General features: G+C 46.4%; 35 protein-coding genes (1 of these 35 running past the window's edge). 19 read left to right on the forward strand and 16 right to left on the reverse strand.

The genetic code is table 11. The features are described from left to right. Window positions 1-408 carry the end of a two-component sensor histidine kinase BarA gene (gene barA, locus L1D44_RS11905; protein WP_239890859.1) on the forward strand. It extends 2,385 nt beyond the left edge of the window, so 408 of the gene's 2,793 nt are visible here — the last part of the coding sequence; the start codon falls outside the window, past its left edge; it ends in the stop codon at window positions 406-408. A 1-nt stretch (window position 409) separates the two neighbouring features. Beyond that, window positions 410-1,015, forward strand: a complete 606-nt coding sequence (locus L1D44_RS11910; protein ID WP_239890861.1) for a YjaG family protein — start codon at window positions 410-412, stop codon at window positions 1,013-1,015. Between the two features lie 105 nt (window positions 1,016-1,120). Here L1D44_RS11910 and L1D44_RS11915 read toward each other — a convergent pair whose 3' ends face one another. Beyond that, on the reverse strand, window positions 1,121-2,023 hold the full coding sequence (locus L1D44_RS11915; RefSeq protein ID WP_239890863.1) for a LysR family transcriptional regulator: 903 nt from the start codon (window positions 2,021-2,023) through the stop codon (window positions 1,121-1,123). A 248-nt stretch (window positions 2,024-2,271) separates the two neighbouring features. Between L1D44_RS11915 and L1D44_RS11920 the strand changes: the two genes are divergently transcribed. Both L1D44_RS11920 and L1D44_RS11925 read left to right on the forward strand, forming a co-directional pair. Continuing rightward, entirely contained in the window at window positions 2,272-4,605 is a 2,334-nt protein-coding gene (locus tag L1D44_RS11920; RefSeq protein WP_239890865.1) for an ATP-binding protein, read from the forward strand. Between the two features lie 71 nt (window positions 4,606-4,676). Beyond that, window positions 4,677-6,299 (forward strand): response regulator, encoded by a 1,623-nt coding sequence (locus tag L1D44_RS11925; RefSeq protein ID WP_239890867.1) that lies wholly within the window; start codon window positions 4,677-4,679, stop codon window positions 6,297-6,299. 616 nt (window positions 6,300-6,915) lie between these two features. Here the strand turns inward: L1D44_RS11925 and L1D44_RS11930 are convergent. Then, on the reverse strand, window positions 6,916-7,821 hold the full coding sequence (locus L1D44_RS11930; protein ID WP_239890869.1) for a LysR family transcriptional regulator: 906 nt from the start codon (window positions 7,819-7,821) through the stop codon (window positions 6,916-6,918). A 121-nt stretch (window positions 7,822-7,942) separates the two neighbouring features. Here L1D44_RS11930 and L1D44_RS11935 point away from each other — a divergent pair, with 121 nt between their 5' ends. The 5 genes from L1D44_RS11935 (at window position 7,943) to recN (ending at window position 14,543) form a co-directional block, all read left to right on the forward strand. Beyond that, the gene (locus tag L1D44_RS11935) at window positions 7,943-8,611 is read left to right on the forward strand and encodes an SDR family oxidoreductase (RefSeq protein ID WP_239890871.1); all 669 of its coding nucleotides are present in this window, start codon (window positions 7,943-7,945) and stop codon (window positions 8,609-8,611) included. Between the two features lie 100 nt (window positions 8,612-8,711). Then, window positions 8,712-9,875 carry an MFS transporter gene (locus L1D44_RS11940; protein ID WP_239890873.1) on the forward strand — a complete coding sequence of 388 codons (1,164 nt, stop codon included), beginning with the start codon at window positions 8,712-8,714 and terminating at the stop codon, window positions 9,873-9,875. Window positions 9,876-9,973: 98 nt separating this feature from the next. Further along, on the forward strand, window positions 9,974-10,603 hold the full coding sequence (locus L1D44_RS11945) for a GrxB family glutaredoxin (RefSeq protein WP_239890875.1): 630 nt from the start codon (window positions 9,974-9,976) through the stop codon (window positions 10,601-10,603). Between the two features lie 10 nt (window positions 10,604-10,613). After that, on the forward strand, window positions 10,614-11,732 hold the full coding sequence (locus L1D44_RS11950) for an alkene reductase (protein WP_239890877.1): 1,119 nt from the start codon (window positions 10,614-10,616) through the stop codon (window positions 11,730-11,732). 1,149 nt (window positions 11,733-12,881) lie between these two features. Continuing rightward, window positions 12,882-14,543 (forward strand): DNA repair protein RecN, encoded by a 1,662-nt coding sequence (gene recN / locus L1D44_RS11955; RefSeq protein ID WP_239890878.1) that lies wholly within the window; start codon window positions 12,882-12,884, stop codon window positions 14,541-14,543. 81 nt (window positions 14,544-14,624) lie between these two features. Here the strand turns inward: recN and L1D44_RS11960 are convergent, their stop codons facing one another. From L1D44_RS11960 to glyA, 9 genes are all read right to left on the reverse strand, one after another. Then, window positions 14,625-15,119 carry a phosphatidylglycerophosphatase A gene (locus L1D44_RS11960; protein ID WP_239890880.1) on the reverse strand — a complete coding sequence of 165 codons (495 nt, stop codon included), beginning with the start codon at window positions 15,117-15,119 and terminating at the stop codon, window positions 14,625-14,627. Next, window positions 15,119-16,078 carry a thiamine-phosphate kinase gene (gene thiL / locus L1D44_RS11965; protein WP_239890882.1) on the reverse strand — a complete coding sequence of 320 codons (960 nt, stop codon included), beginning with the start codon at window positions 16,076-16,078 and terminating at the stop codon, window positions 15,119-15,121. Before thiL ends, L1D44_RS11960 begins: the two co-directional genes overlap by 1 nt. Window positions 16,079-16,256: 178 nt before the next feature. Then, window positions 16,257-16,664: a transcription antitermination factor NusB gene (nusB, locus tag L1D44_RS11970; RefSeq protein WP_220768331.1), complete on the reverse strand. Its 408-nt coding sequence runs from the start codon at window positions 16,662-16,664 to the stop codon at window positions 16,257-16,259. A 14-nt stretch (window positions 16,665-16,678) separates the two neighbouring features. Beyond that, window positions 16,679-17,155, reverse strand: a complete 477-nt coding sequence (gene ribE, locus L1D44_RS11975) for a 6,7-dimethyl-8-ribityllumazine synthase (protein WP_202722445.1) — start codon at window positions 17,153-17,155, stop codon at window positions 16,679-16,681. Between the two features lie 145 nt (window positions 17,156-17,300). Then, on the reverse strand, window positions 17,301-18,404 hold the full coding sequence (gene ribBA, locus L1D44_RS11980; protein ID WP_239890884.1) for a bifunctional 3,4-dihydroxy-2-butanone-4-phosphate synthase/GTP cyclohydrolase II: 1,104 nt from the start codon (window positions 18,402-18,404) through the stop codon (window positions 17,301-17,303). Between the two features lie 126 nt (window positions 18,405-18,530). After that, window positions 18,531-19,196, reverse strand: coding sequence for a riboflavin synthase (locus L1D44_RS11985; protein ID WP_220768329.1), 666 nt, complete (start codon window positions 19,194-19,196; stop codon window positions 18,531-18,533). A gap of 3 nt (window positions 19,197-19,199) precedes the next feature. After that, a complete protein-coding gene (ribD, locus tag L1D44_RS11990; RefSeq protein ID WP_239890885.1) occupies window positions 19,200-20,321 on the reverse strand; it encodes a bifunctional diaminohydroxyphosphoribosylaminopyrimidine deaminase/5-amino-6-(5-phosphoribosylamino)uracil reductase RibD in 1,122 nt (373 codons plus the stop codon). 68 nt (window positions 20,322-20,389) lie between these two features. Further along, on the reverse strand, window positions 20,390-20,839 hold the full coding sequence (gene nrdR, locus L1D44_RS11995; protein WP_012154416.1) for a transcriptional regulator NrdR: 450 nt from the start codon (window positions 20,837-20,839) through the stop codon (window positions 20,390-20,392). Between the two features lie 187 nt (window positions 20,840-21,026). Beyond that, window positions 21,027-22,283: a serine hydroxymethyltransferase gene (glyA, locus tag L1D44_RS12000; RefSeq protein WP_220768327.1), complete on the reverse strand. Its 1,257-nt coding sequence runs from the start codon at window positions 22,281-22,283 to the stop codon at window positions 21,027-21,029. A 275-nt stretch (window positions 22,284-22,558) separates the two neighbouring features. On the opposite strand from glyA, the gene ettA reads away from it, so the two are divergent. The 8 genes from ettA (at window position 22,559) to yiaY (ending at window position 33,846) form a co-directional block, all read left to right on the forward strand. Then, entirely contained in the window at window positions 22,559-24,226 is a 1,668-nt protein-coding gene (gene ettA / locus L1D44_RS12005) for an energy-dependent translational throttle protein EttA (RefSeq protein WP_220768381.1), read from the forward strand. A gap of 256 nt (window positions 24,227-24,482) precedes the next feature. Next, entirely contained in the window at window positions 24,483-25,643 is a 1,161-nt protein-coding gene (locus tag L1D44_RS12010) for an acyltransferase (RefSeq protein WP_239890887.1), read from the forward strand. Between the two features lie 93 nt (window positions 25,644-25,736). After that, the gene (locus L1D44_RS12015; protein WP_239890889.1) at window positions 25,737-26,819 is read left to right on the forward strand and encodes a metallophosphoesterase; all 1,083 of its coding nucleotides are present in this window, start codon (window positions 25,737-25,739) and stop codon (window positions 26,817-26,819) included. 344 nt (window positions 26,820-27,163) lie between these two features. Next, window positions 27,164-28,276, forward strand: coding sequence for an efflux RND transporter periplasmic adaptor subunit (locus L1D44_RS12020; RefSeq protein ID WP_239890891.1), 1,113 nt, complete (start codon window positions 27,164-27,166; stop codon window positions 28,274-28,276). Continuing rightward, entirely contained in the window at window positions 28,277-31,387 is a 3,111-nt protein-coding gene (locus L1D44_RS12025) for a multidrug efflux RND transporter permease subunit (protein WP_239890893.1), read from the forward strand. A gap of 231 nt (window positions 31,388-31,618) precedes the next feature. Further along, window positions 31,619-31,807, forward strand: coding sequence for a hypothetical protein (locus tag L1D44_RS12030; protein ID WP_220768323.1), 189 nt, complete (start codon window positions 31,619-31,621; stop codon window positions 31,805-31,807). A gap of 180 nt (window positions 31,808-31,987) precedes the next feature. Then, on the forward strand, window positions 31,988-32,461 hold the full coding sequence (locus tag L1D44_RS12035; protein WP_239890895.1) for an NYN domain-containing protein: 474 nt from the start codon (window positions 31,988-31,990) through the stop codon (window positions 32,459-32,461). 236 nt (window positions 32,462-32,697) lie between these two features. Continuing rightward, window positions 32,698-33,846: an L-threonine dehydrogenase gene (yiaY, locus tag L1D44_RS12040; protein WP_239890897.1), complete on the forward strand. Its 1,149-nt coding sequence runs from the start codon at window positions 32,698-32,700 to the stop codon at window positions 33,844-33,846. Between the two features lie 667 nt (window positions 33,847-34,513). Here the strand turns inward: yiaY and L1D44_RS12045 are convergent. Beyond that, window positions 34,514-37,624 carry a multidrug efflux RND transporter permease subunit gene (locus L1D44_RS12045; protein ID WP_239890899.1) on the reverse strand — a complete coding sequence of 1,037 codons (3,111 nt, stop codon included), beginning with the start codon at window positions 37,622-37,624 and terminating at the stop codon, window positions 34,514-34,516. A 100-nt stretch (window positions 37,625-37,724) separates the two neighbouring features. Then, window positions 37,725-38,882: an efflux RND transporter periplasmic adaptor subunit gene (locus L1D44_RS12050; protein WP_239890901.1), complete on the reverse strand. Its 1,158-nt coding sequence runs from the start codon at window positions 38,880-38,882 to the stop codon at window positions 37,725-37,727. A gap of 535 nt (window positions 38,883-39,417) precedes the next feature. Here L1D44_RS12050 and L1D44_RS12055 point away from each other — a divergent pair. Continuing rightward, window positions 39,418-39,780 (forward strand): cytoplasmic protein, encoded by a 363-nt coding sequence (locus L1D44_RS12055; protein ID WP_239890903.1) that lies wholly within the window; start codon window positions 39,418-39,420, stop codon window positions 39,778-39,780. A 403-nt stretch (window positions 39,781-40,183) separates the two neighbouring features. After that, window positions 40,184-41,485, forward strand: coding sequence for an NAD(P)/FAD-dependent oxidoreductase (locus tag L1D44_RS12060; RefSeq protein ID WP_239890905.1), 1,302 nt, complete (start codon window positions 40,184-40,186; stop codon window positions 41,483-41,485). A gap of 617 nt (window positions 41,486-42,102) precedes the next feature. Here the strand turns inward: L1D44_RS12060 and L1D44_RS12065 are convergent. From L1D44_RS12065 to L1D44_RS12075, 3 genes are all read right to left on the reverse strand, one after another. Further along, the gene (locus L1D44_RS12065) at window positions 42,103-42,612 is read right to left on the reverse strand and encodes a hypothetical protein (RefSeq protein WP_239890907.1); all 510 of its coding nucleotides are present in this window, start codon (window positions 42,610-42,612) and stop codon (window positions 42,103-42,105) included. Between the two features lie 146 nt (window positions 42,613-42,758). After that, complete coding sequence (locus L1D44_RS12070) at window positions 42,759-43,103, reverse strand: hypothetical protein (protein ID WP_239890909.1); 345 nt, start codon at window positions 43,101-43,103, stop codon at window positions 42,759-42,761. 121 nt (window positions 43,104-43,224) lie between these two features. Beyond that, window positions 43,225-43,498, reverse strand: a 274-nt coding sequence (locus tag L1D44_RS12075; RefSeq protein ID WP_239890911.1) for a hypothetical protein, incomplete at its 5' end; no start/stop codon positions are given.

The raw sequence follows: 43,498 nt of genomic DNA on the forward strand, positions 1-43,498 counted from the left end.
AAAGGGGTCATCACTCGCTGGCGAAGCAAACCTAAGTTTACCCACTTCGATCTGCGCACACTTAATTGGGAACTTTGTTTGACCCAAGCCAATAACAAGCCAGACTTAGCACTGGACATGCTAAAGATGCTATTAAAATCACTGCCAGAGACGGTTGAGCATATTGAGCTCGCGCTCGCCAGCTCAGATAATGACAAGATGCTTGCCTGTATCCATAAGCTTCACGGTGCCTGCTGTTACTGTGGAGTGCCAACGACCCAAGCACTTTGCCAAGAAATTGAGTCAGGATTAAAGCGTGGCGTGCCAGTAGAAGATGTCGAACCGGAAATACTTGAGTTACTTGATGAACTAACTAAGGTAGAATCTGCCGCTAATCAAGTGATCTCCCAGCTATCAGTGGATATATAAGATGACAAACAAACAGGGATTTTTTAAACGCCTAAAAGCATTAGAGTTACCCCAGAAAAAGCTTTTTGCGGTTGCCCTATGCCAACGCATGCTGCCTAACTATCAGCTTTTTTCTGAAGTGTGTGAATTTGGCGATCCAAAAGTACTCGATACCTTGCTAAACCTACTTTGGCAATCGATGTACGACAACAAGCTCAAGCTGAACATAGATATCTACCTTGAGCGCCTAGAAGATAACACGCCAGATCCTAGCGATTTTGATGTTTACGGTGTCTATCCTGCTATGGATGCCGCAGTCGCATTGACCTCGCTGATCAGTGCACTACAGAGCAAAGTAGAAGAAGATATCACCAACATCAGTAAGCTATCGTCATCGACTGTCGCCAACTATATTGAAGCGACCTGTGAGCAAGAGTTCAAAAATGAAGATGCGCTCGATGACTATATCTTCGGTCATGAAGTGATGCTTGAAGAGAAAGAGATGCAAGAGTCTCTTTTACAGATCATCGAAGAAAACCCGTCGATGAAGGCCGATTTCATCAAAGGGCTACGCAAAGAAATCGTTGAGATTGGTGTATCAAATATCGGTATCGAAGCCCCCCGCTAATACAGAGCAGCTCGTAGCTATGAGCGCGTAACGGATCACTCTTATCGTTAGGCGCCCATCAAGCTCACATCAAGCACCGCTGTCAGCATAAGGCACAGGCCTTAATTAACTCTCCATCGAAAACAGGCACTGCGCCTTTGATTGCATAAACTCGATAAACAGCTTTACCTTCAGCGGCTGATGACTGCGCTGATGATAGAGGATCGAGATCCGCCTCTTCTCACCAATCCATTCCGGCAGCACGACTTGCAAGGCACCAGACTTAAGCTGCTGCTTAACAAACAGCTCGGGGCCGTAGAGAATACCGCCATCGTCAACCGTCGCTTCGACCGCGCCATGCAGGTCACTTAAGGTCAGCTTGGCCTTACCATCGTAGTAAAATGACTCGCCAGAGGGGTGCTTAAGCGACCAGTTATACAGAGGCCAAACCTTGATCAAGCTATGGCTAGCCAGTTCACTCGGATGAGTCAGCTCAGGGGCATTGTCGATATAATGAGGCGAAGCAAACAGACCATAATTAAGCACACCCAATGAACTTGAGATCCAAGAGGAATCAGGTTGAGTGCCTCCAACAATAGCCACATCGACGCCCTCATCGATCAAGTCGATAACGTTATTGTTTTGCGCAATATGCAGTTGAATGTCTGGATATTGCTCGCAGAACTCATTAAGGGTCTTGATAAAAATCATCGAGATAATCGACACTGGCGCGGCAATACGTAAGGTGCCCTCAGGCTTATCCACACTGACACCGCTAATGCTATCAAACTGAGAGATAATAGACTGATATTGCTGAAACAGCGCAATCCCTTCTTCGGTTAGCCTCAGCTTACGGGTATTACGCATCAACAGCTGTTTATCTAATACCGTCTCCAACTTCGTCAGCTTACGGCTCACAGTAGCAATCGGCATATCCAGCTCTTTCGCGGCCTGAGAAAAGCTGCCCGCATTCACTAGATGCACAAATTGATAGATCAGCTGTAATTCCAAACCAAAGTTGGTACTCATCAAGATAACCCCTGCAACTTAAGATAAATGGGATCTGAGCTCAGACTCAGATTAAGCCTAGCTCTCATACTCGCCACAATATTATACCAAAACACAAATTACATCGTGTTCTAGCGCAATGTTAGTGGCTTTTAAATTCACATGACTTAGGACTTCACGAGTCATGTTCGTCACTGAAGATACCGCCAATAGGCTTTGCCCAAATAACCGTAAAAATAAATTAGTCAAAAACTAGTTTGTAGATTATTATGCGCAACCTTTTTTTATTAACTGCTCAAAAAATGACACGCCGCCTTGCCTTTCTGTTGTTATTCACAAGCTTATCAAGCTCTTCTTTCGCGCAGCCTTTGGCTGTTAGCCCACAAGAGTTAGCTCAGTTACAGCCAGAAACGGCTATTGCCGCGGGTGCAATAACGAACAGTGACCCAGCGATCTCTATCACCTCAAATACCACGTCAGATACCACGCCAAAGAGCCAAGATGATCATAGCGAAAATCATGAACGCCATGGTGATCACCTGACGAGTAATACTCTGTTATTTTTCATCACAGTGTTCACTCTGCTGCTAGCCTTTAGCCTCTTTCGTAATAACAGGCGTAAAGCTTTTCTATCTGAAGCCCTTGCTAGTGGACAAGCAAGCCATGAGCAGATGCAGTGGTTAATGGCCGTGCTCGATAATTTCCCAGGCATGGTGTTGATCTGTGATGCCAATGGCAAGCCCCTACTGAGTAACAAGGCCTATAACGACTGCCTAGCGAACACCATCAGCCAACTAGGCAACAGTCCGTCAGCATTTATCGCTGCCAACAATTGCCTGAGCGATGAATGTGCGATTGGCGATAAATATTACCGCATCTCCCGTGAAGTGGTGCGCCATAACGATGGCCAGCAATACCACATCACGGTATTTGCAGACTTCACAGAGTTAAAGGCGCGCAAGCAAGAACTTAGACTTTCGCAGCAACAAGCTGTGGAGGCCTTAAAGGCAAGAGAGTCATTCTTGGCGATTATCAGCCACGAGTTAAGGACGCCCCTTACCGCAATGATAGGCTTAATGGAGCTGCTCAAGCCTGAGCTTAAATCGAGTCAAAACCTAGAGTTAATGCAAAATGCTCAGGCCTCCGCCGAGCGTTTAAAAGCCCTAGTTAACGATCTCTTAGATTTTTCTAAAATGGAGGCCAACCAGTTACAACTCGATGCTTACCCAGGCAATATCTTTGATGAAGTTGGCTCCATGCTCAGAACGTTAGAAGCAGGCGCCAGTGTTAAAGGGCTCGATTTTCGAGTCGACTGGCAACCCACAAGGTTCTGCCACGCCGAGCTTGACTGGCTCCGCCTCAGCCAGATAGTTAACAACTTGGTGAGTAATGCAATTAAGTTCACCGAGAAAGGTTACATCAGGGTATCGATCGCCAATACAGAACAAAGACTATATCTGTCGATTGAAGACAGCGGCTGCGGCATGACACAAAGCCAACTCCTCGGCTTATTTCAACCATTTGTACAGGGCGATCCGAGTATAAACCGTAACTATGGCGGCACAGGCTTAGGCATGTCTATTGTTAAGCACTTAGTGCAGCTGATGGGAGGAGAGATAAACGTAGAGAGTCGACAAGGCCACGGTACGCAGGTTTGTGTGAATATGCCGGTTCAATTTCGGCCTTTAGCGCTTAGGTTCATGGCAGAGATAAAAACAGAAAATGACAAGCTACAAAGCTGGCTTAAGCTGTGGCGGGATAACTCATGCCCTAGCGGTGAAATCGCCACTAATTGCATAGCGGTTCAAGCGTTAGAACTATGCCAAAACATCTATCCCGACCTGCTGTTAAAGGCACTGTCATGGCCAAATAAGCCTGCACAAACCGATGCCCTAAAAGCGAAAAGGTATACGGGAAAGGTGTTAGTTGCCGATGACGATCCAGTTAACCGCTTCCTGTTCCAGAAACAGCTTAAAAAGCTCGGCTTAGAGGTGGTCACGGTTAATGATGGTCAAGAGGCACTCAACTATTTAACTCAACATTTAACCAGCATCGACCTGCTCCTTACCGACTGCCATATGCCTAACCTCAATGGTTATGACTTGGTGCGTCAGCTAAGAGCGCGAAGCGAGTTTAACGCCTTAGCAATAATTGGCTGTACCGCAGAAGACTCACGCTTAGTCGCCGAAAAAGCGCAGAGTGTCGGTATGGATGAGATCATCTACAAGCCCTATACCTTTAACTCGCTTAGCGATGCGTTAGGACGTTACTGTCAACAGCAAGCCATTGACTCAGATTTAGCTAAACTCGAGTGGTTAAATGCATATGAGATAGAGGAACAGCTTGAGTTTTCGGCCGTCGTGAGAGACTCACTCTTTGCCGATAAGGCGCAGCTTCTCGAACAGAGCCTACCGCTAACGGCGATAGCTCACCGCATTAAAGGCGCGGCCAATGCGCTCAATTTAACTGAGCTAGCGTCCCTCGCCCACGCCTGTGAAACTGTATCTAGCAGCAACGCCCCATTAGCCACCAAGCAACTCATCGATGAGATTGATGCCGTCATCGCTGCGATTAACAACTGGCTCAGTAAACAATATTTGTGATCATCTCGATGCGTTGCGGGATCTATTATTGAATCCGCCATCGAGACTTAGTTATTTGGACAACATCCTTTATGCAATCGTTTCAGTCATTAAAAGTCCTTGTGATAGATGACGCACCAACCTTCCTCTTTACTATCAAAAGCATGTTGGTGAAATTAGGCTTTTTAGAAAATAGTGTACAAACCTGTAAGTCGGTTAAGGTCGCTCTGGATCTCACATCAAACAAACAATTCGATGTGATTATCTGTGACTATAACTTTGGCACAGGCATGAATGGCAAGCAGCTATTTGAAGAGTTTAAACACTTAAATCTATTGACCGATGAGACGGTATTTATTCTGGTTACTGGCGACAATTCGGCGGCAACGGTCAGGCCTATTATCGAACTCAAACCCGATGAATACCTGCTAAAACCTTTCAATGCCGTCTCCCTAAAGGAGCGGATCTCTGTTGCCATCAGGCGCAGACAAAAACTCTCAGGCCTCTATGGTGCAGAGCGCAGCTTAGATCCCCAAAAAGGTTTACAGCTATGTGATGAGTTGGCGCCTTTTCATCCCGAATATTACTTCGTGATTAAGCGATTTCGCGCCTCATTTCTGACCATGTTACAGCGCCATGAACAGGCAAAATTAGTCTATGAGTCGACGCTGGCAAAGAAGGAGCTAGACTGGGCTAAGGTCGGCTTGGCTAACTCCCTAGCAAATCTTGGTCAAACAGATGAAGCAGAAAAGATCATCAACCAATTACTGCTGACCTCCCCGAATGATACTCGAATTAGAACCGAGGCCGCCTATCTAAGACTGAAAAGCCACGACACCCCGGCGGCAATTTCGCACCTAGAGATCGCCAGCCAACTGGTGCCCGGTAATTCAGAACGAGAGCTTATCATAGTCAACTTATGTCTATCGGTTGAAGACTACCAGCAAGCGCTTAACCGCTACCGTTTGTACCTCGAGATCAACAAAGACACTTACCGCAACAATGAGTTTGCCAAATTAACTCTGATAAGAGTGCTGCTTTACGCCTGTCGAACCAGCCCCAATAAGGCCTATTTAATCGAAGAGGCCAAGCATCACTCTAGACTATTGATGGAATCGAAGAACGAGTCTATTCAGCATGAGATTGAGCTAATTAAAGCCCATATTGCCTTAGAGTTAGGTTACTTTCGCTCGGCAATTAATATGCTTAAAAGCCTGCATGCAAAAGAGTGCTTTAACCATTTCTATGGCGCGTATCATTACGCTTGGCTACTCAATGCCATGAGTGTGGAAAATGAGTTTAACCAAGCCATACAGTGGGGCAGTCAAACCTTAGGCTATGAGCAGAGCCAGATAGTCTTTTCCAGTAAAGTCACCATGCTAGACAAGTTGAAAAAGCTCAACGAGTCGAAGAAAGCTTGGCTGAAAGAGAAGTACCTCATTGTAAAAAGTGACACTATCGACAGCGCAACTCTGCTAGAAACCTATCTCGCGATCCACGAGAAGGCACCGCTGCTGAAGATGGTGTGTTTGAATATCATCAAGTCGCTGTCTTACGTCTGGCCGCAAAGAGCTGGCGTTACCCAAGTCACGCAGATCATCAGCCGCTGCGACAACGTCGTCAGACAGCTTTATGCAGAGCAGGAGCTTGAGGCAAACAGTTATCAAGGTTACTACCTAGCTGCGTTAGAGCGCTGTAAAGGAAAAATTGAATAAGCGCTTATGGATAAGCGCTGATAACCCTTCTATTAAGGCTAAATCAAACTTCATTTGATAAAGGTCGAGGACTGGAAGTTAGACTGCGTCTAACAACTAATGTCGTGGCGCTTCGCCCCTATTCTTTTGTTAAGAGTCGAGCCAAGGGGGAAAGCGCTTGTCCCCGCTCTTGATTTCATAAGAGTAAACCCTCAGCGCCTCGACGAAGTTACATGCATTAGATACCGGTCTCATACTTATTCGAAATAGTCTAACGCTTCCGATGGGGCATCTGAAGTGAATGGATTCACAAATGCCGTGATGGCATGGATGCCATAGAACGGCCTGCCCCGCGAAAGCTAAGCCCACATCCATGTGGGCATTACGACTATTTCTTCAACGTACTTCGGCAACTTCGATGGGGAATGGGTGTTTTCAGTGAGTCTAGAACCCCACATAGGATTTTGAGTTATGACTAAAGCAATAAGGCTCCCTAACTCGTTTCTGGACAAAAGTTTCTTAGAGTTTCAACTTAAATTTGTTAAATACAAATTAGCACTGGTATACAAAAACTCTTTCTTTGATAAACAACCTTGCTTAGACAATACAACTAGTTTCATTACTCAACTTAACCTAGCTAAAATCGTTCAATCAAGAAATCCAAAAACAAACGAAGTCGCTTGGGTTGATACTGCCGACTCAGGTAAATCACGTTCAAATCTGCGCCTGCAGAAGAGGTCGATGCGTTGAAGTTCTTCATATAACCATTTAACACCGTCACTAAACGCTGCTGTTTGATGTCTTCTTGCACATCGAGAATCGATTTTAACGCAATACCCGCCCCATCTAACGCCCATTGACGAATCACTTCGCCATCATCAGAAAACCGCTTCGGTACGACAGTAACAACATTGTGCTGCTCTTCATCTTGAAAGTGCCATGTTTTCAACTCTTCATTGCTGCGAACCATGGCTAAACAATCGTGCTGTGCTAAATCTTGTGGCGTGATCGGCGTGCCTTTCTTTGCCAAATACTGAGGAGAAGCGCAAAGCACTCGGCGACTGGACGCCAGTTTGCGAGAGATAAGGTTGCTGTCGGCGAGCTCCCCATATCGGATAACGATATCCAAACCAGACTCAGCCAAGTTGGATAAGTTATCGTTCAAATACAGATAAGGGATCACATCGGGATAGAGCTGACTAAATTCCGACAGTATTGGCGAAATATATTGCTTACCAATATCACGAGGAGCCGAGATTTTAAGTGTCCCGCGCACTTCTTTGGTGCCAGTATGGAGTAGGTTTTCCGTCTCTTTAACGCTGTCAATGATTTCCAAGCATGCCTGATGGTACATAGCGCCAGAGTCCGTCAGTGAGATATGCCTTGTACTGCGATTAAGTAATTTCACCCCATAACGATCTTCCAGCGACTGCAATCTTGCCGTTACTGTTGCTGGCGATAAGCCGAGCTCTCTGCCAGCCGCCGCCAGTCCTTGGTTCTTCACTATGCTGACAAACAGCGTCATATCCGAAAACTTGTCCACATTCCCTCCTCAAACCCCATTATTCACCTGAGCTGAACAATCAATTCAAATATTACTCAATTATCAAATTTATTCCAATCAATATACTGACCCCATCGAAACAAGATTGGAAAAACAAATCATGAAAACAGAAAAAACCATTTATGTCGTACTCGGTGGCACATCAGGTATTGGTGCTGAACTTAGCCAACAACTTGCAAGCGACAATGCGGTTGTCCACGTAGCAAGCCGCAAAACAGGGTTAGACATCAGCGATGAACAGTCGGTTTATCACTACTTCGAAACCATTGGTGCTTTTGACCACCTGATCGTCACAGCTGGTTCTTATGCTCCAGCAGGCAAAGTGGTGGATGTAGAAGTTTCCCAAGCAAAATACGCGTTCGATACCAAGTTTTGGGGCGCCATCAACGCGGCGAAACATGGAGCACGCTACATCAAGAAAGGCGGCTCAATCACGCTAACTTCCGGCATGTTATCGCGCAAAGTTGTTGCTAACACCTACGTCAAAACTGCCATCAATGCGGCCATTGAAGCGACCACAAAAGTACTGGCGAAAGAATTAGCTCCTATCCGAGTTAATGCGGTCAGCCCTGGTTTGACTAAAACTGAGGCGTATCAAGGCATGAACGAAGACGACAGAAATGCCATGTTCAAACGCACACAAAATAGCTTGCCCGTAGGCAAAGTAGGCGAAGCCGGTGACGTTGCAAAAGCTTACTTACTTCTGATTGAAAACAGCTACATGACTGGCGCCGTGATTGATGTCGATGGTGGCGCACTGCTTGGCTAACAACACACGTTTGGCTAACAGCAAATAAAAACAAGGTGCCAGAGCAATAGAAAAGCATGGCACCAATGGGTTCAAACGAAATAAAGAAAGAGACTCCCCCATGAATAAAGAAAAAATGCCGCTGCAGGTATGGATTTTAACGCTTGCAGCTTTTGCTATCGGTACCGCGGAATTTGTTATTGCTGGCATTCTTCCTCAAATCGCCAACTCTTTGTCCATCACAGAAGGGCAAGCCGGTTACCTAATCAGTGCCTACGCACTTGCCATTGTGTTCGGCGGTCCACTACTTACGATTTACTTAGCACGCTTTAACAAGAAAGCAGTACTGGCTGGGCTAATGGTATTGTTTATTCTCGGCAACGTACTGTCCGCTTTCGCGCCGAACTACTTTGTGTTGATGGTCAGCCGAGTGATCACAGGCTTGGTTCAAGGTCCTTTCTACGGCATCGGTGCCGTGGTCGCGACCAATTTGGTTTCAGAAAAAATGGCAGGCCGTGCGGTCGGACAGATGTTCGCGGGCTTAACATTGGCTAACGTTTTAGGTGTGCCTGGCGGTACTTGGATTGGCTTGCAATTCGGCTGGCACACCACTTTCTTGACCGTTGCCGCTTTTGGTTTAGTGGCTCTGTTCTTCATCACTTCAGTGATCAAATCGACTGGTCATGGCGAAGCAAAAGATGTCAAAGCACAATTGGCTGCGTTCAAAAACCCAATGCTACTTATCAGCCTTGCGATCACCGTATTTGCTTGGTCGGGGTTTATGACTTTGTATGGCTACATCGCCCCTATCGCCATGCACATCACTGGTTTTGGTGAAAGTGCCGTGACTTGGATTTTGGTTATTGTCGGCGTAGGTCTGATTGTTGGCAACACCATGGGTGGTCGTTCATCAGATAAAAACCTACAAAAAGCGTCCATGTTCTGGGCTATCGCGATGATTGTGTCACTCGTACTGGTCGGCCTAACTGTCGACAGCAAAGTTCTGTTTATTGCCACCGCCTTTGTATTTGGTATTGCGTCATTCGCTAACGTGCCAGCAATGCAGCTTCGAGTCATGAACCACGGTGGTGAAGGTCAAGAGTTAGCCGCGACGGCAAACATCTCAGCGTTCAACTTAGCCAATGCCTTTGGCGGTTTCTTAGGCGGCATGGTGCTCGATAGCCAAATGGGCGCAGGCATGATCCCTTACGCAGCCATCATTGTTCCACTGATTGGTTTGTTATTCATCGCCAAGGCGAACCGCAAAGAAAGCAAACCGACTTAGCGCCAAGCTTCAACAACTAATTTCATCCCTACTGGTAGCCCTGACTTAACGCCTCCCGAAAAGGCGGGGCTACCCAATTAAATCACTAGGAAAACACTATGAAACTCTACATTTACGAACATTGCCCATTCAGTGCTCGCGTCCGCTACGTTGCTGGCATGCTGAATATCCAACTCGACGTCATCAATATTGCTTATGACGACGACAAAACCACAACAGACCTGATTGGAACCAAACAAGTGCCACTTCTTATCAAAGACAACGGTGAAGTGATGGCAGAAAGTCTAGAGATCATCGCTTACTTCCTTGAACTGGCAACATCAAGTGAAACAAGCCAACCATCTCAACAAGCGCTGAACTGGCAAAAAGTCGCGTTCCTTCCATTGCAAAAGGTGGGTTACCCACGTTGGTCAAATATGGATTTACCAGAGTTTGCCACTCAGTCTGCACAGCAAGCTTGGCGCGCAAAAAAGGAAACTGACGCACTCAATTTTGATGCACTCCTGCAAGACACACCAACTATTGCCAAAGAGGTTGAAGCGCTCATCGAACATGCGAAAAGCGTGTTGAGCCTCGATTCCTATCAGCATGTGACTTTGGTGGACGAAGCAATCTTATTTTCGATTTTGCGCGGGTTCTTCAGTGCCACTGAAATCCAATGGGACAACACCGTGAAGGATTGGATGGAATCTGTAAGCAATAAAATCCAAGTACCACTACTTAAGTAAGGAACCGATCATGAGTAAACTATTTGAAGCAACACAGCTAAAACAACTTAATCTACAAAACCGCGTAGTCATGGCACCAATGACCCGAGCACGCACTAGCCAACCGGGAAATATTCCAAACCAAATGATGGCGACCTACTACAAGCAGCGTGCAAGTGCGGGATTAATTATCTCTGAAGCCACTCAGATTTCAGACGATTCGCAGGGCTACTCATTCACACCAGGCGTCTACACCGATGAGCAAGTAGCAGGCTGGAAAACCGTCACTCAAGCAGCAAAAGAGCAAGGCGCAGTTATGTTTTGTCAGTTATGGCATGTTGGTCGTGTATCACACCCGACATTCCAAAAAGGTGAACAGCCTATTGCCCCATCGGCACTAAAACCAGTAGAAACCCAAGTGTGGATTGCCGACGAACAAGGCAATGGCAACATGGTCGATTGTGTAGAGCCACGTGCCATGACTCAAGCGGATATTGACCGCGTTGTGAGTGATTTTGCCCATGCCGCTAAACGTGCGATTGAAGCAGGTTTCGATGGTGTCGAAATCCACGGAGGTAATGGTTACCTGATTGACCAGTTCCTACGTACCAATTCAAACCACAGAACCGACAACTACGGCGGTACTCGCAAAAACCGACTTCGCTTTTTATTAGAAGTGGTCGATGCGGTGAGCGAAGCCATTGGTGCCAGCAAAGTGGGAGTACGACTCGCACCTTTCATCACTTTTAAGGACATGAACTGCCCTGACATTGTGCCAACCATCCTCGATGCATCGAAACAACTTCAAGCTCGTGATATTGCGTACTTGCACTTATCTGAAGCGGATTGGGACGACGCGCCAGTGATTCCAGAAAGTTTCCGCATCGAACTGCGCGAATACTTCACCAACACGATTATCGTCGCAGGCAGTTACACTCAAGAGCGTGCTGACGAGGTACTTGAGAAAGGTTATGCGGATTTAGTCGCGTTTGGACGCCCGTTTGTGTCTAACCCAGATTTGGTAGCGCGCTTACAGCACCAACAACCGCTGGCTGAACTAGATGGCTCAACACTATTTGGTGGCAATGAGCGTGGATACATTGATTACTCAGTACTTAATTGTGTAACTGTCTCGCTAATAAATAATTAATAGAAAATAGAGTGCAGTATGTATCACATAAATAATTAATAGAAAATAGAGTGCAGTATGTATCACATAAATTGTTTTTTTACTGTGCTCTTCACTCTTACGGTAAAGGTCTCGCTCAAAATCAATTCAACACCACCAATTGATGTGTACCAGTAATTTGGGGCACTGATATAGTTGAAAACAAAAAGCGTAACGGATCGGGCCTTGCGTTTTGCCACGCATTACTTTTTGTATATCTAACTAGATGACTATCTGTAACGTATTTAGAAGCGTAACAAACTTTGGAGCATTTTTAAGCCAGAAACCTAACTCTTCAGCCTAAATCGAAGAAGAAAATTATCCAGTGTAGATACGGCTGAAGCCGTCGAAAACAGGGTGAGAGATAACGAAGTTATCAAGCTCTCGAACGAGAGGCATGGATGCCGAACTGGCCTTTAAACACGGATGTTGTTTGTTTTCGTTGAGCCTACACGGCCAATTCAGTTCCATACTGAATTTGGCATTCCCTCCATCCATGGAGGTCAGACATACTAGGGGCGAGCTTCAGCAGCGTCTGCACATACCTCGCTGGAGGCGATTGATAACGATTAAGCAGCAACTCAGAACTCGCTTCCATGTACAAACAATAAATGTAATCAGCCTTCATTCGAAGACGAACTCATTTAGGGGCATTTCCCAAGTTAGACCCAAAACGACTAGCCCTAATGAGTACACCAATTACCCCGTGTAGATACGGCCGTGACCGTCCATGACATGGACGTCATGGCCGAGCTTCCAAGGAAGGACTTGCAGCGTGTCACGGCAGTGTCTGCACACTCCCCGCTGGAGGCGATTGATAGCTACATAGCTACAAGTTCAAACGGGCAATCCCATAGCAACGACACTAAGTTAATGAAACAAGCCTTCATTCCAAGGCTGGCCTCTCCTTTTCGTTTTTTGAAAAACCGAATTTTTATTCCTACACTCATAAAAAGGTAACAAAGAGCTGTTTCAAATAACCGTAGAATCCATCTGAAAACTAATATAAAACTAATATAAAACTGAACGAAAACGTGATTCACCTCAACGGATTTATCAACTGGGTGTTTACTGTATAGATAAACAGTATATACTGTTTAACTATACAGTGTTTTGATAAAGGACATCACTATGCTTTGCCAACTCAGCATCAACAACTTTGCTATTGTGCGTTTCTTAGAACTCGACTTTAAAGCCGGCATGACCAGTATTACTGGTGAAACCGGTGCGGGTAAATCGATTGCTATCGATGCTCTCGGCCTATGTTTAGGTAACCGAGCCGACGCCAATACCATTAGACCTGGTGCCACTAAGGCCGAAGTAAGTGCCCGCTTTTTATTAGATGATACCCCAGCGGCAAGACGCTGGCTTGAAGATAACGACCTTGAACTCGATGATGAGTGTATCCTACGCCGTACCATTAGCAGTGACGGCCGCTCACGTGCCTATATCAATGGCAACCCTGTGCCATTGGCGCAGATAAAGTCCCTTGGGCAACTGCTTATCGGCATTCATGGCCAACATGCTCACCACGCTATGCTAAAGAGTGAGCATCAACTGACCCTGTTAGATAGCTATGCTAACCATAAGATGCTGCTCGACAGCGTTGCTGCCAGCTATCACAGATGTAAGACTATTGAGAAGCAACTTCACCTACTTGAGATGTCGCAGCAGGAACGCTTAGCTCGCAAACAACTGCTGCAGTATCAAGTGGAAGAGCTAAACGAATTTGCCATTAATGAGGGCGAGTTCGAGTCGATTGAGGCCGAGCATAAGAAGCTGGCTAACAGTACGGCGCTAATTGAGCTTTGCCGTAATCAGCTGCATATTTTACAAGACAACGAGGAAGGCAGCGTCGAGTCGCTGCTCAACACCTCTATCAGCCAGGGACAAGATCTCGAGAGTTACGATCCAGAGCTTGGCAGCGTACTTGCCATGCTCAACGACGCCCTCATTCAGGTGCAAGAGAGCAGCAGCGAGATTGAACGTTACTTAGATGGCTTAGAGCTCGACCCTGAGTATTTTGCCCATCTAGAGCAGCGCCTGTCTAAGACCATGCAGCTTGCCCGCAAGCATCAAGTGATGCCAGATGAGCTATACACTCATCATCAAAGCTTGCTGGAAGAGCTTGAAGACCTAGGTTCAGATGACGACAAGTTAGACGATATTCGTGAGCAGCTAGCTGCTAACCGTGAGGCTTACCTACTGCATGCTAAAAAGCTCAGCCAAAGCCGTAGCCGTTACGCTAAAGAGCTGGATAAACAGGTGACTCACTCTATCCATGAGCTGAATATGCCAAAGGGTAAGTTCACCATTGCGGTGAACTTCAACGAGTCGGTTATCACCCCGACAGGCTGTGACAACATTGAGTTTTTAGTCTCGACCAACCCAGGTCAGCCGCTGCAGCCGATTGCTAAAGTGGCATCTGGTGGTGAGCTGTCGCGTATCGGCTTAGGAATTCAAGTGATCACCGCCAAAAAAGTCTCGACACCAACGCTGATCTTCGATGAGGTGGATGTGGGGATCTCGGGCCCAACTGCGGCGGTTGTTGGCCGTATGCTGCGTAGTCTTGGTGAGTCAACGCAAGTGTTCTGTGTGACCCACCTGCCGCAAGTTGCGGGTAACGGCCATCAACATATGTTCGTCAATAAGAGCAGCAAGGCGGGTCAGACCGAAACCTCTATGGTGGCGCTGGATAAAGAGCAACGTGTCGAGGAGTTAGCGCGTCTTTTGGGCGGTGATACCATCACCAGCAATACCTTGGCGAACGCTAAAGAGCTGCTGCTCAGTTAACGACTCAGCCGCTACTGAAAACAAAAATGCAGAGCTAAGCTCTGCATTTTTTATGACTCGATATTTTTTAGGCTAATAGCATCAAGCGAAGTAATAGGCTAGGCCCTGCAAACAGAGCATGGCAAAAATACCCGCTAAGACATCGTCAATCATAATGCCAAAGCCACCGTGAACCTTGGCATCGAGCCAACGAATTGGCCATGGCTTTAAGATATCGAAGATGCGAAACAGCACGAAACCCACAACTAACCACTGCCAACCTGCAGGTGCCGCTATCATGGTGATCAATAGCCCGGCGACTTCGTCCCAGACGATGGCACCATGATCGTGTACACCCATATCTTTCGAGGCCTTATCGCAGATATAAAAACCTGCCAACACACTCAATACTGTGAGGGCGATATACCAAGGTAGACTCAGCGGTGCCATCAGCAGAAAAACAGGGATAGCAGCCAAGGTGCCAAAGGTGCCCGGCGCTTTCGCCGCGAGTCCTGAGCCAAAGCCTAGGGCGAGGAAGTGAATAGGATTCTTCAGTGATAGCTTTGCAAGCACTGGATCTTTAGAGAATAGATTCATTAATTAAAGTGCTCAAAACCTAAATTTATCGGCTCAAACGCTTGATTGTCGCTCAGCAGTTTTAACTTGCCACCAGTACATACCTGACCTATCTGGGTAAATTTAACTCCCGATTCAGCCAAAGCAACTTCTAACATGCCCTTTTGCGCTTCTGGCACGGTAAATAGCAGCTCATAATCTTCACCACCTGTCAGCGCATAACTGAGCGCCATCTCTTTTGAGACACTGGCTTTAAGTGGCTCTGACAGCGGCAGGTTATCGACATTGATCACCGCACCCACGTTCGAGGCTTTAAGCACGTGCTGAATATCAGACATGATGCCATCTGAAATATCGATGGCGCTTGAGGCGAGATTTCTAAGGGATTGGCCAGCCAATACTCTCGGTGTCGGTCGGTAATGACGATTGATGAGATAGGCGCTATCTTCAACACTCGCCTGCAGCTTACCGCGCAGCAGATCTAAACCCAGTGCGGAATCCCCTAAGGTGCCAGTGACATAGAGCCAGTCACCATTTTTAGCACCACTACGGGTCAAGCCTTTATCGCTAGGTAGCTGACCATTGATGGTGATAGTGATTGCGCGCGGGCCGCGAGTGGTATCGCCACCGACGAGCGCCACACCATAATACTCGGCAATCTCAAACAGGCCGGCACTAAATTCGGCCAACCAAGTTTCATCGACCTCTGGCAAAGTTAATGCCAGTGTCATCCAAGCAGGTTCTGCCCCCATAGAGGCGAGATCGGATAGGTTAACCGCTAAAGATTTATAGCCAAGGTCGGCAGCGGGCATATCGGGGAAGAAGTGGACATTTTCCACTAGGGTGTCGCAAGAGATGGCAATAGATTTATTTTCGGCGGGTTGCACAATCGCACAATCATCGCCAATACCAACAGTCACATCTTTGCGGGACTGGGCGCGCCCAGTAAAGAAGCTTTCGATTAATTGAAATTCTTTCACAATACCAATCACAAAATAAGAGTAAGTATTCAGGGAGAGATGAGATAAGTGTAGATCAGGCCGTCACTCAAGCAAAAAATAGGAAGCCACAGCGGCTTGGCTCAAAGTGGAAATACGCGGACTGTCTTTACCTCCCTGCCGAAGATAACAAAAACGGCATCCGAAGATGCCGTTTCTACTACTTATTGCGTGCTACCAGCTTATCTAGAATGCCGTTAACAAACTTATGACCATCTTCTGCGCCGAACGCTTTTGCAAGCTCGATAGCTTCGTTAATCGCTACCTTGTAAGGCACATCCTTACGGAATGTCAGTTCATAAGCTGCGATACGAACAATCGCTTTTTCAACTGGATCCACTTCATCAAGTGGACGAGTCACGAATGGAGCAATCGCTTCATCCAATTGACTCTTCTTCGTTGCAACGCCACCTAATAGCTCACGGAAGTAAGCGATATCGACGCCATCAACTTCTTGTTCAGTTAGAAACTCATGCTCAACATCAGCAATATTGTTACCACTTAGCTGCCATGAGTAGATGGCCTGAACGGCTAAACGGCGGGCCTTACGGCGCTCTGAAGGCTTCATTAAATTGTCCTAAATTACAGCTGTTCTTCAAGTGCTTGCAGAACGTTAACCATCTCTAGCAGACCAAGTGCAGCTTCACCGCCCTTGTTACCCGCTTTAGTACCCGAACGCTCAATAGCTTGTTCAATGGTATCTGTGGTTAATACGCCGAATGAAACTGGGATATCGAACTCAAGTGCAACCTGAGCCAAACCTTTATTACATTCACCTGCTACAAAATCGAAATGAGGTGTACCACCACGGATTACCGCACCTAGTGCGATGATTCCGTCAAATTTTCCGCTCGCCGCAACACGACGTGCAGCAAGTGGCAGTTCAACAGCGCCTGGGACTCTGACTACAGTGATATTTTCATCTGCAACTTGGCCGAAACGCTTAAGAGTGTCTACCGCGCCATCGAGTAAACTATCAACAACAAAGCTGTTAAAACGTGAAACTACGATCGCAACTTTGGCGTTTTTCGATTCGATATTACCTTGAACTACGTTCATTTATCTTACCTAAATTAGCTTAATTACCCAGCATAGGGGCGGAAGAGGCGGTATGATACCACACCACTCCGCGCTGATCTCTATGCAATTAATAAGAAAAGTGTGAATTTAAGCCTCTGGCTGACAATCAGCTAAAGGCCGCTATTTATTCTGCAATATATTCAGTTACTTCAAGGCCGAAACCTGAAAGTGAATGATAACGCTTTGGTGAGCTTAGTAAACGCATAGAGGTCACGCCTACGTCAGCCAAAATTTGTGAGCCAACGCCGACTTGACGTGAAGTCCCCTTCCACTGCGCGGCAACAGGTGCACTGCCGTTATCTTCGGCTTCAAATGCCTTCACCTTAGCAAGAATGTCGCTGCTGTGTTCCTGATGCCCCAGTAACACCAATACGCCGCCCTCTTCGCCGATACGCTTCATCGCCTTCTCTAGCGGCCAGCTACGCTGCTGATCACGCTCTGAATGCAATAAATCGTTGAAGGTATTTTGCAGGTGAACACGTACTAAGCTGTTTTCTGTTACATCACCTTTAACCAACACGTAATGCAGTTGGTTGTCGATAGTGTCGCGGTAAGTCAGCATTTCGAACTCACCAAAACGGGTTGGCAGCTTACATTTTGCTTCGCGTACAACCGTGGTTTCTTTGGTGTTACGGTATTCGATCAGGTCGGCAATGGTGCCCATCTTCAAACCGTGCTTTTCAGCGAAGATTTCAAGATCGGGACGACGCGCCATGGTGCCGTCGTCATTAAGAATTTCAACGATAACCGATGAAGGTTCGAAACCTGCAAGACGAGCTAAATCACAGCCAGCTTCGGTGTGGCCAGCACGAATAAGTACGCCACCTTCCTGCGCCATCAAGGGGAAGATATGTCCTGGTTGAACGATATCCGATGGCTTAGCCTCTTTTGCTACCGCAGCTTTAACCGTCACTGCGCGGTCTTGAGCCGAAATACCCGTTGTCACGCCCTCTGCCGCTTCGATTGAAACGGTGAAGTTAGTGGAGAACTGAGCGTTGTTATTGGTAACCATTAACGGCAGGTTAAGCTGCTGACAGCGGGCCTTAGTCAAGGTTTGACAAATTAGGCCACGGCCAAATGTTGCCATGAAATTAACCGCTTCAGGCGTCACCATGTCGGCAGCCATGATTAGATCGCCTTCATTTTCTCTGTCTTCGTCATCCATCAAGATCACCATCTTACCTTGACGAATATCTTCAATGATCTCTTCTATACTATGTAACGCCATTTCCAGACCTTTATTTTTTGTCACTGAACTGAGACCTAAGCCTTATAGAGTAATAACTCTACCACAGTGAGTAAATGTATTGATTATTCTATTTTATTAAAGCAAAGCCTGCCGTGAAACCAGTCTCTATCTTAAGAAACCTGAGCGAGCTAACAATTCCATGGTGACTTCAGACTTAGGACCGCTCTCTTGCTCTTGGCTGGCATAACTCATTAACCTTTCTAAGTGGCGCGCAATCAAGTCCACTTCAATGTTGACGCTATCACCCGCTTTCAGATCCACTAAGGTGGTCTCGCCTGCGGTGTGGGGCACAATTGTCAGCCTAAAGCGATGACCTTGCACCTCATTGACGGTCAAGCTCACGCCATCGATAGTGATCGAGCCTTTATGGGCAATGTAGCGACCAAGTTCGGCTGGAGGAGTCAGCCAAAACTCGATAGCTTGCCCACGAAATTGCCTGTCATCCACATGGGCAATGCCATCCACATGACCGCTAACCATGTGCCCGCCTAAACGGGTCGTTGGTGTGACCGCTTTTTCTAGGTTAACGGCTTTTCCCACCTGATAATGAGAGAAGCCCGTCAAACTGACCGTCTCGGCAGAAATATCTGCCACATAACCGTCGCTCATCAGTTCAACCACGGTTAAACACACACCATTAGTGGCGATACTGTCGCCAAGCTTAACATCAGACAAATCCAGCTTGCCGCTGGCAACCGTTAAGCGAATGTCATCACCGCGGCGCTCTACTTTACGTAAGTGTCCGACTGACTCAATAATTCCAGTAAACATAAACTAATTACTCACTCTTAACGTTAAGCGGGTATCTTTGCCCACTTTACGTTCATCGATTAGGTTAATCTTTGGTACATCAGACATCGCCTGATAATCATCTAAGGCGAGCATATTACGCCCCTGTGAGCCTAAGATCTTCATCGCCTGATAAAGTACTATCTCATCGGCCAGCCCTTGATTCACAAAAGCGCCCGCAAGTGTTGCCCCGGCTTCAACCAATACCGAATTGCAGCTCTGGCCAAGTAAATTCAACAGCGCATTAAGGTCGATACGGGAATCTATTGCTGGCAACACCTGACTTTGAACATGGCTTGGCCAAGCAGCCTGTACACTTTGTGGGTACGCCTGAGTCGACACCAATAAAATAGGGCTATCAATTTTAAACAAGTTTAGTTCATTACCAAGGCGTGCCTGACTGTCTAACACGACTCGCAGCGGCTGATGAATTTCGGCAGGGGCTAGCTGATTCGCCAGCGAGCCCAACTCACTGTGGCGCACATTTAAACTCGGGTCATCGGCAAGTATAGTCTCAACGCCAGTCACTAAGGCGCAGTGGCGGGCACGTAATCGCTGTACATCACTGCGCGCTTCTGGGCCTGTAATCCACTTAGACACGCCGTTAGACAAGGCGGTCTTACCATCGAGGCTGGCGGCAAGTTTTACCGTCACCCAAGGAAGGCCCTTTTCCATCCGCTTTAAGAAGCCTAAGTTGACCTGTTTCGCCTCTTCGGTCATCAAGCCAACATCGACTCGAATACCCGCTTCACGCAACATGGCAATGCCGCGGCCACTGACTTCAGGATTAGGATCGGTTACGGCAATAACCACTCGGCTCACGCCGTGATCGATAAGCGCCTTGGCGCAAGGTGGTGTGCGACCGTAATGGCTACAAGGTTCAAGCGTGACATAAGCGGTGGCGCCTTTAGCATCACTGCCCGCCATATTCAGGGCGTAAACTTCGGCGTGGGGACCGCCGGCTCGTATATGGTAGCCCTCGCCCACTATCTCGCCATCTTTAACGATAACGCTGCCCACACTTGGATTTGGACGGGTGGTGTACATGCCCTTTTGCGCCAGCTCAATGGCAAGGCTCATCATTTGACTGTCTTCGATAGACCACATAATGGCGGCGATTCCGATTGTTCGATTGATGAAGGGGGAAGCGCTGCGCTTAACCCCGATTGCGTAGGTTACTTTTGCAGTTTGGCGATCGCTTCCCCAAACTCTGAGACGTCTTCGAAGGCACGATAAACAGACGCGAAACGAATGTAGGCAACCTTATCTAGGTTGACTAATTGGTCCATCATCAAGTTGCCAATCATCTCTGATTTCACTTCACGCTCGCCAGTGGCGCGCAAAGTCGACTTAATCTTAGTCAATGCCTGTTCGATTTGATCCATAGATACAGGTCTTTTCTCTACGGCTCTTAACATACCGCCACGCAGCTTTTCTTCATCGAACGGCTGGCGGCTGCCATCTTGTTTCACCACACGAGGCATCACAAGCTCGGCTCCTTCGAAGGTGGTAAAACGTTCATGACACTGAACACACTCTCTACGTCGACGCACCTGATGGCCGTCAGCGACTAATCGCGAATCAATCACTTTTGTGTCAGTTGCGCTGCAAAATGGACAATGCATTTAGCCTCCGTTTAGAAAAAAATGTTATGACTCACTGGATTTATACCTAACCTATTAATTATGTCACCTTTGACAAGAATTAAAATGTGATTGGTACGACTTAAAACCTCAGAAAGTATGCTCTATTACATACAAAAATGGCCGCATAAATGCGGCCATTGGAGTCTAACTGATTTAACGCGTAAGGTTAACCGTAAACAGGGAACTTAGCGCACAATTCCAGAACCTGAGCCTTAACGCGTTCGCTAACGGCAAGATCTGAAATATCATCTAAGATGTCACACATCCAGTGAGTCAACTGAACACACTCTTGCTCACCGAAACCACGACGTGTGATTGCAGGAGAACCAATACGTAGACCTGAGGTCACAAAGGGTGAACGTGGGTCGTTTGGTACTGAGTTCTTGTTTACTGTGATGTTCGCGTTACCAAGGGCGGCGTCAGCGTCTTTACCTGTGATGTCCTTGCTGATCAAATCTAACAGGAACAAGTGGTTATCAGTACCACCAGAAACCACATCATAGCCACGTTCGATAAACGTACGAGCCATAGCCTTAGCGTTAACCACTACTTGCTCTTGGTAAGTGGTGAACTCTGGGTCTAGGGCTTCTTTAAATGCAACCGCTTTAGCAGCGATAACGTGCATCAAAGGACCGCCTTGACCGCCTGGGAATACTGCAGAGTTTAACTTCTTGTAGATCTCTTCATCGTTGATTGATGAAAGGATCAAACCACCACGTGGGCCAGCGAGTGTCTTATGAGTTGTGGTTGTCACAACGTGTGCGTGTGGCATTGGGTTTGGATAGATGCCAGCAGCAACAAGACCTGCAACGTGCGCCATATCGACGAATAGGTATGCGCCCACTTTGTCAGCGATTTCACGGAACTTGCCCCAGTCGATAATACCTGAGTAGGCACTGAAACCGGCGATGATCATCTTTGGCTTGTGCTCAAGCGCTAAACGCTCAACTTCAGCGTAATCGATCTGACCCGTTGTTTCATCGATACCGTACTGGACAGCGTTATATAACTTGCCAGAGAAGCTCACGTGAGAGCCGTGAGTTAGGTGACCACCGTGGGCTAGGCTCATGCCTAGAACCGTGTCGCCGCCTTGAAGTAACGCCATGAATACCGCTGCGTTAGCTTGAGAGCCAGAGTGTGGTTGAACGTTGGCATAAGTTGCGCCAAACAGCTCTTTTGCACGTGAAATAGCTAACTCTTCAACAATATCAACATGCTCACAACCACCGTAGTAACGCTTACCTGGGTAGCCTTCGGCATACTTGTTGGTTAGCTGAGTACCTTGTGCTTCGATTACGCGAGGACTTGTGTAGTTTTCTGAAGCAATGAGTTCGATGTGCTCTTCTTGACGGCGCGTTTCATCTTCAATTGCTGCAAATAGTTGTGGATCGTAATCCGCGATATTCATATCTTTTTTCAGCATTACTCACTCCAGCTGTAAAGTCTTGTAATAGGGTTGCGCGGTATTCTACAGCGCATTCGATCACAATCCCAGCATTTACAACATGAAATTACTTGCATTTCTAGATGAGTGAGTTTCGTAAAAAGGGTTAATCGGCATAAAAATTGACTCGTCAACAGTCTAGGGCTGCGGCCTAAATGTTCGCGCCAAACAACGCTAATTCAGATTTAAGTTCTGCAGCGAATCTTGTAGAATTGCCGCCATTCCCGATTCAAAAACAGTCAAAGAGAAATAACATGGCTCAGTTTGTATATAGCATGCTTAGAGTGGGCAAGATTGTTCCGCCTAAGAAACAGATCCTTAAGGATATCTCATTAAGTTTTTTCCCTGGCGCTAAGATTGGTGTTTTAGGCCTAAACGGTTCTGGTAAATCTACCCTATTGCGCATCATGGCCGGTATCGATACCGAAATTGAGGGTGAAGCGCGCCCAATGCAAGATCTTAAGATTGGTTACCTACCACAGGAACCAAAACTAGATCCAAACCAAACCGTACGTGAAGCGGTAGAAGAAGCGGTAGCCGAGGCCAAAAATGCATTGGTTCGTTTAGATGAAGTCTATGCCCTTTACGCTGAGCCAGATGCCGATTTCGACGCCCTTGCTAAAGAGCAGGGTGAGCTAGAAGCAATTATTCAATCTCAGGATGCCCATAACCTAGATGTGGCACTAGACAGAGCGGCAAATGCCCTACGTCTGCCAGATTGGGATGAGAAAATTGAAGTGCTATCGGGTGGTGAGCGTCGCCGTGTGGCCATCTGTCGTCTGTTACTTGAAAAGCCAGACATGCTATTACTCGATGAGCCAACCAACCACTTGGACGCCGAATCAGTAGCTTGGTTAGAGCGCTTCTTGCAGGAATACACGGGAACGGTTGTGGCGATTACCCACGATAGATACTTCCTCGATAACGCTGCAGGCTGGATCTTAGAACTTGACCGTGGTGAAGGTATTCCATGGGAAGGTAACTACTCTTCATGGCTTGAGCAGAAAGATGCACGTCTACAACAAGAGTCGGCCACCGAAAGTGCCCGTCAAAAGACGATTGCCAAAGAACTTGAGTGGGTACGTCAAGGCTCTAAGGGCCGTCAGTCTAAAGGTAAGGCGCGTATGGCTCGCTTCGAAGAGCTTAATACCAACGACTACCAAAAGCGTAATGAGACTAACGAGCTATTCATTCCGCCAGGACCACGCCTAGGTGATAAGGTTATTGAAATTAATAACCTGACTAAGTCTTATGGCGACCGCGTATTGATCGATGACTTAAGCTTCTCCGTGCCTAAGGGCGCGATTGTCGGTATTATCGGTGCCAACGGTGCAGGTAAGTCAACCCTATTCAAGATGATCTCTGGCGCTGAGCAGCCTGATAGCGGCAGCGTTGAGCTAGGTGAGTCGGTACAGATCGCATCGGTTGAACAGTTCCGTGATTCTATGAATGACAAGAACACCGTTTGGGAAGAGATCTCTGGCGGCCAAGATATCATGCGCATCAACAACACAGAAATTCCAAGCCGTGCCTATGTGGGCCGCTTTAACTTCCGTGGTGGCGATCAGCAGAAGATTATCGGCACCCTGTCTGGTGGTGAGCGTAACCGTGTGCACTTGGCTAAGCTGTTGCAAGCTGGCGGTAACGTACTGCTTCTCGACGAACCAACCAACGACCTAGACGTTGAAACGTTACGTGCACTTGAAGAAGCGCTACTTGAGTTCCCAGGTTGTGCCATGGTGATCTCGCACGACCGTTGGTTCCTAGATAGAATCGCGACTCACATCCTAGACTACCGTGATGAAGGTAAAGTGAACTTCTACGAAGGTAACTACACCGAATACTCAACTTGGTTGAAAGACACCATGGGTACCGATGTGATTGAACCACATCGCTTAAAGTACAAGCGTATGGTTAAGTAAGTTTTACCACTCGATTTAAAAGGAGGCCTCGGCCTCCTTTTTTATTACACAGCTACAATGCTGTCATTTACTCTACGCCCGCTCTGCTTCCATAAAGCAAGCCTCTCTATAGAATCCGCACAAAAATTTCCCAGTTCAATAACAAAAAGCTTAATAATTATGCCAAAATGCCATTTGGTATAAATTAGCCAATCGAAATAGCAGCGGTTTCTACCGCTAGAATAATAACAAGACGCTATTAAAGGACGATAATGTAATGGACGATAAAGCTCACGCAACGACGGTGGAAGATAACACGCTCGACACCTCATCCACTTCAGGGAGCAAGCCCCCAGCGGAAACTCAGGCTCAAGTTCACACTCAAACTAGCAAATCCAGCGGCTTCTTAAACAGTATCAATCACTTTCGCGGTATCGCCATTATCTTTATAGTCATGGCCCACTGTTACCGTCCTGCAGGCTGGCAGATAGAAACCTTTGCCGACAAGGCTTGGTTTAATTTGATGATGAACGGCACGGTGTTTTTCGTGTTTATCTCAGGTTTTCTGTTCCACCATGTGTTTTATCACCGCTGGGATTATAAGAAGTATATGAAGAGCAAAACCAAGTTTGTTTTTCTGCCCTACCTTCTACTGTCACTGCCTTGGATTATCTGGCATATCACGGTCGGCACCGATCCTATGATGCATAAAGAGCTCGCCGATATCACAGCTCCTGCACAAGCCGCTAGTTGGTATGTCATCACCGGCCGCACCCTTACCGCTTATTGGTATATCCCCATGGGTATGATGCTGTTTGCGCTGTCGCCTTGGGTCATGTACCTCATTAAGAAACAACAAGTACTCTACTACGCCATTCCGCTGCTATTGATTGCCATCATGGTGCATAGACCGATTTCTAACCTCAATGCGATCCAGTCCTTAGTCTATTTTTTACCTGTGTACCTGCTTGGGGTTTGGGGCTCAGCCCATCGAGATAAGCTGTTTCCATTTATCGACAGGTATTGGTTGCCGATGTTGCTGGGTGGCATTGCCTTAGCACTGATCCAAGCCGAGTATTTTGGTGCTGGGGTATTGAATAAAGCCCCATTTGAGATGACAGTACCGGATCTGATGCTGCCGCAAAAAATCTTACTGACCTTAGTCATACTGGCAATTTTAAATAAGTTTGAACATATCTCGATTAAGCCATTACAAAAACTGGCCGAGGTCAGTTTTGCCATCTACTTTATCCACCCTTGGATCACCACGCCTTGGTGGATGATCTACGACAGCCCAGATCTATTCGGTCTCGCGGGCCAAGGTAATATCTTTACCACCTTAATCGTTACCCTTGTGGTAGTAACCATCTCATACATGATTGCGATAGTGATAAAGAAACTGCTCAGTAAGCGTAGCCGCTATCTAATTGGTTGGTAATGACGGACACGAACCTAAGCTGGAACTAAAAATAGCAACAAGCACTATCAATAAACACTGCTCATAATAACGATTAATAAGAAACTAAAGATTATGCTCAAAGCCCTACTTTACACCACAGCACTCGTTGGCCTATCGGGTCAGCTAAGCGCTAATGATGCCAGCAACTATCAGTTTGATGGCCCCTATGTCATTCAAGACCAAAGTGCTGTTCAAAGCGCATCCCAGCAAACAGCCTACTGGATCTGTAATAGTAAACTGACGAGTTACCAAGTGAGTCAGCACTCGCTAAAGCGGCCTGAAAACTGCGGCAACTTGCCTGAGCCGCTCCTCACCGATGATGTCAAACAAGTCATGCCTGACAGCTATGATGGGGTGAAAAAAGTCGTTGCCCTCAGTGATGTCCATGGCCAATACGATGTGTTAATCACCCTACTTAAAAATCAAAACATCATCGATGCCGATAACAACTGGGCCTTTGGCGATGGCCACATGGTGATGACCGGAGACATGTTTGATCGCGGCGATCAGATAAACGAAGTGCTGTGGTTTATGTATAAGCTAGACAGGCAAGCCAAAGCCGCTGGCGGCATGCTACATCTGCTGATGGGTAACCATGAGCAGATGGTGCTAGGTGGTGACTTAAGGTACGTGCATGAGCGTTATGACTTAGCCAGTAAATTACTAGGTAGAAGTAACGATGCCCTCTATGGCGAGGACACAGAGATTGGCCAGTGGCTGAGAAGCAAGAACACCCTAGTCAAGATTAATGACGTACTCTATATGCATGGCGGCATTAGCAATGAATGGCTCGAACGTCAGTTGACTATCGCAGAGGCTAACCAGTTATTTCGCGCAAACATAGGCAGGCCTAAGGCGGAGCTAAAACAAGATGACCTGCTAAGTTTTCTGTTCTACGGCAATGGCCCCACTTGGTATCGCGGCTACTTTTCAGATGCCTTCACCGAAGCCGAGCTCGACAAAATTCTCAGCTATTTTGACGTTAACCACATCACCGTGGGGCACACCTCTCAGAAACAGGTGTTAGGCTTATTTGATAATAAGATTATAGCTATCGACAGTAGTATTAAACTCGGCGCTCAGGGTGAGCTGTTGCTTATCAAAAACGGCGAGTTAACCCGAGGGCTCTATGACGGCTCGCGCCAGGCACTTTAAGCCAAGTACTTTAAGTAGTCGCGTTAAATATAGAGAGCCATCCACTGTAATGGATGACTCTCTATATTTCAATTCTGCATTGACCATCTCAATTAACATCTCGCTCAACTTCAACACGACTTCGATAGCCGAACTGTTTGTATAAAGGTTCTCTTCCCAGCTGCACACCGCAACCTTTGATGGAAAAACGATAGTAATCAATCAAAAATGTGAAATTCGATAAAATATCGTTAAAAACATGTAAAGCGGTAACTTCTAATTTTCTTTACTTTACATTGCTTTACTCTACATCAGCGTATTTTTATCTAAAATAATCCCAACTTTGGCTGTGTAAGTAATCACTCATGAAACCATCTTATTACCTTGTTCCCATATTGCTCATTGTTGTTGGCGCAATTTCCTATAGTAGTTTCTCAGAAGCGAAACGCACCGATAGCAAGGAACGCCCGGTTCGTACCGTGCCTGTCGTCACTGGCATCGTTGAGCAACATGAGCTTTCTCAATCACTTTCCCTAATAGGTAAACTCGATGCCGAGCAATCGGTCTTTATCGCACCGCAAATTGCCGGCAAGATTAAGTCGATCCGAGTCAATACTGAGCAGGAGATAGACCAAGGGCAAATATTAGTGCAGCTTGATGACGCCAAAGCACAAGCCGCGCTAGCCGAGGCCGCTGCTTACCTAGCCGATGAGAAACGTAAGCTGAAAGAGTTTCAGAAGCTTATCGATCAGAACGCCATCACTAAAACTGAGATTGACGCCCAAAAAGCCAGTGTCGACATGGCCAGTGCTCGCTTAGCCGCGGCTCAAGCCGATCTAGACTATCACTACCTCAGTGCACCGTTTTCAGGCACGGCAGGTCTTATCGACTTTAGCCAAGGTAAGATGGTGAGCGCAGGCACAGAGCTACTCACTCTTGATGATCTTTCAAGTATGCGCCTCGATCTACAAGTGCCAGAGAACTACCTATCACAGCTCAGTGTGGGCATGTCAGTGAGTGCTAACAGCCGCGCTTGGCCGCAAAAGGAGTTTATCGGCAAGGTGACAGCCATCGACTCTCGGGTAAATCAAGACACCTTGAACCTCAGGGTTCGAGTGCAATTTGATAATCCAACCCACCAGCTAAAACCCGGCATGATGATGTCAGCAACCTTATTGTTCCCAAGTATTGCAGAGCCGGTGATCCCAGTGCAGGCACTTGAGTACTCAGGTACTAACCGCTTCGTCTATGTGATTGGCGAGGACGGTATTGCTAAGCGTACCAAGGTGACGCTTGGTGCCCGCGTTGAAGATCAAGTACTGATCAGTCAAGGCCTGACAATTGGCGATAAAGTGGTGGTACAGGGACTCGTCAATATGCGTGATGGGCTAAGGGTCAACGATCTTGCAGAGCCTGCATTGGCACAAAAAGGCGCAGTAAAAGACGCTGAAGAGCAGCAAGCAAGGGGAAGCATCTAAATGTGGTTGTCTGATGTTTCAGTAAAACGCCCTGTCGTTGCCATAGTACTGAGTCTACTGCTGTGTGTTTTCGGCGCCGTCTCATTTAGCAAGCTTGCCGTGCGCGAGATGCCCGATGTGGAAAGTCCGGTTGTCACCGTGATGACCACCTATGAGGGGGCTTCTGCAACCATCATGGAGAGCCAAATAACCACGGCACTAGAGTCTGAGTTAACCGGTATTAGTGGTGTCGATCAGATTGAATCTATCACCCGCAACGGCATGTCGCGCATTACCGTGACCTTCCTGCTGGGGTGGGATCTCACCGAAGGGGTGAGCGATGTACGCGATGCGGTAGCCCGTGCTCAAAGACGCTTACCAGACGAAGCCAATGACCCGATTGTTTCAAAAGACAACGGCTCTGGTGAGCCTGCGGTGTATGTCAATTTAAGCTCATCGGTTATGGATAGAACCCAGCTGACCGATTATGCCCAGCGCGTGCTAGAGGACAGATTTAGCCTTATCTCCGGCGTCAGCAGTGTCAATATTTCAGGCGGCTTATACAAGGTGATGTATGTACAGCTCAACCCAGAGCTGATGGCCGGTCGTAACATTACCGCCGGTGATATCGTCAAAGTGCTGAACCGTGAAAATGTCGAGACCCCGGGTGGTGAAGTACGAAATGACACCACAGTAATGGCGGTGCGTACGGCGCGCTTGTATCAGACTCCCGATGATTTCAACTATTTAGTACTACGCACCGCAGCCGATGGCTCGCAGGTATACCTAAAGGATGTCGCCAATGTGTTTATTGGTGCAGAGAATGAAAACTCTACCTTCAAGAGCGATGGCGTGGTCAACATCAGCCTAGGCATAGTGCCTCAGTCAGATGCTAACCCGCTTGAAGTTGCCCAAGACGTACATAAAGAAGTGGATCTTATTCAGAAGTTTCTGCCCGAAGGCACCAAGCTGATTGTCGATTATGACTCTACCGTATTTATTGACCGTTCGATTGATGAAGTCTTCAGTACCCTAGCCGTAACCGCTCTACTGGTTGTCTTAGTACTGTATATCTTCATCGGCCAAGCGAGGGCAACTCTGATCCCAGCGGTGACGGTTCCGGTGTCACTCATTTCCGCCTTTATCGCCGCTAACATGTTTGGCTACTCGATTAACCTACTGACCCTAATGGCGCTTATTTTATCTATCGGCTTAGTGGTCGACGATGCCATCGTTGTGGTTGAGAATATCTTCCATCATATCGAAAAGGGTGAACCGCCAATCTTGGCCGCCTATAACGGCACCCGAGAAGTCGGCTTTGCCGTTATGGCAACCACGGCAGTACTGGTGATGGTATTTCTGCCTATCTCCTTTATGGAAGGCATGGTGGGGCTACTGTTTACCGAGTTCTCGGTCATGCTGGCCGTATCTGTGCTGTTTTCATCCTTGATTGCTCTGACCTTAACGCCTGTACTTGGCAGTAAAATCCTTAAAGCCAACGTTAAACCTAACCGCTTTAACCTCTGGGTCGAGTCAGTATTTACTCGCCTCGAGAACTTCTATCGCAAAATGGTGACCAAAGCCGTTTCACTCAGACTGGCTGCGCCACTGGTAATTATCGCCTGTATCTTAGGCAGTGGCTGGTTAATGCAGCAGGTGCCAGCCCAGCTTGCGCCTCAAGAAGACAGAGGGGTGATTTTTGCCTTTATTAAGGGCGCGGAAGGTACCAGTTATAACCGTATGGCAGCCAATATGGAGATCGCCGAAGATAAACTGATGCCGCTACTGGGTCAGGGCGTGGTGAAATCATTCAGCATTCAAGCCCCAGCCTTTGGTGGTCGTGCTGGTGACCAAACGGGCTTTGTGATCATACAGCTTGAAGATTGGAATGAGCGTACAGTCAACGCCCAGCAAGCTCTTGGGGTTGTGGCAAACGCCCTAAAAGGCATTCCCGATGTGATGGTGCGACCGCTACTACCAGGCTTTAGAGGCGGCTCAAGCGAGCCAGTGCAATTTGTTCTTGGCGGCTCAGATTATCAAGAGCTGTTCAAATGGGCGCAACTACTGGAGGAGGAAGCGCTATATAGCCCTATTCTCGACAGCCCAGAGATCGACTATAAAGAAACCTCACCGGAACTGGTGGTAACCGTCGATAAAGAGCGCGCCGCAGAGCTTGGAATAAGCGTGGCCGAGGTATCGGAAACACTGGAGATCATGCTCGGCGGACGCAGTGAAACCACTTTTGTTGAGCGCGGTGAAGAGTACGATGTTTACCTTCGAGGCGATGAGAACAGCTTTAATAACGTGGCGGACTTAAGCCAGATCTATATGCGTTCCGCTACAGGCGAGCTGGTCACTCTAGATACTATCACCCATATTGAAGAGGTAGCGTCGGCGCTGAAACTGAGCCATAACAACAAGCAAAAATCGATCACCCTAAAGGCCAACTTAGGTGAAGGTTATACCTTGGGGGAGGCGCTGGATTTCTTAGATCAAAAAGCTATTGAGATGCTACCGAGCGACATTTCAGTTGCCTACACTGGCGAGTCTAAAGACTTTAAAGAGAATCAAAGCAGTATCTTTATCGTATTTGGCTTAGCCTTGTTGGTGGCCTACCTAGTATTGGCTGCGCAGTTTGAGAGCTTTATCAACCCGCTGGTGGTGATGTTTACCGTGCCAATGGGGGTATTTGGTGGCTTCTTAGGCCTTTACTTAACTGGCCAAGGTCTGAATATCTACAGCCAAATTGGTATGATCATGCTGATCGGTATGGTGACTAAAAATGGCATCTTGATTGTTGAATTTGCCAATCAGCTAAGAGACAAAGGACTTGAGATTGAGCAAGCGATTATCGATGCCTCGGTAAGACGCTTACGCCCTATTCTAATGACCGCCTTTACCACGCTTATCGGCGCGATTCCGTTGATCCTTTCGACTGGTGCGGGCGCAGAGAGCCGCATCTCTGTCGGTACAGTGGTGTTCTTTGGTATGGCCTTTGCCACCTTTGTCACCCTATTAGTTATTCCGGCTATGTATCGCTTAATTTCTACCGCAACTAAGTCTCCAGGCTTTGTTGAGTCGCAGCTTAATCAGGCGATTGCTGAACACCAGCAGACGCTAATCAGTAAATAAGAAAAGCAGTAAATAAGAAAAGCAGTAAATAAGAAAAGCAGTAAATAGCATTCACAATATAAGGAGCTAAGCTTTCGGCTTGGCTCCTTTCACTTCAGCCACTCAACCTTTAGTCATCCGCAAGCCACTTCTTTAGGTCAACTCGAACCAACTACTGAAAACTTGGCTTGATACTAGGTGAGTGATTCTTATCTATACTTAACACTCATTGTCACCTGTCAGGTTATGCCTATGCAAAAACCACAGCCGAACGTTCTAGAACCCATGTTATATGAAACCTTTAATATCAATGGTCAATTTATAACGGAGCGCCGAACTCGCATAGATAGGCGAGTCAACGAACAAAACAATAGGCTAGATCTGTATGACCGCCGCCAAGCCCCCCAAAGACGCATGGCTCATGTAGACCTCTATATTTAGCATCGTTAACCATCGCGGTTAACACCGTCACTAAAACAGCCTTTATCCTGTGGTTATATCGATAATCTCTCGCTAAAAGCTTCGCTATTTTTACGCCTATGCAATAGTATTCTTTATACTCTAGTGCCCTTTGCCATAGCGCGCACACCTTAATTTCCAAGCTAACCAAACGAGCATACAGTGAAAAAAATCGCCCTATTTGTCGATGTGCAAAACATCTATTACACCTGCCGCCAAGCCTATGGCCGCCAATTTAATTACCGCAAACTTTGGCAGCATCTCGGTTATGAAGGTGAAATAACAGCGGCTACCGCTTATGCCATTCATCGTGGTGACGATGGTCAGCTGAAGTTTCAAGACGCACTCAAGCATATCGGCTTTGAGGTAAAACTTAAGCCTTTTATCCAACGCAGCGATGGCTCTGCTAAGGGAGATTGGGATGTGGGGATCACTATCGATATTATGGAAGCCGCCAGTGAGGTTGACGCAGTGATCTTACTCTCTGGTGATGGAGACTTCGATCTCTTGATGCAAAAAATTCACCAAAAATATAGTGTCGAAACGCAAGTGTATGGTGTACCAAGCTTAACAGCAAAATCACTTATCGATTCAGTAAATCAGTTTCATGAGATAGATAGCAGCCTACTTCTTTAACCGTTTTTAGAAGGTTAAGCGCCAGCTTTAGAGCAATTAACGATCCATAAGCCACTTAATGCCCCCTTTCATGTCATAAAATTACAAGATAAGGAAGATAGATCCAACTTTTGAGCGAATTCTCAGCCAACCCTAGCGATTGTTAGAGCAAGATCACACCTTTATGCCATTAGTGTTGGTACTTTAATTACCAGAAAAGATAACAACTTTTAACATTAAGCGTATAGGTGATTCTTATGGCTGCTAAATTTTTCATCCCATCTGTCAATATCTTAGGGCAAGACGCCGTCACTGAGGCCATTGGAGACATCAAGTCTCTGGGCTTCAAAAATGCATTAATTGTTACAGACAAACCGCTAGTTGAAATCGGTCTTGTCGCCCAAGTCACCGACAAACTTGCCAGCAATGATATTCGCTCGGTGGTGTTCGATGGCGTTCAGCCAAACCCAACTGTTGGCAACGTTGAGGCGGGTCTTGAGATCTTAACCGCAAACAACTGTGATTTTGTCATCTCGTTAGGTGGTGGCTCACCCCACGACTGTGCAAAAGGCATCGCACTTGTTGCCACTAACGGCGGCAACATTAAAGATTATGAGGGCTTAGATGTCTCTACTAAGCCACAGCTTCCCCTAGTTGCGATCAACACCACGGCGGGCACTGCGAGTGAAATGACCCGTTTCTGCATCATTACCGATGAAGAGCGTCATATCAAGATGGCTATTGTCGACAAGAACACCACCCCAATCTTGTCAGTTAACGACCCAGAACTAATGCTACTTAAGCCTGCCGGTCTAACTGCAGCAACGGGTATGGATGCACTGACTCACGCTATCGAAGCTTATGTTTCTATCGCGGCGAATCCAATTACCGATGCCTGTTCAATTAAAGCTATCGAGCTTATTCAGGGTAACTTGATTGAAGCGGTTGAAAACGGTCAAAGTATCGAGGCACGTGATCAGATGGCTTATGCCCAGTTCCTTGCGGGTATGGCATTTAATAACGCTAGCCTTGGCTATGTTCATGCCATGGCGCATCAACTAGGTGGCTTCTACGACCTACCTCATGGTGTATGTAACGCGCTGTTACTCCCCCATGTTCAGGCCTACAACGCACAAGTCGTTCCTGGTCGTCTGAAAGATGTGGCTAAGGCAATGGGCGTTGATGTGTCGGCAATGACTGACGAGCAAGGCGCTGAGGCTGCGATTACCGCAATTAAAGCCCTCTCCGTAGCGGTAAATATCCCAGAAAACCTCACTAAACTAGGTGTGAAGGCTGAAGATATTCCGACACTTGCCGACAACGCCCTAAAAGATGCCTGTGGGTTGACAAACCCTAAGCAGGCAACCCATGAGGAGATCTGCCAAATCTTCACTAACGCACTTTGATACTGAGCCTCTGTTAATTGAGTAAGAGGTAACGGTAGCAGGCAAATTACGCTCCCAACAATGAGCTTGCTATCGTTCACTTCTCACTTCAGCGGCCGATTACTGGAAGCTAATCATTTGTGAACTTAACTTTTAAAGAAGTAAAAAATCTAAAATGATGTAAAATCCAGCACAACATCACTATTTAAGACTATTTTAATCTTAAATGGTGATACAAAGGGATACACATTTGGTATAATTGGCTGGTTCGCTTTTTCCCTGCAAAAGTTAAAGCAAGCTTAGAAGCCCACTCCTTGGAGTGGGCTTTTTCCTTTCGGCACTATCTCTGCGCTAATCTGCCATCGCTAATCAATCGCAGCGCCCCCTAGATATTCATACCTAAATTCAAACGCCCAGTTCAAACCACCTGCTTAAAAGACTAAATTTAACCAGGCAATAAAGCCTTTAATTGCCCTTCACAATAAACACTTCAGGCCTTTCGATCAGCATCGCGTGATGACGCCGCAGATTAGGAATGGCTGTATAGGCTAAATCTACTGAAAATGGTGGTTTAGGGCTAAAAGTAGCTGAAAATAAAAAGGCCTGCGATAAAAGCAGGCCTTCATTCTATAGCTAGCACTCTACAACTAGCATTCTAGGGGCATAAGTTAATGCCTGTCTTGCTGTCTTAAGACTGACCTTTCACCTTTTCTCGCATCTTCTGCATAATGACGTAAAACACTGGCACCAACAATGTACCTACGATTGTGGCCGCTAACATACCGCCAAACACTGAGTAACCAAGGGCGCGGCGACTCCCCGCTCCAGCACCGGTAGCAACAACCAGTGGCAGTACGCCTAATAGGAAGGAGAATGCCGTCATCAGTACCGCACGGAAACGCAGTCTTGCCGCCGTCTCGCCCGCCTCTAATATACTCTTGCCCTCTTCTCTTAACTGCTTAGCAAACTCAACGATCAAGATGGCGTTCTTACAGGCGAGACCAATCAGTAGCACCAGACCAATCTGGGCGTAGAGGTTTAAGTCAGCCCCCACCAACAGAATATTGAGGAATGCACCTAATACCGCAATCGGCACCGCTAAGATAACCGCAAATGGAATGGTCCAACTCTCGTATTGAGCTACCAAGAACAGATAAGTAAAGATTAACGCCAGTCCGAAAATCAGCGGCGCCAAATTCCCCGCCTTAATCTCTTGGTACGTTTGCCCGGTCCACTCAAAGGTATAACCCGTTGGCAGAGACTCATTGGCCGCACGCTCCATAGCGCTAATCGCATCACCAGAACTAAAGCCAGGAGCCGGGAAACCATTAATGGTTGTGGAGCTAAACATGTTGTAATTATTCATCACATCCGGGCCTAAAATCGGCGTCACAGTGACTAACGTACTCAAAGGAACCATCTCCCCCGTATTAGAACGTACGTAGAAGCGAGAGATATCTCGGTCTGAATTACGATACTCAGACTCCGCCTGTAGGATTACTCTAAACACCTTACCAAAACGGTTAAAGTCATTGACGTACATAGAACCCAGCATAGTTTGCATGGTCGAGAAGATCTCATTGAGCGACACCCCAAGCGCCTTAGCCTTATCTCTATCAACATCGACAAACATCTGCGGCACATCTGCGCGGAAGTTACTAAAGGCCATGGCTATTTCAGGCTGCTCATTTGCCTTCATAATTAAGGCGCGCATCACAGATGCAAGCTCCTGTGGTGTTCGGCCCTGAGTGTCTTGCAATACAAACTCAAAACCACCGACGCTACCCACACCTGGGATCGGCGGCAGTGAGAAAGCCATCGCCTTCACCGCTGGATTAGCGGCATATTTAGCTTGCAACTTGGCCACAATTGCCGACTCCACCATATCCGGCGAATCACGTTCATCCCAAGTCGACAGGGTCACAATCATCAAGCCACCGTTTGAAGAGACCGATCCCGTCAAGATACTAAAACCACTGGCGTGAATGACATTTTCCACTCCTGGCTCGGCGAGTGTCAGCTTCACCAGATCGCGCATCACATCTTCGGTACGGTTAAGTGATGCACCGTCAGGCAGTTGAATATCCACCATAAAGGCTTTCTTATCTTCCATTGGCACAAAGCCCGACGGTAAGATTTTAGCCACTCCACCAGTTAACAGAATTAAGCAGGCATAAACGATACCTACTAATGCGAGCTTGCGCGTCAGTGACGACACTAGCTTCATATACTTACCAGTAAAACGCTCAAACTGCCTGTTGAAAGCCGCATGAAAACCTTTTTCATGTTGCTTAGGCGCTCGCAATAGTGAAGCACACAATGCAGGGCTAAGGGTTAATGCGTTAATCGATGAGATCAATACTGCAATACAGATGGTTACCGAAAACTGCGCATACATCTGGCCGGTTATCCCCGGCATCACAGCCGTAGGAGCAAATACAGCGAGCAGTACTAAGGTGGTCGCAACAATTGGCCCTGTTACCTCTTTCATCGCCTTAGAGGTCGCCTCTTTCGGTGATAACCCTTCGTCTTGCATCAGGCGAGTGACGTTTTCCACCACTACGATAGCGTCATCCACCACGATACCGATAGCTAAGATAAGTGCGAATAGCGAAACCGTATTGATGCTCATGCCAAACAGCAACAAGAAGGCAAACGTACCGATAAGCGACACAGGAATAGCAATGCCAGGTACTAAGGTTGAACGGGCGTCCTGTAAGAAGATAAACACCACAAAGACCACCAGCGCAATCGAGACAAACAGAGTCTGTACCACCTCTTTAATCGAAGTTTCAACGAACTCCGTGGTGTCATAAAGCACTTCGTACTCAAGATCATTGGGGAAACGCTCCGATAGCTTCTCCATCTCGGCTTTGATCGCTTTACCTACCTCTAGAGCATTAGCATCTGGTGATTGGTAAATAGCAATAATCGCCGAAGGTTTATTATTTAACTTACCCTGAGCATCGTAGGTTTGCGAACCAAGTTCTACCCGAGCCACATCACCAACAACCACTTTTGAGCCATCGTTGTTGGCACGGATCATCACATCATAAAACTCTTGCGGATCTTTAAGACGCCCCTTGGTTTGCAGGGTGTACTGAAACTGCTGGTCGGGATCCACTGGTGCGGCACCAATTCGCCCTGCCGCCACTTGAATGTTCTGCTCCTGCAATGCGCCAATTACATCAGTAGCGGTCACCCCAAGGCTTGCCATCTGATCGGGATCGAGCCAAATACGCATCGCATAGTCGAGCGCACCAATAACCTGCACCTTTGACACACCGTACTGGCGCGCTAAGGCATCTTTCACATTCAGACCAGCATAGTTAGTAATAAACAACGAGTCGAAGGTTTCATTAGGGGAAACAAGGTTCACTACCATCAACATGTTAGGGCTTTGCTTCTCAACCTTAACCCCTTGACGCTTTACTTCTTCCGGTAGGCGCGGCATCGCCTGCTGTACTCGGTTTTGCACCTTGACCTGCGCCATATCGGCATCGGTGCCCACATCGAAAGTCACATTTAACGAGTAGCTACCATCATTGGCACTCTTTGACTCCATATAGAGCATGCCTTCGACACCGTTAACTTCGGCTTCAATAGGTTGTGCAATGGTATCTTTAACGATATCGGCACTGGCACCAGAGTAACTGGTTGAAACACTCACCTGCGGCGGCGCGATTTCTGGAAATTCTGCAACCGACAGCACAGGAATAGCAATCAAACCAACCAAGGTCAAAACGGTTGAGATCACAAAAGCAAACTTGGGTCTGTTAATAAAAAACTCACTGATCATGACGTTCCCCTGTCAGCCCTAATATAAGGCTTGGGCAGCGAATAATGCTGCTAATTACGAAGTAAGCGATTAAGCGTATTGGTTTAATCACAACCTCAAGCTATGATTTTTCATCGTCTTTAAAAGGCACCACTTCTTGCTCAACTGGATTAACCTTAATGCCTGGACGAATTTTCTGTAGCCCTTCAACAACGATACGATCACCATCTTCTAAACCGCTAAGTACGCGCCACTCCACACCAAAGCGTTCACCAAGTTCTACCACACGTTTTTGCACTTCATCTTGCTCATTAAGCACCATAACAAAGCGCCCCTGCTGATCCTCTTGCACCGCAGCTTGAGGGATAAGCAAAGCATTTTCAGTTAACGGTGACTCTACAACGAGTGTTACAAACAGCCCTGGTAGCATTAAGCTATTAGCATTCTTAAAGGTAGCTCGAACAGGCAAGGTACCCGTTGCGGCATCGACTCGGTTACCAATAAAGTCGATATAGCCAACTTCATCAAACATGGTGCCATTCGGTAGACGCAACCGCATAACCAAGTCTTGAATCTTTACATCTTTGTTTTTCGCTTTTGAAAATTGCTGTTGTGCTGTGATTAAGGCCTTCTCGGCCACTTGGAAGTTAACCCACATAGGCTGAAGCTGCACGATATTCGCCATCTCAGTTTGAGGTGTGATGATGTCACCAAGACTGACTTTTGACTGGCTCACTCGCCCAGAAATCGGCGCGTAAATTTTGGTATAGCTAAGTTGGAGTTTGGCAGCCTCTACCGCAGCTTCAGCTTGCACGACACCTGCTGCAGTGGTGAGTTTTCGACTGGTTAATTCATCCATATCCTGAGCACTGATCATGCCATCGGGTAACAAGCGACGACCACGCTCCCAGTTCATCACAGCCACATCTCTTGAGGCTTTTGCTTGCTTTAATACCGCTTGATGCTGAGCAAGCTCAGCCTCATAGGTAGATGGGTCAATTTCAAATAACAAGTCGCCAGCCTTGATATCATCACCTTCAACATAGCTACGTTTGAGTAACTGCCCCTGGATCTGCGGTTTTATCACCACATCTTCTGACGCTCTAGTTCGGCCAACAAACTCAGACTTAGGCGTTATCATCTCTTTATGGGCGGTATTAACGATAACACTCGGAAGCACGGCTTGCTGCGGTGCAGGTGCATCACCACAACCTGAAATAACCGCGGCGCTGAGAATTAACATCAACAACTTAATTTTTGTAACTGATGAATCGGCCATTTAAGCCTCCAGATAGATAGGATATGTGCTTTATTTTTATCCTGAAATTATAGACTTAAGTAGCACACAAAATAAACCCATTAACAAAAATTTGCCTATACAGTTAACAGCTGCGTGACATGCGTAGTGAAAAATCGGGCAACAACTCAATTCAATGAGTCAGGAAAACGCAATTCAACTGTTGCTTTATTAGCCAAAGCAGCTACTTATTCGAGCTCATCAATAAAAGTGCGATCTGGGACAAAGTTATCAACGCAAATGTCATGGTAAACAGGAGGTACAGCGACTAAGGTTTTAACTAGCATATAGAAAATAGATAACAAGTTAACTTGATAGCATTTACTGATTTGCAGATGAATTTTTAGGGAAGCTAAGTTAACTAAACTTGAATATGCACAGAAAAACCATAGATTTCAGTAGATTAATCGTTGTTCAAAGAAAAAGCATAAAATACGCCCAAACCACTCACGTGGTTGACCAAGTAAAAAAACAGTGCCTAAGATGGTACTAGTCACAGCGAACAGGTAGGTAATTTATGACAGCAATCTCTCATGTATACAACTACACAGTCCGATGCCCTCACATTAAGGATCCCGCGCACCCAACAAGCTGGCGCAATCATATTGAGTTGAACCGCTCATGTGAAATAGCACTAGACAGAATTACTAAGTGGCACGGCCATTCTGGCAACCGACTATTTGAACATGATGGATATGTTGTTAGAGAATGTGAGCAGGAGCAAGCCTACTTTGCAATGCAAAATAGTCGCCTCAAAGATGACAAACATGCATTGGTCACGTTCAAAGTCTTTATGGATAACAAAACTAAAGATACCTCTGTGCAAGAGATCATGGAGCACGTTATCGAAGACTATAAGTCACGCTTAAGCAAGCTTTAATAGTCAGTCGGCATGCTTTACCGATAGAGCGTGCCGCCTTTCTTTCACTGCAATTAACAGCGCAAGATCACACTTCTGACTTTCCTTCTGCAATTTCCCTCACATTAGCTTAGTCAAATACCGACCCAACAAGGGTGGTAAAATTTTCAAACCAAAACGACAAAACAATTAAATACAATAATATAGCAAAGAATACTCACACTTTTTAGGCATTCAAAGCTTAAAACATGGGTAATTGCCGTTTTACATATCTACTGCTACACTTTTTAAGCCTATTTTTGGTGACTATTCTCGATATAGAACAATAGATAACCAAAGTTAATATTCTCGTAAAGTGGTGTTTAATCACTGGCATTGATTAATATTTATTTTACAGTTCCATCGACTTAAGGATTAAAAACTCATGCATGAAATGGCCAATATTGTCATCGTTGGTGGCGGCGCTGGTGGAATGGAGATCGCTACTAAACTCGGTCACCATTTAGGGCGTAAAGGAAAAGCGAGAGTCACACTGGTTGACTGCGCCGAAAGCCACATTTGGAAACCACTTCTGCATGAAGTTGCCACAGGGGCATTAGACATAGGCATTGATGCTATCAGTTATCGTGGCCATGCTGCGAGTCACGGCTATCACTTCCAACAAGGAGCGATGACGGATATTGATAGAGAAGCAAAGCAGGTTATTCTAGCTCCTATTTGCGATAACAAAGGCCGTGAGCTATTGCCCGCTCGTCGCATCGATTATGACTACTTGGTCATTGCCATTGGTAGCATCGCCAACGACTTTAATATCCCCGGCGTTCGAGAGCATTGCGTATTTTTAGATAGCACAGAGCAAGCGATGGAAATTCGCACCATGCTACTAAATAAATTTATGCGCTATGCTAGCCACCACCAACTCGATGACAAGATAAAAATTGCTGTGGTTGGCGCTGGTGCGACAGGTGTTGAAATGTCGGCGGAGATGCATCACGCCGTTGAGCAGCTACGCGGTTTCGGTTATAAAATCGATAGCAGCTTACTGGAAATTACCCTTATTGAGGCTGATGAGCGTATTCTACCTAAGGTAGAGAAAGAGGAGATCTCGGCCTCTGTCGCTAAAGAGCTCACCGCTATTGGTGTGAAAGTGATGACCAACACTCGCATCAATCAAGTCACCGAAGAGGGTCTGCATACTTCTGAAGGCGAGTTTATCCCGTCTGATATGGTGATCTGGTCTACTGGAGTTAAAGCTCCAGATTTCTTGAAAGATATCGGCGGCCTTGAAAGCAACCATATCAACCAAGTGATGGTGCAGCAAAATATGCAAACCACTCGCGATCCAGCGATATTTGCTATCGGTGACTGTGCGGCTTGCCCCCAAGAAGATGGCAGCTGGGTACCACCTCGCGGCCAGTCAGCAAGACAGATGGCATTGATGACTGCCGACAACATCAAATTATTGTTAGCGGGCAAGCCTGCTTCAAATAACTATGTCTATAAAGACTTAGGCGCCTTGGTTAATCTATCAAAGTTCCACACTGTGGGTAACTTGATGTCCTTTATCGGTGGCGGCGTCATGGTTGAAGGTAAGATTGCCCGCTTCGTTTATACCTCTTTATACCGCAGACACTTGATTGAGCTACACGGCCCAATTAAAGGCACCCTATTAATGTTTGCCAAAGGGATCAGCCGAATTATCCACCCACACTTGAAGCTGCACTAACTATTGTTCTGAATGTTGCTGGTTTAACGCCAGCAACGTTTTTGCCAATTTGAGTTGGCTTTCTCAGCCCTACGACACTTAAAAATCAAACTTCGTTTGATAAAAGGTCGTGAGCTTCCAGCTCACACTCGGGCAAGAGGGGGACTACAGCTTCCCCCTCTTGACCATTTCTTTTATAAAGAGTCCCTGCCGCCCCGACGAAGTTGTTGACCCTCAGTCATTTTCGAAAATCGCTATCGCCTCATATTCGCCGTCCATGGCTCACCTAAGGCCACCTGATCATCCATGACTCGCTCACGCGATTGTTCTTCAATGACCTCGGCAACTTCGATGGGGAATAAATGTTTCCTGTACGCTTAATAGGTTCATCTTGCTTTGTAGCTATGGTTAAAAATAAAACAAGCTTCTAAATTACTTTTGGACAGGAATTGGTTAGAGTCAAAGCTTTGGAAGTGATGACTCTTATTAGGGAAAGTATTGTGTGCAGATTACGATAACGCCTTGTTAAGGTATGAGACACGCAATACCGGAGCCTCCGAATGCCACCTTAAACACTAAAAATCGACGCATAGTAAAAATGCCACGCGTGCGAATCACTCTTAAACAGTTTGTTATGTTTATTTGTAAATAACGTCTTCTAGAGATTCATCACCAAAAGCATCCGAGTTAGTTAAATGGCCATCATATCCCCCTAGTTTGTTGATATAGCTGCCATCTTTGAACACTAACTGTAGCCCATGCTCTCGCTCCCAATCACAATTACATGCAAATGAAATGTATATTCTATTATCTTCATCTCGACGAGACGCAACTGGTTCACAGCCAAACTGTACAAATTGCCAAACATCCTTCGGCTTTTCAATTTCAATATACCAATCATCCTCAGGGCTAAGGTAATTCAAGGTTTTTAGGTAATATTGATAAACAAACTCACTTACATCATTGAGAACGCTTTTATCTAGATTTATGAAGTTGTTGATTGCTTTATGAAAATCTTCTTTGCTTGAATCGTCTATGTAATCTTCAAGTAAGAATTCATATTCCTCATTGTCAAGAAAGGCAACTCTTATTGGAGCAGTAAAACATTCATCACTGCTGTCATCCACATTAATCGTACCTACTGACATTTCACACTTTAACAAAATCAACCTCTCTCTAAACGTGGGGTACTCGGGAAACATAACGCCCACACTAAGGGGCTTTTAATAGTTGGCTACAATGTGAAGCGAAGCGGAACCCAGCCAACTGTTAAAAGTCCCGCTTTAGTTGCTTGTTATATGGCGCTTTTATCAACTTTTTTACCACAATGCATACAATAGACTTTATTGGTAAACCATAAGAAAGCAACTTCCAAACCACTGTCATGAGTATTACGTTTAACTTCCTTAAAACCTCTTACGGTTAACAACTTACCGCATTCAGGACATTTTACAAAAAAAGCCAAAATATAGTGAGCAATGGAAAGCAGTGTACCAACAAGGATGCTGAAAAGTAGTAAGTAATCGTATTCACTATTATTAGTGATAGATTTATAAGCAAGCCAAGGTATGAACATTGAAAAACAAAGAGTACCGATAATAATAAACCAAGCGCTTAAATTCCCTATCGATACTTTCATTGTGCTCCCTCATCCTGAAAAGGCATATAACGCCTGGCTCAGCGGTGAGTTAAACTGGCGATTGTTTTGCTGGTTTTTAGCAAAACAAGTGACAGTTTGACGAGTCCGATGCAGCCACTTGTTAGCTTTTTCCATCTATATCTATAAGCTTCTCTAACTCTAAAATTATCCCATCAACCATAGCGGATATTCTTTTTCTATGCTTTTTAGCTTCAGAGCTCATGCGAAAATTTGTATAGCCTAAAAGAAGCATCAAGAAGAATAGGATGGTTACATAATAGTCATAAACAAATCCATTACTACCAGGGATTCTGTCTACTAAGTAATCAGCGTTTCCATCCATAGAGAAAAAGAAAAAAATTATAAATAATGAATAAATCATGAACCCTAAACGC

Origin of the sequence: Shewanella sp. Isolate13, from assembly GCF_022398325.1 — a bacterium.
Taxonomy (GTDB): domain Bacteria; phylum Pseudomonadota; class Gammaproteobacteria; order Enterobacterales; family Shewanellaceae; genus Shewanella.

Bases quoted from the DNA above. Each gene is read 5' to 3' on its own strand.
- L1D44_RS11910 (WP_239890861.1), top strand. From the start codon at position 410: ATGACAAACAAACAGGGATTTTTTAAACGCCTAAAAGCATTAGAGTTA.
- L1D44_RS11915 (WP_239890863.1), bottom strand. From the start codon at position 2,023: ATGAGTACCAACTTTGGTTTGGAATTACAGCTGATCTATCAATTTGTG.
- L1D44_RS11920 (WP_239890865.1), top strand. From the start codon at position 2,272: ATGCGCAACCTTTTTTTATTAACTGCTCAAAAAATGACACGCCGCCTT.
- L1D44_RS11925 (WP_239890867.1), top strand. From the start codon at position 4,677: ATGCAATCGTTTCAGTCATTAAAAGTCCTTGTGATAGATGACGCACCA.
- L1D44_RS11935 (WP_239890871.1), top strand. From the start codon at position 7,943: ATGAAAACAGAAAAAACCATTTATGTCGTACTCGGTGGCACATCAGGT.
- L1D44_RS11940 (WP_239890873.1), top strand. From the start codon at position 8,712: ATGAATAAAGAAAAAATGCCGCTGCAGGTATGGATTTTAACGCTTGCA.
- L1D44_RS11945 (WP_239890875.1), top strand. From the start codon at position 9,974: ATGAAACTCTACATTTACGAACATTGCCCATTCAGTGCTCGCGTCCGC.
- L1D44_RS11950 (WP_239890877.1), top strand. From the start codon at position 10,614: ATGAGTAAACTATTTGAAGCAACACAGCTAAAACAACTTAATCTACAA.
- recN (WP_239890878.1), top strand. From the start codon at position 12,882: ATGCTTTGCCAACTCAGCATCAACAACTTTGCTATTGTGCGTTTCTTA.
- L1D44_RS11960 (WP_239890880.1), bottom strand. From the start codon at position 15,119: ATGAATCTATTCTCTAAAGATCCAGTGCTTGCAAAGCTATCACTGAAG.
- nusB (WP_220768331.1), bottom strand. From the start codon at position 16,664: ATGAAGCCTTCAGAGCGCCGTAAGGCCCGCCGTTTAGCCGTTCAGGCC.
- ribE (WP_202722445.1), bottom strand. From the start codon at position 17,155: ATGAACGTAGTTCAAGGTAATATCGAATCGAAAAACGCCAAAGTTGCG.
- ribBA (WP_239890884.1), bottom strand. From the start codon at position 18,404: ATGGCGTTACATAGTATAGAAGAGATCATTGAAGATATTCGTCAAGGT.
- L1D44_RS11985 (WP_220768329.1), bottom strand. From the start codon at position 19,196: ATGTTTACTGGAATTATTGAGTCAGTCGGACACTTACGTAAAGTAGAG.
- ribD (WP_239890885.1), bottom strand. From the start codon at position 20,321: ATGTGGTCTATCGAAGACAGTCAAATGATGAGCCTTGCCATTGAGCTG.
- nrdR (WP_012154416.1), bottom strand. From the start codon at position 20,839: ATGCATTGTCCATTTTGCAGCGCAACTGACACAAAAGTGATTGATTCG.
- glyA (WP_220768327.1), bottom strand. From the start codon at position 22,283: ATGCTGAAAAAAGATATGAATATCGCGGATTACGATCCACAACTATTT.
- ettA (WP_220768381.1), top strand. From the start codon at position 22,559: ATGGCTCAGTTTGTATATAGCATGCTTAGAGTGGGCAAGATTGTTCCG.
- L1D44_RS12010 (WP_239890887.1), top strand. From the start codon at position 24,483: ATGGACGATAAAGCTCACGCAACGACGGTGGAAGATAACACGCTCGAC.
- L1D44_RS12015 (WP_239890889.1), top strand. From the start codon at position 25,737: ATGCTCAAAGCCCTACTTTACACCACAGCACTCGTTGGCCTATCGGGT.
- L1D44_RS12020 (WP_239890891.1), top strand. From the start codon at position 27,164: ATGAAACCATCTTATTACCTTGTTCCCATATTGCTCATTGTTGTTGGC.
- L1D44_RS12025 (WP_239890893.1), top strand. From the start codon at position 28,277: ATGTGGTTGTCTGATGTTTCAGTAAAACGCCCTGTCGTTGCCATAGTA.
- L1D44_RS12030 (WP_220768323.1), top strand. From the start codon at position 31,619: ATGCAAAAACCACAGCCGAACGTTCTAGAACCCATGTTATATGAAACC.
- yiaY (WP_239890897.1), top strand. From the start codon at position 32,698: ATGGCTGCTAAATTTTTCATCCCATCTGTCAATATCTTAGGGCAAGAC.
- L1D44_RS12045 (WP_239890899.1), bottom strand. From the start codon at position 37,624: ATGATCAGTGAGTTTTTTATTAACAGACCCAAGTTTGCTTTTGTGATC.
- L1D44_RS12050 (WP_239890901.1), bottom strand. From the start codon at position 38,882: ATGGCCGATTCATCAGTTACAAAAATTAAGTTGTTGATGTTAATTCTC.
- L1D44_RS12055 (WP_239890903.1), top strand. From the start codon at position 39,418: ATGACAGCAATCTCTCATGTATACAACTACACAGTCCGATGCCCTCAC.
- L1D44_RS12060 (WP_239890905.1), top strand. From the start codon at position 40,184: ATGCATGAAATGGCCAATATTGTCATCGTTGGTGGCGGCGCTGGTGGA.
- L1D44_RS12065 (WP_239890907.1), bottom strand. From the start codon at position 42,612: ATGTCAGTAGGTACGATTAATGTGGATGACAGCAGTGATGAATGTTTT.
- L1D44_RS12070 (WP_239890909.1), bottom strand. From the start codon at position 43,103: ATGAAAGTATCGATAGGGAATTTAAGCGCTTGGTTTATTATTATCGGT.